This window comes from Nonomuraea sp. LPB2021202275-12-8 (assembly GCF_037044575.1).
Taxonomy (GTDB): domain Bacteria; phylum Actinomycetota; class Actinomycetes; order Streptosporangiales; family Streptosporangiaceae; genus Nonomuraea.
The window spans coordinates 1-56446 of the sequence record NZ_JBAHWD010000008.1; the positions used below are offsets into that span (position 1 = coordinate 1).

Annotated in this window: 51 protein-coding genes, 1 tRNA gene and 1 pseudogene (1 of these 53 cut by a window edge); 35 read left to right on the forward strand and 18 right to left on the reverse strand. The window is 70.9% G+C overall.

The window, feature by feature from the left end:
* Positions 1-919 (forward strand): annotated as a pseudogene (locus tag V5E28_RS17175) (phospholipid carrier-dependent glycosyltransferase); the annotation flags it as partial.
* Here V5E28_RS17175 and V5E28_RS17180 read toward each other — a convergent pair.
* Positions 855-2312 (reverse strand): hypothetical protein, encoded by a 1458-nt coding sequence (locus V5E28_RS17180; RefSeq protein ID WP_336207923.1) that lies wholly within the window; start codon positions 2310-2312, stop codon positions 855-857. The pseudogene V5E28_RS17175 and the gene V5E28_RS17180 sit on opposite strands and share 65 nt — an antisense overlap.
* 186 nt (positions 2313-2498) lie before the next feature.
* Here V5E28_RS17180 and V5E28_RS17185 point away from each other — a divergent pair, with 186 nt between their 5' ends.
* The 4 genes from V5E28_RS17185 (at position 2499) to V5E28_RS17200 (ending at position 7519) form a co-directional block, all read left to right on the forward strand.
* Positions 2499-3728, forward strand: a complete 1230-nt coding sequence (locus tag V5E28_RS17185; protein ID WP_336207924.1) for a glycosyltransferase family 2 protein — start codon at positions 2499-2501, stop codon at positions 3726-3728.
* A gap of 45 nt (positions 3729-3773) precedes the next feature.
* Complete coding sequence (gene metG, locus V5E28_RS17190; protein ID WP_336207925.1) at positions 3774-5555, forward strand: methionine--tRNA ligase; 1782 nt, start codon at positions 3774-3776, stop codon at positions 5553-5555.
* A gap of 95 nt (positions 5556-5650) precedes the next feature.
* Positions 5651-6505 (forward strand): TatD family hydrolase, encoded by an 855-nt coding sequence (locus tag V5E28_RS17195; protein WP_336207926.1) that lies wholly within the window; start codon positions 5651-5653, stop codon positions 6503-6505.
* 90 nt (positions 6506-6595) lie between these two features.
* Positions 6596-7519, forward strand: a complete 924-nt coding sequence (locus V5E28_RS17200) for a resuscitation-promoting factor (RefSeq protein ID WP_336207927.1) — start codon at positions 6596-6598, stop codon at positions 7517-7519.
* Here V5E28_RS17200 and V5E28_RS17205 read toward each other — a convergent pair.
* Positions 7505-8695, reverse strand: coding sequence for an FG-GAP repeat protein (locus V5E28_RS17205; protein WP_336207928.1), 1191 nt, complete (start codon positions 8693-8695; stop codon positions 7505-7507). The two genes, V5E28_RS17200 and V5E28_RS17205, sit on opposite strands and share 15 nt — an antisense overlap.
* Entirely contained in the window at positions 8695-10485 is a 1791-nt protein-coding gene (locus V5E28_RS17210; RefSeq protein ID WP_336207929.1) for a serine/threonine-protein kinase, read from the reverse strand. The genes V5E28_RS17205 and V5E28_RS17210 overlap by 1 nt, the downstream gene beginning before the upstream one ends.
* A gap of 69 nt (positions 10486-10554) precedes the next feature.
* Between V5E28_RS17210 and rsmA the strand changes: the two genes are divergently transcribed.
* Both rsmA and V5E28_RS17220 read left to right on the forward strand, forming a co-directional pair.
* The gene (rsmA, locus tag V5E28_RS17215) at positions 10555-11415 is read left to right on the forward strand and encodes a 16S rRNA (adenine(1518)-N(6)/adenine(1519)-N(6))-dimethyltransferase RsmA (RefSeq protein ID WP_336207930.1); all 861 of its coding nucleotides are present in this window, start codon (positions 10555-10557) and stop codon (positions 11413-11415) included.
* A 114-nt stretch (positions 11416-11529) separates the two neighbouring features.
* On the forward strand, positions 11530-12120 hold the full coding sequence (locus V5E28_RS17220; RefSeq protein WP_336207931.1) for a C40 family peptidase: 591 nt from the start codon (positions 11530-11532) through the stop codon (positions 12118-12120).
* Between the two features lie 8 nt (positions 12121-12128).
* On the opposite strand, the gene V5E28_RS17225 is transcribed toward V5E28_RS17220, so the two are convergent.
* Positions 12129-12923, reverse strand: a complete 795-nt coding sequence (locus V5E28_RS17225; protein WP_336207932.1) for an arginase family protein — start codon at positions 12921-12923, stop codon at positions 12129-12131.
* A 208-nt stretch (positions 12924-13131) separates the two neighbouring features.
* Here V5E28_RS17225 and V5E28_RS17230 point away from each other — a divergent pair, with 208 nt between their 5' ends.
* Both V5E28_RS17230 and V5E28_RS17235 read left to right on the forward strand, forming a co-directional pair.
* A complete protein-coding gene (locus V5E28_RS17230) occupies positions 13132-14034 on the forward strand; it encodes a 4-(cytidine 5'-diphospho)-2-C-methyl-D-erythritol kinase (protein WP_336207933.1) in 903 nt (300 codons plus the stop codon).
* Between the two features lie 356 nt (positions 14035-14390).
* The gene (locus tag V5E28_RS17235; RefSeq protein ID WP_336207934.1) at positions 14391-16199 is read left to right on the forward strand and encodes an ABC-F family ATP-binding cassette domain-containing protein; all 1809 of its coding nucleotides are present in this window, start codon (positions 14391-14393) and stop codon (positions 16197-16199) included.
* Positions 16200-16326: 127 nt separating this feature from the next.
* On the opposite strand, the gene V5E28_RS17240 is transcribed toward V5E28_RS17235, so the two are convergent.
* Positions 16327-17526: an MFS transporter gene (locus tag V5E28_RS17240; RefSeq protein WP_336207935.1), complete on the reverse strand. Its 1200-nt coding sequence runs from the start codon at positions 17524-17526 to the stop codon at positions 16327-16329.
* A 45-nt stretch (positions 17527-17571) separates the two neighbouring features.
* On the opposite strand from V5E28_RS17240, the gene V5E28_RS17245 reads away from it, so the two are divergent.
* The gene (locus V5E28_RS17245; RefSeq protein WP_336207936.1) at positions 17572-17946 is read left to right on the forward strand and encodes a MerR family transcriptional regulator; all 375 of its coding nucleotides are present in this window, start codon (positions 17572-17574) and stop codon (positions 17944-17946) included.
* Here V5E28_RS17245 and V5E28_RS17250 read toward each other — a convergent pair whose 3' ends face one another.
* Positions 17947-18447 (reverse strand): MarR family winged helix-turn-helix transcriptional regulator, encoded by a 501-nt coding sequence (locus V5E28_RS17250; protein ID WP_336207937.1) that lies wholly within the window; start codon positions 18445-18447, stop codon positions 17947-17949. It lies immediately after the preceding gene.
* Positions 18448-18503: 56 nt separating this feature from the next.
* Here V5E28_RS17250 and V5E28_RS17255 point away from each other — a divergent pair, with 56 nt between their 5' ends.
* Genes V5E28_RS17255 through V5E28_RS17265 form a run of 3 tightly spaced genes read left to right on the forward strand, consistent with a single transcriptional unit; the run spans position 18504 to position 21155 of the window.
* Complete coding sequence (locus V5E28_RS17255; RefSeq protein ID WP_336207938.1) at positions 18504-19283, forward strand: trans-aconitate 2-methyltransferase; 780 nt, start codon at positions 18504-18506, stop codon at positions 19281-19283.
* Positions 19280-19627 carry a VOC family protein gene (locus V5E28_RS17260; RefSeq protein WP_336207939.1) on the forward strand — a complete coding sequence of 116 codons (348 nt, stop codon included), beginning with the start codon at positions 19280-19282 and terminating at the stop codon, positions 19625-19627. The genes V5E28_RS17255 and V5E28_RS17260 overlap by 4 nt, the downstream gene beginning before the upstream one ends.
* A 52-nt stretch (positions 19628-19679) precedes the next feature.
* Positions 19680-21155 carry a CYTH and CHAD domain-containing protein gene (locus tag V5E28_RS17265; protein WP_336207940.1) on the forward strand — a complete coding sequence of 492 codons (1476 nt, stop codon included), beginning with the start codon at positions 19680-19682 and terminating at the stop codon, positions 21153-21155.
* Between the two features lie 22 nt (positions 21156-21177).
* Here the strand turns inward: V5E28_RS17265 and V5E28_RS17270 are convergent, their stop codons facing one another.
* The 4 genes from V5E28_RS17270 to V5E28_RS17285 form a co-directional block, all read right to left on the reverse strand.
* Positions 21178-22017, reverse strand: coding sequence for an NUDIX hydrolase (locus V5E28_RS17270; protein ID WP_336207941.1), 840 nt, complete (start codon positions 22015-22017; stop codon positions 21178-21180).
* Positions 22001-24067: an RNA degradosome polyphosphate kinase gene (locus tag V5E28_RS17275; RefSeq protein WP_336207942.1), complete on the reverse strand. Its 2067-nt coding sequence runs from the start codon at positions 24065-24067 to the stop codon at positions 22001-22003. The genes V5E28_RS17270 and V5E28_RS17275 overlap by 17 nt, the downstream gene beginning before the upstream one ends.
* Before the next feature lie 53 nt (positions 24068-24120).
* Positions 24121-25020 (reverse strand): TetR/AcrR family transcriptional regulator, encoded by a 900-nt coding sequence (locus V5E28_RS17280; protein WP_336207943.1) that lies wholly within the window; start codon positions 25018-25020, stop codon positions 24121-24123.
* A gap of 79 nt (positions 25021-25099) precedes the next feature.
* On the reverse strand, positions 25100-26038 hold the full coding sequence (locus V5E28_RS17285; protein WP_336207944.1) for an acyl-CoA desaturase: 939 nt from the start codon (positions 26036-26038) through the stop codon (positions 25100-25102).
* A gap of 300 nt (positions 26039-26338) precedes the next feature.
* On the opposite strand from V5E28_RS17285, the gene V5E28_RS17290 reads away from it, so the two are divergent.
* From V5E28_RS17290 to V5E28_RS17345, 12 genes are all read left to right on the forward strand, one after another.
* Positions 26339-26410 (forward strand) — tRNA-Gln (locus tag V5E28_RS17290).
* Between the two features lie 122 nt (positions 26411-26532).
* A complete protein-coding gene (glmU, locus tag V5E28_RS17295) occupies positions 26533-27984 on the forward strand; it encodes a bifunctional UDP-N-acetylglucosamine diphosphorylase/glucosamine-1-phosphate N-acetyltransferase GlmU (protein WP_336207945.1) in 1452 nt (483 codons plus the stop codon).
* Complete coding sequence (locus V5E28_RS17300; RefSeq protein WP_336207946.1) at positions 27981-28958, forward strand: ribose-phosphate diphosphokinase; 978 nt, start codon at positions 27981-27983, stop codon at positions 28956-28958. The genes glmU and V5E28_RS17300 overlap by 4 nt, the downstream gene beginning before the upstream one ends.
* A gap of 109 nt (positions 28959-29067) precedes the next feature.
* On the forward strand, positions 29068-29679 hold the full coding sequence (locus tag V5E28_RS17305) for a 50S ribosomal protein L25/general stress protein Ctc (RefSeq protein ID WP_336207947.1): 612 nt from the start codon (positions 29068-29070) through the stop codon (positions 29677-29679).
* Positions 29680-29741: 62 nt separating this feature from the next.
* The gene (pth, locus tag V5E28_RS17310) at positions 29742-30326 is read left to right on the forward strand and encodes an aminoacyl-tRNA hydrolase (RefSeq protein ID WP_336207948.1); all 585 of its coding nucleotides are present in this window, start codon (positions 29742-29744) and stop codon (positions 30324-30326) included.
* A gap of 92 nt (positions 30327-30418) precedes the next feature.
* Positions 30419-31888 carry a sugar transferase gene (locus V5E28_RS17315; RefSeq protein ID WP_336207949.1) on the forward strand — a complete coding sequence of 490 codons (1470 nt, stop codon included), beginning with the start codon at positions 30419-30421 and terminating at the stop codon, positions 31886-31888.
* A complete protein-coding gene (locus tag V5E28_RS17320; protein ID WP_336207950.1) occupies positions 31888-32652 on the forward strand; it encodes a 3'(2'),5'-bisphosphate nucleotidase CysQ in 765 nt (254 codons plus the stop codon). The genes V5E28_RS17315 and V5E28_RS17320 overlap by 1 nt, the downstream gene beginning before the upstream one ends.
* A 19-nt stretch (positions 32653-32671) precedes the next feature.
* Entirely contained in the window at positions 32672-33586 is a 915-nt protein-coding gene (gene cysD / locus V5E28_RS17325; protein ID WP_336207951.1) for a sulfate adenylyltransferase subunit CysD, read from the forward strand.
* 4 nt (positions 33587-33590) lie between these two features.
* Complete coding sequence (cysN, locus tag V5E28_RS17330) at positions 33591-34853, forward strand: sulfate adenylyltransferase subunit CysN (RefSeq protein WP_336207952.1); 1263 nt, start codon at positions 33591-33593, stop codon at positions 34851-34853.
* A gap of 232 nt (positions 34854-35085) precedes the next feature.
* The gene (locus tag V5E28_RS17335) at positions 35086-35997 is read left to right on the forward strand and encodes a sulfotransferase family protein (protein WP_336207953.1); all 912 of its coding nucleotides are present in this window, start codon (positions 35086-35088) and stop codon (positions 35995-35997) included.
* Entirely contained in the window at positions 35994-36917 is a 924-nt protein-coding gene (locus V5E28_RS17340) for a glycosyltransferase family 2 protein (protein WP_336207954.1), read from the forward strand. The genes V5E28_RS17335 and V5E28_RS17340 overlap by 4 nt, the downstream gene beginning before the upstream one ends.
* A complete protein-coding gene (locus tag V5E28_RS17345) occupies positions 36917-37804 on the forward strand; it encodes a WecB/TagA/CpsF family glycosyltransferase (protein WP_336207955.1) in 888 nt (295 codons plus the stop codon). Before V5E28_RS17340 ends, V5E28_RS17345 begins: the two co-directional genes overlap by 1 nt.
* Here V5E28_RS17345 and V5E28_RS17350 read toward each other — a convergent pair.
* Genes V5E28_RS17350 through V5E28_RS17375 form a run of 6 tightly spaced genes read right to left on the reverse strand, consistent with a single transcriptional unit; the run spans position 37761 to position 44400 of the window.
* Positions 37761-38687: a sulfotransferase gene (locus V5E28_RS17350; protein WP_336207956.1), complete on the reverse strand. Its 927-nt coding sequence runs from the start codon at positions 38685-38687 to the stop codon at positions 37761-37763. The genes V5E28_RS17345 and V5E28_RS17350 overlap by 44 nt on opposite strands.
* Positions 38684-40084, reverse strand: coding sequence for a lipopolysaccharide biosynthesis protein (locus V5E28_RS17355; protein WP_336207957.1), 1401 nt, complete (start codon positions 40082-40084; stop codon positions 38684-38686). The genes V5E28_RS17350 and V5E28_RS17355 overlap by 4 nt, the downstream gene beginning before the upstream one ends.
* Complete coding sequence (locus V5E28_RS17360) at positions 40072-40926, reverse strand: sulfotransferase (protein ID WP_336207958.1); 855 nt, start codon at positions 40924-40926, stop codon at positions 40072-40074. The genes V5E28_RS17355 and V5E28_RS17360 overlap by 13 nt, the downstream gene beginning before the upstream one ends.
* Positions 40923-41828 (reverse strand): hypothetical protein, encoded by a 906-nt coding sequence (locus V5E28_RS17365; protein WP_336207959.1) that lies wholly within the window; start codon positions 41826-41828, stop codon positions 40923-40925. Before V5E28_RS17365 ends, V5E28_RS17360 begins: the two co-directional genes overlap by 4 nt.
* Positions 41825-43093: a hypothetical protein gene (locus V5E28_RS17370; RefSeq protein WP_336207960.1), complete on the reverse strand. Its 1269-nt coding sequence runs from the start codon at positions 43091-43093 to the stop codon at positions 41825-41827. The genes V5E28_RS17365 and V5E28_RS17370 overlap by 4 nt, the downstream gene beginning before the upstream one ends.
* The gene (locus V5E28_RS17375) at positions 43090-44400 is read right to left on the reverse strand and encodes a Wzz/FepE/Etk N-terminal domain-containing protein (protein ID WP_336207961.1); all 1311 of its coding nucleotides are present in this window, start codon (positions 44398-44400) and stop codon (positions 43090-43092) included. The genes V5E28_RS17370 and V5E28_RS17375 overlap by 4 nt, the downstream gene beginning before the upstream one ends.
* A gap of 362 nt (positions 44401-44762) precedes the next feature.
* Here V5E28_RS17375 and V5E28_RS17380 point away from each other — a divergent pair, with 362 nt between their 5' ends.
* Positions 44763-45785 carry a glycoside hydrolase family 26 protein gene (locus tag V5E28_RS17380; RefSeq protein ID WP_336207962.1) on the forward strand — a complete coding sequence of 341 codons (1023 nt, stop codon included), beginning with the start codon at positions 44763-44765 and terminating at the stop codon, positions 45783-45785.
* Positions 45786-45809: 24 nt separating this feature from the next.
* On the opposite strand, the gene cysC is transcribed toward V5E28_RS17380, so the two are convergent.
* Entirely contained in the window at positions 45810-47024 is a 1215-nt protein-coding gene (gene cysC, locus V5E28_RS17385) for an adenylyl-sulfate kinase (RefSeq protein WP_336208190.1), read from the reverse strand.
* A gap of 58 nt (positions 47025-47082) precedes the next feature.
* The gene (locus V5E28_RS17390) at positions 47083-47799 is read right to left on the reverse strand and encodes a class I SAM-dependent methyltransferase (protein ID WP_336207963.1); all 717 of its coding nucleotides are present in this window, start codon (positions 47797-47799) and stop codon (positions 47083-47085) included.
* A 93-nt stretch (positions 47800-47892) separates the two neighbouring features.
* Here V5E28_RS17390 and V5E28_RS17395 point away from each other — a divergent pair, with 93 nt between their 5' ends.
* The 9 genes from V5E28_RS17395 to V5E28_RS17435 all read left to right on the forward strand — a co-directional run.
* Positions 47893-48078, forward strand: coding sequence for a hypothetical protein (locus V5E28_RS17395; RefSeq protein WP_336207964.1), 186 nt, complete (start codon positions 47893-47895; stop codon positions 48076-48078).
* Positions 48072-48251 carry a hypothetical protein gene (locus V5E28_RS17400; protein WP_336207965.1) on the forward strand — a complete coding sequence of 60 codons (180 nt, stop codon included), beginning with the start codon at positions 48072-48074 and terminating at the stop codon, positions 48249-48251. The genes V5E28_RS17395 and V5E28_RS17400 overlap by 7 nt, the downstream gene beginning before the upstream one ends.
* 111 nt (positions 48252-48362) lie before the next feature.
* Positions 48363-51851: a transcription-repair coupling factor gene (gene mfd, locus V5E28_RS17405; RefSeq protein ID WP_336207966.1), complete on the forward strand. Its 3489-nt coding sequence runs from the start codon at positions 48363-48365 to the stop codon at positions 51849-51851.
* Positions 51852-51879: 28 nt separating this feature from the next.
* Positions 51880-52488, forward strand: a complete 609-nt coding sequence (locus V5E28_RS17410) for a SurA N-terminal domain-containing protein (RefSeq protein ID WP_336207967.1) — start codon at positions 51880-51882, stop codon at positions 52486-52488.
* Between the two features lie 2 nt (positions 52489-52490).
* Positions 52491-53435 (forward strand): MazG family protein, encoded by a 945-nt coding sequence (locus tag V5E28_RS17415; protein ID WP_336207968.1) that lies wholly within the window; start codon positions 52491-52493, stop codon positions 53433-53435.
* A 53-nt stretch (positions 53436-53488) separates the two neighbouring features.
* Positions 53489-54766 (forward strand): phosphopyruvate hydratase, encoded by a 1278-nt coding sequence (gene eno / locus V5E28_RS17420; RefSeq protein ID WP_336207969.1) that lies wholly within the window; start codon positions 53489-53491, stop codon positions 54764-54766.
* Between the two features lie 82 nt (positions 54767-54848).
* The gene (locus V5E28_RS17425) at positions 54849-55268 is read left to right on the forward strand and encodes an FtsB family cell division protein (RefSeq protein ID WP_336207970.1); all 420 of its coding nucleotides are present in this window, start codon (positions 54849-54851) and stop codon (positions 55266-55268) included.
* Positions 55258-55746 (forward strand): DUF501 domain-containing protein, encoded by a 489-nt coding sequence (locus tag V5E28_RS17430; protein ID WP_336207971.1) that lies wholly within the window; start codon positions 55258-55260, stop codon positions 55744-55746. The genes V5E28_RS17425 and V5E28_RS17430 overlap by 11 nt, the downstream gene beginning before the upstream one ends.
* Positions 55737-56446 carry the 5' portion of a Ppx/GppA phosphatase family protein gene (locus V5E28_RS17435; protein WP_336207972.1) on the forward strand. 235 nt of this gene lie beyond the right edge of the window, so 710 of the gene's 945 nt are visible here — the first part of the coding sequence; the start codon lies at positions 55737-55739; its stop codon lies off the right edge, out of view. The genes V5E28_RS17430 and V5E28_RS17435 overlap by 10 nt, the downstream gene beginning before the upstream one ends.

Here is a 56446-nt window from a genome sequence, read left to right on the forward strand (position 1 = left end):
GCGGCCCTGGCGGATCGCCGCCGGCCTCTGCCTCGGCGCGGCGTGCGCGGTGAAGTGGTCAGGGATCTTCTTCCTGCTCGCCTTCGCGGTCATGAGCCTGATGTGGGACACCGGCGCCAGGCGCGTCATCGGCCTGCGCGCCCCCTACAGGGGGACCTTCGCGCTTGACGCGCCGTCGTGGCTGGCCGCGCTCGCGGCCGTGCCCGCCACCGCCTACGTGCTGTCGTGGACCGGCTGGTTCGCCACCGCCAACGGGTGGGGACGCAACTGGGAGCAGGCCACCTCGTCGGGGCCGGTCTTCTTCGTGCTCGACTCGGTGCGGTCGTGGCTGAAGTACCACCTCCAGGTGCTGGGCTATCACAGCGGGCTGAGCGACTACCACCAGTACATGTCCGAGCCGTGGACGTGGCCGGCGCTCTTCAGGCCGGTGTCGTTCCACTACCCGCCCGACCTCCCGCCGTCCGCGTGCGGCTCCGACGCGTGCTCGCAGGCCGTGCTCGGGGTCGGCACGCCCGCCCTGTGGTACGGCGCGGCGGCGGCCCTGCTCGGCCTCATCGCCTGGTATGCGGCCACGCGTGACTGGCGGGCGGGGGCGGTGCTGCTCGCCTACGCCGCGGGGTGGCTGCCCTGGTTCTACTACGCCCTCACGCAGAACCGGACGATGTACCTGTTCTACATGATCCCCGTGGTGCCGTTCATGGTGCTGGCGCTCACCCTGGTCGCGGGGCTGGCACTGGGCAAAGCCGACGCCGCGCCGGGTAGGCGGGCGGCCGGGGCGGCCGCCGTGGGGGCGTTCGCGCTGATCGTGCTGATCAACTTCTGGTGGCTCTATCCGGTGCTGTCGGCCGAGACGCTCACCCAGGCACAGTGGTGGGCTCGGATGCTGATGGGTTCCTGGGTGACGGCCGCCCCGAAGTGATGCCCCGGCGCAGCGTGATCGCGGCCGCGATGCAGGCCAGCGGCACGGCGGGCAGCACATAGCGGTAGTCGAACTCCGCAGTCGCCGCCGGCGCGAGCAGCAGCCCGAACGCGCCCAGCCACGGCAGCAGCACCGCGCCGCCGAGTGACCGCCAGCGCACCACGATCCCGTACAGGCCGATCAGCATGATGCCGCCCAGCATGATGCCGCGCAGGTAGAACACCTTCTGGTAGCCGCTCATGATGTCGGCCCACGGCGAGACGATCCGGGTCTCGGGCGGGCCCTGCTCGTAGGCGAACGCGTCGGTGTCGGTCCGGCCCTGGTAGGAGGGCCAGTTGGGCAGCCGTGCCGGATTGCCGGTGCTGTCGAGCTCGTAGTAGGGCTTGAACTCGTACATGTTGTACGTCGCGGCGTCGGGGAAGCGCGGCCGCCCCCAGTGGAAGGCGCGCAGGAAGTCGCGGGCCACCACGCCCAGATAGTCGCCCGGCTGCGACAGGATCGCCCGCGTGGCGAACGCGCTGGCCGCCTCGTTGGTGATGTCGGTGAACTTCTTGCCGGTGCCCCACCGGTGCAGCACCTCGCCCGTGCCCTGGCCGTCGCCGCTGCCCTGGCCCCACAGATACCACTGCGCGTAGTCCTTGCGCTGGTGCACCGGGTCGTTGATGCACAGCAGGACGAGCTCGACCTCTTTGTACTTGTCGATGTTCATCTTGTCGCAGTCGGCGAAGATCGCGGTGCGCATGTAGAGGATGAGCCCGTCGCTGTTGGTCATCGCGAACTTGCCGGAGCTCGCCGCGAACCAGCTCATGTACGCCACCACCGGGACGGCGCACGCCGTCACCACGGCCACCACCGGTTTCCACCCGGTCCGCTTGATGAGCAGGTAGACCACCACGAGCGCGAGGATCGGCAGGCCGATCGAGCGGGTGAGCCAGGTGAGCGCCAGCAGCAGCCCGACGACCGCGCCGACTCGCCACGACATCCGCCGGTGCCACAGCACCAGTGTGATCACGCCGACCACCAGCAGCGTGAACATGGCGTCGGACATGATCAACTGCTCGAGCTGGATCTGGTAGGCGTCGAACAGCACCGGCGCGGCGGCCAGCGTGGCGCCCCACTTGGGCAGCGCGAACTTGCGGCGCAGCAACGCGTAGATCAGCGCCGCCGTGGCCAGCCCCATCAGGTGCTGCGTCAGCGTGACCAGGGTGAAGCTGTGGAACGGCTTGAGCAGCAGCAGCCAGAACCCGTAACCGTCCGGCCTGATCGGGTGCGGCCTGGGATGCAACGCCACCGAGACGTACTCGTAGGAGTCGTTGAACCACATCGCCGGGCCGTAGCCGAGCATGGTGATGAGCCGCAGCAATCCGCCCACGGCGAAGGCTGCGGCGAACACCCGATGACGGCGCAGAAACGATCGCACGCGCGCTGTCCGGCCAGGGGCGGAGTGGTCCACAGGGGTAATCTCCGCGACGCTCACCATGCTGTAAAGAATGCCAGCCGTTTCCTGGTCTTGCCCCGACCATTCCCGGGCACAGGGCATGATGGTGTGCTGGAAGAGCCTTAACTGAAGGGTTGAGACGTGGAACTGACGGTGGTCATGCCCTGCCTCAACGAGGCGGAGACCGTGGAAGTCTGTGTGCGCAAGGCGCTGGCGTGCATGGAGGAGCACGGCATCGAGGGCGAGGTCCTGATCGCCGACAACGGCAGCACGGACGGCTCACAGCAGCTCGCCCGCGACGCCGGGGCCCGCGTGGTCCACATTGACGAGAAGGGCTACGGCAACGCCCTGATCGGTGGCATCCGGGCCGCTCGCGGCACCTACGTCATCATGGGCGACGCCGACGACTCCTACGATTTCACCTCGCTGATGCCATTCGTCGAGCAGCTGCGGGACGGCGCCGACCTGGTGATGGGCAACCGGTTCAAGGGCGGCATCGCTCCCGGCGCCATGCCCCCGCTGCATCGTTATCTCGGAAACCCCGTGCTGTCGTTCGTCGGCCGGCTGTTCTTCCCGTCGGCCATCGGCGACTTCCACTGCGGGCTGCGCGGATTCCGCCGCGACTCCATCCTCAAGCTGGGGCTGCAGACGGGCGGCATGGAGTTCGCCAGCGAGATGGTGGTCCGCTCCACCCTGTCCGGCCTCGACGTGCGCGAGGTGGCCACCACGCTGTCGCCCGACGGCCGCTCCCGCCCGCCGCACCTGCGCTCCTGGCGTGACGGCTGGCGTCACCTGCGTTTCCTGCTGCTCTACAGCCCCAAGTGGCTGTTCTTCTACCCCGGCATCCTGCTGATGGTGGTGGGCCTGGTGGCGGGCACCGCGCTGACGTTCGGCCCGGTGGAGATCGGCGAGCTCGCCTTCGACGTCGACACCCTGGTCGGCGCGTCCGCCGCGGTGGTGATCGGCTTCCAGGCGGCTCTGTTCGCGCTGTTCACCAAGGTCTACGCGGCAGAGGAGGGCTTCCTGCCCGAGTCTCCACGCGTGCGCAGGATCATCGACATCGTCAGCCTGGAGAAGGGCCTGGTGGTGGGCGGCCTGCTGGCGGTGGCCGGACTGATCGGCCTGGTGCTGTCGCTGGTTCACTGGCAGGTCCGCAGCTTCGGCGAGCTGGACCCGCGCGAGTCGCTGCGCCTGGTCGTGCCGTCGGCCACGGCGCTCGTCATGAGCTTCCAGACCATCTTCGCCTCGCTGTTCATCAGCATCCTCGGCATCCGTCGCACCCGTGAGTCCTCCATCGACGTGGCGGCGAAGGCGGCTGAAGAGGCGGCGGAGGCGCTCTCCCGCGAGGAAACTTCAGCGGGCACCCGCTAGCGATTCCGTTCGAGACGCGCGGCGGCGGCCCGTAGGCTTGGACTCATGTCCCAGCACATTCTGACCGCCGTCGCGTGGCCTTACGCCAACGGCCCCCGTCACATCGGGCACGTCTCAGGGTTCGGCGTGCCGTCCGACATCTTCAGCCGCTACCAGCGGATGGCGGGCAACAAGGTGCTGATGGTCTCGGGCACCGACGAGCACGGCACGCCCATCCAGGTGCAGGCCGACAAGGAAGGCGTCACGGCCAAGGAGCTGGCCGACCGCTACAACCGCGTGATCGCCGAGGACCTCACCGGGCTGGGGCTGTCCTACGACCTCTTCACCCGCACCACCACGAAGAACCATTACGCCGTCGCGCAGGAGATCTTCAAGGGTCTCTACGACAACGGCTACATCTTCCCCAAGACCACGATGGGCGCCATCTCCCCGTCGAACGGGCGGACCCTGCCCGACCGCTACATCGAGGGCACCTGTCCCATCTGCGGCTACGACGGCGCGCGCGGCGACCAGTGCGACAACTGCGGCAACCAGCTCGACCCCATCCAGCTGATCAATCCGGTCAGCCGCGTCAACGGCGAGACGCCGATCTTCGTCGAGACCGAGCACTTCATGCTCGACCTGCCCGCCTTCGCCGAGGTGCTGGGCTCCTACCTGCAGTCCAAGCAGGGCGAGTGGCGGCCCAACGTGCTCAAGTTCGCCCTCAACCTGCTGGGCGACCTGCAGCCGCGGGCGATCAGCCGCGACCTCGACTGGGGTGTGCCGATCCCGCTCGACGGCTGGCGCGACCAGCCCAACAAGCGGCTGTACGTGTGGTTCGACGCCGTGGTGGGCTACCTGTCGGCGTCCATCGAGTGGGCCAGGCGCTCCGGCGACCCCGACGCCTGGCGCCAGTGGTGGCAGAACCCCGACGCCCGCAGCTACTACTTCATGGGCAAGGACAACATCGTCTTCCACGCCGAGATCTGGCCGGCGATGCTGTTCGGCTACAACGGCGTGGGCGCCAGGGACGGCTCGCCCGGCTCCCTGGGGGCGCTCAACCTGCCCTCCGAGGTGGTCTCCAGCGAGTTCCTGACGATGGAGGGCAAGAAGTTCTCCTCCTCCCGCCAGGTCGTCATCTACGTGCGCGACTTCCTCGCCCGCTACGACGCCGACGCGCTGCGCTACTACATCGCCGTGGCCGGTCCCGAAAACCAGGACACCGACTTCACCTGGCAGGAGTTCGTCAACCGCAACAACGGCGAGCTCGTCGCCGCCTGGGGCAACCTGGTCAACCGGTCGGTCTCCATGGCGGCCAAGAACTTCGGCTCGGTGCCCGAGGCAGGCGACCTGACGGACGCCGACCGGGCCCTGCTGGAGCGCTCGCGCAACGCCTTCGGCCCCGTCGGCGCCGAGCTCGACCGTTCCCGGTTCAAGAACGCCATCACCGAGGCGTTCGACGTGGTCCGCGAGGCCAACAAATATCTGGCCGAGCAGGAGCCGTGGAAGCTCAAGGACGACACGGCCAGGCAGAAGTCCATCCTGCACGTCGCCCTCCAGGTGGTCGACGACGCCAAGACCATGCTGACCCCGTTCCTGCCGGGCTCCTCCAACAAGGTGCACGCCATGCTCGGCGGCCAGGACGTGTGGTCCGGCATGCCGGAGATCCACGAGGTGGACGAGGACGGCGGCAAGCCCTACCCGGTGATCACCGGCGAGTACGACGGGGCGGCCCGCTGGGAGCACCGCCCGATCAAGCCCGGCACCCCGCTCGCGCCGCCCGTGCCGCTGTTCAAGAAGCTGGACCCGAAGGTCGTGGACGAGGAGCTGTCCCGCCTGGGGGAGTGAAGCCGTAGCCGGTGCGGGAGACGGCCCGGGCCGTCTCCCGCACGAGCCCGGGTGCCGGCGAGGATGCCGGAGCGCGGAGGGGTACTTTGGATCGCGTGAGCAAGATTCCCGCCGCACCCGAGCCGCTCTCCGCGCAGGTGTTCGACAGCCACTGCCACCTCGACATCATGGTGGGCGACCGGCAGGCGTCCTCCGGCGATCCGGTGGCGCAGGCCGCGCAGGCGGCCTCGGCCAGCGTGCGGAGCATCCTGGAGGACGCCCGAGCCGTGGGGGTGACCGGGCTCGTGACGATCGGCTACGACCTGCCGTCCTCGCGGTGGAACGCCGAGGTGGCGGCCGGGCACCCGGACGTCCACGCCGGCGTGGCCGTGCATCCGAACGAGTCGCACGCCGCCACGCCCGAGGTGCTGGCCGAGATCGAGGCGCTGGCCGGGCGGCCCGAGGTGCGGGCGGTGGGGGAGACGGGGCTGGACTACTTCCGCGACTGGGCGACCAGGGACGAGCAGCACGCGAGCTTCCGCGCGCACATCGAGATCGCCAAGCGCACCGGCAGGGCGCTGGTCATCCACGACCGCGACGCGCATGACGACGTGCTCAGGGTGCTCGCGGCGCAGGGCGCGCCGCCGGCGGTGGTGTTCCACAGCTTCTCCGGCGACGCCGAAATGGCTAAAAAGTGTGTCGAAGCCGGATATTTCATGTCATTTTCTGGGCCGGTCACGTACAAGAACGCCGGCTACCTGCGGGAGGCGGCCCAGGTCGCGCCCGTGGAGCTGATGCTCGTGGAGACCGATGCCCCCTACCTGCCGCCGGTGCCGCACCGGGGCAAGCCGAACGCCCCCTACCTCATCCCGCTCACCCTGCGCTGCCTGGCCGAGGTCAAAGGCGTCCATCCGAATGAGCTGTGCGAGGCCATCAGCGCCAACGGAGTCACCGTCTTCGGCGAGTGGTGACCATCTTTCGGTGAAGCGGTGGAGGCGACGCCGCGGCCGTCACTAGCGTCGGGCGCCTCACGTATTCCCGGAGGTCGCCAGGAGGGCGCAGTGCGAGGAACGAGGCGTGCGCCGCGTCCCCAGATCCCCTGGCGTTCGCCGTGGACGCCGGTGATCTGCCTGGTCGGCCTGCTGTCCGTGGCCGCCATCGCGGTCGTCGGCAACCTGGCCAAGGACGTGGTGCTGGTGGTCGACGGCAAGCCCAAGGCGATCCGCAGCTTCGCCGCGTCGGTCAGCGAACTGCTCGGCGACCAGGGGGTGCAGGTCGGCTCCGGCGATCTCGTCCAGCCCGCTACGCAGGCCAGGGTGATCGACGGCGCCCGCATCGTGGTGCGCCACGCCCGCCCGATCAAGCTGACCGTCGACGGCCGCACCACGCACCGCCTGGTCACGGCCACCACCGTCCGCGACGCGCTGGCCGAGCTCAACGTCGCCCAGGCCGGCGGCAAGCTGTCCGCGCCGAGGCACCGGCACGTGCCGCTGTCGGGCATGTCGCTCACCCTCTACACCAGGCGCACCGTGTACGTGTTCGCGAACGGCACCCGCCGCGAGACCCGGACGACCGCCCGCACGGTGCGCGAGGTGCTCAAGGAGAACGGCATCCCCCTCCAGCCCGGCCATCAGGTGCAGCCGGCGCCGCACACCTTCCCGGCGGAGGGCACGCTCATCACCGTCCTCCCGCCGCGCACCGAGCCGGTCGAACCCGCCGTCATGCAGCTGAACTGGGCGGCGCTGGCCCAGTGCGAGTCCAACGGCGACCCCAGGGCGGTCAACCTGAGCGGCCCCTACTACGGGCTCTACCAGTTCAGCCTGGCGATGTGGCAGCTCGTGGGCGGCACCGGCATGCCGCACGCCTGGCCCGTCGAGGAGCAGACCTACCGGGCGCAGCTCCTCTACCAGCGGGTCTCGGGCAGGTGGCAGGGCCAGTGGCCGAACTGCGGCGCGTACCTGTTCGGCTCGTCAGCCGGCCAGTGACACGCCGAAGTCGGCGCCCTTCGGCGGCTGCACCGCCTCCAAGCCGTCGGAGTTGCGCGCCGCGACGGCCACCTTGCCGTACGGGAGCCCGTCCGGCTGGCCCACGAACAGCTTGTTGCCGCTGAAGGCCAGCGAGTAGCCGAACAATCCGTCGGCGGGCGCGAACCGCCTGTCGTCCTTGCCGTCCTTGACCGTGACGACCCGCACGGCGCCGCCATAGGGGGCGCCGATGGCCAGCCTGCCGTCCGCCGAGGCCGCCAGCGAGAAGCCGAACGCCTCCTTGCCTGCCTGCTGCACCTTCGTGGCCGCGGCCAGCTTCTGGTCGTAGAGCTGGACATACCCGGGGCCGGGCACGCCGACGGCCAGGCCCGCGCCGTCCACCCAGGACACCGCGTAGCCGTACCTGTCGCCGGACTTCGCCGTCGGCGAGTCCAGCTTGGTGCTCACCAGCTCGGCCGCCAGCACGTCCTGCAGGACCACCACCGAGCCCGAGTCCACCTTGCCGGCGGCCACCTGCGCTCCGGCGCCGTCGTCGTTCTCGTACGGCACGCCGACGACCAGGCCGTTGCCCGGTCCCATGGCCAGCGACCAGCCGAACTGGTCGCCCACCTCGCTGTTGCCCCGCACGTCCGTCGACTGCTGGCTGATCCGGATCAACCGACCGGCGCCCTTGCGGACATAGACCGAGCCCGCGTCGGCGACCTGCCCGTCGTCCTCGTACGGCGCGCCGATCGCCACCAGGTCGCCCCGGGCGGCCAGCGACCAGCCCAGGCGGGCGCCACGTTGCGCGTCGGGCGCGACGATCCGCTGCGGCCCCGCCGCGCCGCCGCCGTAGACGACGTACGCCGCCCCGGCGTCCTTGCGGCCGTCCACATCCGTGTACGGCGCGCCCACGACCAGGTCTGCGCAGGCATCATCGTTGATCTTCGCCAGCCGCACCGACCAGCCGAAGGCGTCGCCCTCCGCTAGGCCGGGCACCGCCACCGGGACCACCTTGCCGCCGGACAGCACGTGCACGGAACCCCGCCGGCCGTCGGCGAACGGGTCGCCCACCGCCACGTCGTCCACACCGTCTCCGTCGAAGTCGTTCGCCCCTCCGCAGGCCGCGGACGCGGCGGCCTGTGGGACGAGCCAGGCGGTGGCCGCGAGCAACAGCGTCAGCGTCGAACGTAACATCAGAGCCTGACCTCGATCTGCTTGCCGTCCTTGAGCATGGTCGCCGACAGCTCCAGGGGCCGGCGATAGAGCGGCAGGTCGAACACGAAGACCCCGTCGATCCGGTCGCCCGGCGCGATGGCCGCGATCGGTAGTTTGCCGTCGAGCGGGTCGTGACGACCGCCCTGGTCGTCACGCAGGCTGACGACCGGATCGCCGATCTCCCGCAACGTGCCCCCGGGGTTCAGCATGGTCCAGCGGAGCACGCAGAGCTGCCCCTGGGTCTGGACCTTGTCCTGATACTGCTTGAGCCCGCACTCGGGCGCGGCCGCCACGATCACGATCGGGTCGTCGAAGGCCTGGCCGAGCGCGAACCGGCGGCCGACGTCGTTCGGCTGCCCGCCGGCCGCGACCTGGGATCTGGTCGCGGTGACGCCGCCGGACCCCGCGTTGTTGCGGCTGGACGTGACGATCAGCACGGCGCCGGTCACGGCGATGGCCAGCAGGGCCGCCGCCGCCGCGATCAGCCAGCGGGTGCTGCGCGGCCGCTGGTAGGTGGGTCCGGTGGTGGCGTCGGGCGGCGGGATCGTCTGCGAGGCCTGCTGCTCCGGCGGCGCGACACTGGCCCGCCAGCGCGCCAGCTCCTCGCGGGCCGCCGCCTCCTCCCGCCGGGCCAGCTCCGTCATCGACGCCTGCTGCTCCTGAGGCTGCTCCTGAGGCTGCTCCTGAGGCTGCTCCTGAGGCTGCTCCTGAGGCTGCTCCTGAGGCTGCTTGGAGGGCAGCTCCTGCGCCGGCTCAGGGCGCCCGCCCCGGACGGCCGGCAGGGCGCTCGCCTGCTCCGTCCGCACGGCGGTCGTGTCGCTGGGGGGCGGGGTCGCGAAGGTGGCCGTGATGTCGGGCTCGTTCACCACGTTCTCCGGCGGCTCCCAGTCGGTGAGCAGCTCGTTGGCCACCAGGGTCGGCGGGTTGACGGTCGCCGGCGCCGGAGCGCTGCCGCCGACCAGCGCGAGCAGCAGATCCTGGGCCGTGGGCCGATCGCCCGGCTCCATCGCCGTCGCGCGCCGTACCAGCTCGTCGAGCGGCGCGGGGAGCGCGCCGAGGTCCGGCTGCGTGTGGAGCACCCGGGTGGCGAGCGTGATGGGGTCGCCGCGGCCGAAAGGGTGACGCCCGTTGCCCGCGTAGGCGATCAGGCAGCCCCAGGCGAAGACGTCGGCCGCCGGGGTCACGGTCAGGCCGCGCACCTGCTCGGGAGCCCACCAGCCGGGGCTGCCGAGCAGCTCGCCGGAGAGCGTGAACCCGGTCTCCCTGTCGAGCGCCCTGGCGATGCCGAAGTCGATCACACGCGGTCCCGACAGCGACAGGATGACGTTGGCCGGCTTCAGATCCCGGTGCACCAGCTCGGCGACGTGGATCGCGGCCAGCGCCGCCGCCACGCCCAGCGCGACGCCGTGCAGCGGGCCCGGGTCCAGCGCGCCGTACTTGGTGATCTGCTCGGACAGGGGTGTGCCGGCGATGTACTCGGTGACCATGAAGGGCCTGCCGTCACCGGTGTTGCCGTTGTCCAGGACCTGCGCCGTGCAGAACGACGCCACGCGGCGCGCGTTCTCCACCTCGGCGTGGAACCTGACCGCGAACCCCTCCTGGTTCGCGAACTCGGCCTTGACCACTTTGACCGCGACAAACCGCCCCGTCGGCGCCCTGGCGAGAAACACGGTCCCCATGCCGCCCTCGCCCAGCCGCCCGAGTAACCGGTACGGGCCGATTTCCCGCAGGTCCGTCGGGCGTAGCGGGGCAGCGCCCGTTGGCTCCATGAGGGACGTCCCTTCCTGTTCCACCCATCCTCCCCTCAGCCGCCCCCGTCCGCCATCGCAGGTGATTCGATGCGGGAGACTGGTTGGATGATGAGGCTGTTGGGCCCTGCAGAAATACGTATTTTGGCGAACAAGCTAGATCTGCGCCCTACGAAAAGGCTAGGCCAGAATTTCGTGATCGACGCGGGAACCGTCCGGCGCATCGTCCGCGTGGCCGGGGTGGAGCCTGACGACGTGGTCATCGAAGTGGGTCCCGGCCTCGGCTCCCTCACCCTCGCGCTGCTGGCCGAGGCCCGTCATGTGGTGGCCGTCGAGATCGATCCGGTGCTCGCCGCCCAGCTCCCGCTGACCGTCGCCGACCGCGGACTCGACGACAAGCTCACGGTCGTGGGCGCCGACGCCATGAAGATCTCCCCGTCAGACCTGGCGGGCTTCGCGCCCACCGCCCTGGTGGCCAACCTGCCCTACAACGTCGCGGTGCCCGTGGTCCTGCACATGTTGCAGGCCCTGCCCTCGCTGCGCAAGGGCCTGGTCATGGTGCAGTCCGAGGTCGCCGAGAGGCTCGCCGCCGGACCCGGCTCCAAGGTGTACGGCGTGCCGTCGGTCAAGGCCGCCTGGTACGCCGACGTACGCCGGGCAGGCCCGGTCGGCCGCACGGTCTTCTGGCCGGTGCCGAACGTCGACTCGGGCCTGGTCTCCCTCACCCGCCGCGAGCCCCCGCCGACCACGGTCACGCGCGAGGAGGTGTTCGCGGTGGTGGACGCGGCCTTCGCCCAGCGCCGCAAGACCCTGCGCGCCGCGCTGGCCGGCTGGGCGGGCAGCCCGGCCCTCGCCGAGACGGCGCTGAGAGCGGCGGGGGTGGACCCGTCCGAGCGGGGGGAGCAGCTCGACGTGCACGCCTTCGCCCGGATCGCCGAGCAGAAGCCGTAGTCGTCCACAGCGGTCCCCGATCCGGGGTCGTTGTCCACAGAACCGCGCTCGGCTCGAAAACGCCTTGAGCGACCGGACGATCCTGGGGCCTCCCGACAACGCAGGAGGCCGACCATGACCGCACTCATCTGCCTGAGACGGCTCGCGCTCGGAGGCGGGCTCGCCGCGATCCTCGGCGCCCTCGCCGGCCCGGCCGCCGCCACGGTGGCGGAGGACCCGGGCAGTTCATGCTCCTGGCGCCTGCCGCCGCCACCGGGCTGCTCGCCGCTCGTCAAGGTCGGGCGCGACGGCCGCACCAGGGGAGCCATCGCGGCCGCCGCCGCCCTCGGCCAGCTGGGCATCCCGTTCTCCTGGGGCGGAGGCTCGTCTTCAGGACCCACCAGAGGCATCGGCAGAGGAGCGGTCACCGTCGGCTTCGACTGCAGCGGCCTGACCCTGTACGCCTGGTCGAGAGCCGGCGTCCGCCTCGGCCACTACACCGGCGCCCAGTTCCGTCAGGGCCGCCGCGTCTCCCTGGCCGCCCTGCGGCAGGGAGACCTGCTCTTCTTCGGCGGCGGCGCCGGCGATCCCACCCACGTGGGCCTCTACCTCCACAGCGGAGTGATGGTCCATGCCCCCAAGACCGGCGACGTGGTCAGGACGGCCCAGTTCCTCAACTCCCCCTACTACCGCGCCGTCTTCCGCGGCGCGGTCCGTCCAGGGTGATCGGGCCCCTACTTCGCCACGTGCCGGGCGCAGACCTCGACCAGTGCCTCGACCAGGGGCGCCAGGAGGTCCTGGTCCTCCGGCCTGGACGGCTCATACTCCGTGATCCCCAGCCCGGCCACCTGGAAGCGTTCGGCCACGGTGGTGACCAGGGCGAGGAGCTGGTCGGGGCGGAGCCCGTCCGCGGCGGGCGACCCGACGGAGGCGAAGATCTCCGGGTCCAGCACGTCGAGATCGATGTGCACGTAGACGACCGGGTCACCCGGCGATCCGGCCGCGGCGATCGCGTCGGTCAGCGTCACCGGATCGGGCGCACGCACGTGCCGTACCCCGGCGGCCGTCACGAACGCGGCCTCGGCCGGGTCGAGATCCCGGACCCCGGCGAGCACCACCCGCCCGGGATCCACCGGTCGCTCGGCCACCAGCCCCGCGGGCCCTTCACCGGTCAGCGCCCGCAGCACCATCCCGTGATAGGCCCCCGAAGGAGAGGACTCAGGGGTGTTGAGATCCCCGTGGGCGTCAAACCAGATCACCACCAGCCGATCCCCATACCGCCGCAGGGCGGCGGCCACCGGCTCCAGATCGATCCCGCAGTCCCCGCCAACGGCCACCAGCAGCCCGCCGTCCACCTTGGAGACGGCCTCCCGCACCCGCGAAGCGGTGCTCACCAGGTCGTCCTCGACCTCCACGAGCACCCGCTCGTCGGCCGGCACCATCGTGGCCAGCAGCCGCGCGCCCTCCCGCAACCGCTCGGCGGTCGGCGCGCCCGAGCCACGCCACTGCGGCACTTCCACAACCGTCACTGCAGTCACCGAAGTCTCCCGTCTCGCACCATGCTGGAGCTCCATCCTGCCAGTCCACCGCCCACGCGTTTCGATCGCCGACCGCTCCCCGAGACGAGGTGATCCCACGCCTCGACACTTGTCCGCGCGAACCGCATGTCTTCGCACCTCGCCCCGCTACGATCGAGTGTCCTCAGGCCCCGACGGTGATGAAAGTGGCAGCAGATCGATGAGTTCGGTGACCGTACGGGTGCCCGCGAAGGTCAATGTGCAGCTTTCCGTGGGCCCGCTCAGGGAAGACGGCTTCCACGACCTGGTCAACGTCTTCCACGCCGTATCGATCTTCGACGAGGTGGCGGCGAAGGAGTCGGAGTCCATCACCGTGGCGGTGACGGGTGACTGGGCGGACCAGGTGCCGGTGGACGACGAGAACCTGGCGATCCGGGCGGCGCGCGCCCTGGCCAAGCACGCCGGCCGCGGCTACGGCGCCGACCTCGTCATCCGCAAGGCGATCCCGGTGGCGGGAGGCATGGCAGGCGGCAGCGCCGACGCCGCCGGCGCCCTGGTGGCCTGCAACGAGCTCTGGGGCCTCGGCCTGCCCGTCGAGGACCTCATGGAGATAGCCGCCGACCTGGGCAGCGACGTCCCGTTCTCCCTCATGGGCGGCACCGCGCTGGGCACCGGCCGGGGCGAGCGGCTCACCGAGCTGCCCACCGCCGGCACCTTCCACTGGACCTTCGCCACCGCTCACGGCGGCCTGTCCACCCCCAGGGTCTACGCCGAGTGCGACCGCCTGCGCGCGGCGGCCATGGCGGAGGTCCCCTGGCCCGAGCCCGACGCCGACCTCGTGGCGGCCCTGCGTGCCGGTGACCCGCACGCCCTGGGCCGCCGCCTGTCCAACGATCTCCAGCCTGCCGCCCTGACCCTCCGCCCCGCCCTGGCCACCACCCTGGAGGCGGGCCGCCGGCTCGGCGCCCTCGGCGCGATCGTCTCGGGCTCCGGCCCCACCTGCGCCTTCCTCGCCGAAGACGCCGCCCACGCCACCCGCCTGGCCCGCGCCATCCCCGAGTCGGCCCCCACCCGCACCACGACAGCGGCCCACGGCCCCACCCCCGGCGCCACCATCCTCTGACCCCCGATCGCCGCCCATCGGGGCTCCTGCGTGCGGGGTCCTCTGCGTGCGGGGTCCTCTGCGTGCGGAGCTCCATGCTGTGGGGCCTTCCGCCCGTGGCGGGCCTCCTTGGGAATTCCTGCAGCTCATCCGGGCCCCGATGTGGTGGTCCGTCCGTACGGGCAGCCGGGAGCGATGCGCCGTTGCGGCGGTCGGATCCGTCCCGGAAGGGCACCCCCTACGGTGTTCGGCGCCCACGGGGGTTGCTGCGGGGTTCTGTTGTGAGTCGGAGGTCGCCTCTCCGGAGCTGGAGAGGTCGTTTCGACGGAAAGCCGCGCGGGAGATGCGCTAGTCGCGAGCCGATACCCTTGGAGGCAATGAATCTGGTCAATCTCGAGTCGGTCTCCCACGCCTACGGCCCCAAGCCGCTGCTCCACGATGTCTCCCTGGGGGTCGAAGCCGGCGAGCGCATCGGTGTCGTGGGGCGCAACGGCGGCGGCAAGAGCACGCTGCTGGGCGTGATCGCCGCGGACGTGCGCCCCGACAGCGGCAGGGTGACGCACACGCGCGGTCTCCGGGTGGGCGTCCTGGCACAGCGGGACCTGCTCGACCCGGGGCAGAGCGTGCGCGAGCTCGTCCTGGGAGAGCTCGCCGAGCACGAGTGGGCGGGGGATCAGCGGGTCCGGGAGATCCTCGGCAATCTGATCGGTGACCTGGATCTCGAAGCCAAGGCCGGCGACCTGTCCGGTGGCGAGCGCAGGCGCACGGCGCTGGCTCAGCTCCTGATCGCCGAGCACGACCTGATCATGCTGGACGAGCCCACGAACCATCTCGACATCGAGGCCATCGCCTGGCTGGCCGCGCATCTGGCCGGCCGCAGGAGCGCGCTGGTGGTGGTGACGCACGACCGGTGGTTCCTGGACGCCGTCTCCACCAGGACGTGGGAGGTCGTGGATGGACGGGTCGAGCGGTATGAGGGGGGATATGCCGCTTACGTGCTCGCCAAGGCCGAGCGGGCGCGCATCGCCCAGGCCGCCGAGGACCGCCGCCAGAACCTGATGCGCAAGGAGATCGCCTGGCTGCGTCGCGGCCCACCGGCCCGCACGTCGAAGCCCAAGTTCCGGGTGGAGGCCGCGCAGGCGCTGATCGCGAACGAGCCGCCGCCGCGCGAGAGCGTCGAGCTGCTGAAGTTCGCCGCGGCCCGGCTCGGCAGGACCGTGTACGACCTCGAAGACGTCACCCTGCACGCCGGTGGCCCGGACAGCGGGCCGCTGGTGCTCGACGACTGCACGTGGCAGTTCGGCCCGGGAGACAGGGTCGGGCTGATCGGCGTCAACGGCTCGGGCAAGTCGTCGGTGCTGCGGCTGCTCGCCGACACGGTCAAGCCGGACTCCGGGCGGATCGTCAGGGGCAAGACCGTGCGCCTCGCGCACCTGTCGCAGGAGCTCACCGAGCTCGAGCCGGGGCGCAGGGTGCTGGAGACGGTCGAGGAGATCCGCAAGTACATCCAGGTCGGCAAGAAGGAGTGGACGGCGTCCCAGCTCCTCGAACGGCTCGGCTTCAAGGGCGAGGAGCAGTGGAAGGTCGTCGGTGACCTGTCCGGTGGCGAGCGGCGGCGGCTGCAGCTGCTCAGGCTGCTCATGGACGATCCGAACGTGCTGCTGCTGGACGAGCCCACCAACGACCTCGACATCGAGACGCTGAACGAGCTCGAAGACCTGCTCGACGCCTGGCCGGGCACGCTCATCCTGGTCACCCACGACCGCTACTTCCTGGAGCGCGTCACCGATCGTTGCGTGGCGCTGCTGGGCGACGGCAGGCTGTCGTTCCTGCCGGGCGGGGTCGACGAATACCTGGAGCGCCGGGCCGCGGGCACCGCCTTCACCGCCCGGGTCGCCGAGGCCGCCGCCGCCCCCGCCGCCTCCCAGCCCACTCCGGCGTCCCCCGACCCGGCCCTGGGCCTGTCGGCCAAGGAGGAGCGCGAGCTGCGCAAGGAGCTCAACCGCCTGGAGCGCCAGCTGGACAAGCTCGGCACCCAGGAGGCCAAGCTGCACGCGGCGATGGCCGAAGCGGCGAGCGACTACGCCAAGCTGGGCTCCCTGGACGCCCAGCTACGCGACATCCTCGCCCAGAAGGACACGGTCGAGGGCGAATGGCTGGAGCTCGCCGACCGCCTCGGCGACTAGCTCCCATCGGCGGGACATCCCTCAGGGAGCCCCGCGTTTCCGGCGCACGATGAAGACCGCGAGCGCGCGGCCTCATGCGGCGCATATCCCGCTTCGGTCCGGCTGACTGTACGGCGCGGTTGCCGCTTCACACCATCTCGACCGGTCGGGCGGGCGCGGGACGGTCGGGGAAGGCGTGACGGCGGGCGGCTGTCACGACGATGAGGGCGGTGGCGACGAGGGGCAGGGCGGTCCAGGGGAGCGCGCCGGCCCCGGCGGTTTCCAGGACGAGGCCGCCCGTCAGCGACCCCGCGGCGATGCCGAGGTTGTAGACGGTGGTCTGCATGGAGGTGGCGACGTCCGCGTTGGCGGGACCGGAGGCGCCGACCAGGGCGGTCTGCAGCAGTGTGGGCGCCCCGCCGAAGGCGGCTCCCCAGAGGGCGGCCGCGATCAGCAGGACGGCCCGCGACTGGCCGGCCAGGCCGAGGACCAGCATCGCGAGGGCGATCAGGGCCAGGGTGGCCAAGAGCAGGGGCCGGGGGCAGCGGTCGATGACTGCGCCGACGATCCAGATGCCGGCGACGGTGGACAGGCCGAAGACGAGCAGGACGAGGCCGGTCTGCCCGGAGCCGGAGAGCTCTGCGAGCGGTGCGACGTAGGTGTACACCGCCTGGTGGCCCAGCAGCACGAGCACGGTGACGGTCAGCACGGTGCGGATGCCGGGCAGGGTGGCCACCCGGCGCAGCGGGATCCGTACGGAGGCGGGCTCTCCTGGATAGCCGGGCACCTTCCATCGCACCCAGACGGCGAGGACCGCGGCCAGGGCGGCGAGGGCGAGGAAGGCGGCGCGCCAGCCGAATGCGGCGGCCAGGGCGGTGCCTGCCGGGATGCCCAGGCAGAGTGCGACGGTGATGCCGGCCGAGACGATGGCGATGGCGCGGCCCCGGCGTTCCGGCGGGACCATCCGGGCGGCGTAGCCGACGAGCATCGCCCAGAGCGTGCCGCCCATGACGCCCGCCAGCAGCCGGGCGGCGAACGTCAGCGGGTAGGCGGAGGACAGGGCGGTGACGACGTTGAAGAGCGCGAAGCCGGCGAGCACCGCGATGAGCACCGGCCGGCGGGGCAGGCCGCGCAGGACCGCGGTGACCGGGATCGCGGTGAGGAAGGACATGACGGCGTAACCGGTCACCAGGAACCCGATCTGCCCTTCGGAGGCGTCCAGGCCCTCGCTCAGTTGCGGCAGCAGGCCGGCGGGGAGCAGTTCCGTCGTCACGGCCGTGAACGCCGCGGCGAACAGGGCCAGCAGCCCTGCCCATGGCAGTTTCACGTGTTCCTGGGGAGTGAGCATGCGACCATGGTCAGACGTTCACATCAATGTGAAGGCAAGTGCGACATGAAGATCGGCGAACTGTCCCGGCGCACCGGCGTCCCCACCCGGATGCTGCGCTACTACGAGGAGCAGGATCTGCTGCATCCGGAGCGGTCCGACAACGGCTACCGCGTGTACGGTCCCACGGCGGTCTATCAAGTCCAGCAGATCCGCGGCCTGCTCGACTCGGGCCTCACCACGGAGATCATCCGCAGGATCATGCCGTTCCTGGACAAGCCTGACGACATCCTCATGCATCCCCGGTGCCTGACCCCGGAGGTCGACGCGCTGCTCAGGGGCGAGGCCGAGCGCATCCAGCAGCGCATCGAGTGCCTGGCCCGCAACCGGGACGCCATCTACGCCTACCTGGCCGCGATCCAGGACGCCGGCCGGCGCTGATCAGGAGTCGAACGGGGCCAGCAGGGTTCGCAGCAGGGCGGCCAGGGCATGCTGGTCGTCGGCGCTCAGGCTGCCCAGCAGTTCGTGCTCGCGCCGGAGCAGGTCGGAGAAGGCGGAGTCGACGCGGGCCAGCCCGGATTCGGTCAGCGAGACGAGCACGCCGCGCCGGTCTTCGGGGTCGGGGCGGCGGCGGACGAGCCCGGCCTGGGCGAGGCGGTCGATGCGGTTGGTCATGGTGCCGGAGGTGACGAGGGTGGCGCGGAGCAGGGCTCCAGGGCTGAGCTCGTACGGCTTGCCGGCCCGGCGCAGGGCGGTCAGCACGTCGAACTCCCAGGGCTCCAGGTCATGCTCGGCGAAGGCGGCGCGCCTGGCCCGGTCGAGATGTTTGGCCAGTCTGGACACCCGCGAGAGCACCTGGAGGGGCTCGACGTCGAGGTCGGGACGCTCTGCTCGCCACGCCGTGACGAGCCTGTCGACTTCGTCCTGCGCATCGTCCGTCATGCGATCGAGTGTACTGTCTTGACATCGAGATAAGTATCTCGATACCAATTATCTTTATGTCAAGAGATATCTGGGACCCCATCACGTACGGCAGGTACGCCGACGAGCGGTCGCGGCCGTTCTTCGACCTGCTCGCCAGGGTGCGGGCGGACGCTCCCGATTATGTCGTGGACGCGGGCTGCGGCACTGGCGAACTCACTGCTGAGCTGGCCAGGCGCTGGCCGCAGGCCGCCGTGGAGGGCTTCGACTCCTCCCCTTCCATGATCGCCAAGGCGCGCGAGCTGGACGCCACGCCCCGGTTCACCGTCGCCGACGTCACGACATGGCATCCTGACAGGCCGGTTGACGTGATCGTCTCCAATGCCGTCCTGCAGTGGGTGCCCGAGCACCGTGACGTACTCGAACGCTGGATCGTGGGCCTGAAGCCGGAGGGCTGGCTGGCCTTCCAGGTGCCCGGCAACTACGACGCCCCCAGCCACGTGGTCATCCGTGAGCTGTGCGCGTCGCGGGCCTGGGCCGACAGGCTCGGCGACTACGACAGGGGCGACCCCGTCGGCACCGCCGTCGACTATCTGGACCTGCTGAGCGGCTGCGGCTGCCAGGTGGACGCCTGGGAGACGACCTACACGCACGTGCTCAACGCACCCAAGGGCGAGAACCCGGTGCTCAACTGGGTCTCCGGCACCGCCCTGCGGCCCATCTTCGACCGCCTGCAGCCGGAGGAGCGCAAGCGGTTCGCCGCCGACCTGGCCGAGCGGTTCGAAGAGGTCTACCCGGCGCGCGAATTCGGCACCCCCTTCCCGTTCCGGCGGATCTTCGTGGTGGCGCGGAAATGATCGTCGGACTGCACCACGTCCAGCTCGCCGCGCCCGCGAACAGCGAGCCGGAGCTCAGGGAGTTCTACGCGGGCGTGCTCGGCCTCCAGGAGGTGGCCAAGCCGCCGGAGCTGGCCAGGCGCGGCGGCGCCTGGTTCCGTGGCCAGGGGGTGGAGATCCATCTCGGCATCGAGGCGGGCTTCCGTCCAGCGGCGAAGGCGCATCCGGCGTTCCTGGTCGACGACCTGGACGCGCTGGTCGCCGCGTTGCCCGGCGCGGTGCCGGACCAGTTGCTCCCCGGCTTCCGCCGCGTCTACGTCACGGATCCGGTCGGGAACAGGATCGAGCTGATGCAGCGCACGTGATGTTCACCTTCGGATGACATCATGGTTGAAACCGGACTTCATGCGAGGTGTCGTGGGCATTGAGATCGAGGACAAGTTCGACGTTCCGCCCGAGTTCGAGGTGCCGGACCTGACCGGTCTGGCGGAGGTGACCGGCCCGAAGACGTTCCAGCTCGTGGCCCTCTACTACGACACGCCGGATCTGAGGCTGGCGTCCAGGGGCGTGACGCTCAGGCGCAGGCGCGGAGGCTCCGATGCCGGCTGGCACCTGAAGCTGCCCAAGGCCAAGGGGGTGCGGCAGGAGATCACCCATCCCCTCACCCGCAGCACCAAGATCGTTCCGGCGGAGCTGGCCGAGCTCGTCCGCGCCTACACGCGCGGTGCCGAGCTGCAGGTGGTCGCCGAGCTCGACACGCGCAGGAGCGTGACCGTCCTGCGCGACGGTGAGACCAGGCTCGTCGAGATCGCCGACGACCGGGTGAAAGGCACGGTCTTCGGCGCCGAACCCACCGTCGTGCGGTGGCGCGAGGTCGAGGCGGAGCTGCTCGACGGCGACCTGAAACAGCTGGCGAAGGTCGGCAAGCGGCTCAGGAAGGCGGGCGCGACGCCGTCCGCCGCGACCAGCAAGCTCGGCAAGCTCCTGGAGCCGCCCGCTGTCCCTCGGGCGGCGCTCGAACCGGGCACCGCGGGTCACACCGTGGCCGGCTTCCTGTCGGCCCAGGTGGCCGCTCTGCTCTCCCAGGATCCCCGGGTACGGCGCGCCGAAGAGGACGCCGTGCACCAGATGCGGGTCGCCGCGCGCAGGCTCCGCAGCGCGCTCAAGGCGTTCAAACCCGTCGTGCGCGACACCGCGGAGCTGCAGGAGGAGCTGCGCTGGCTCGGCGGCGTCCTGGGTGAGGTCCGCGATCTGGAGGTGATCAGAGCCAGGTTCGGCAGGGAGCTGGCAGGCCTGGCCCCCGAGCTCGTCGTCGGTCCCATCCAGCGCAGGCTCTGCGACGACCTGGGCAAGAGGGAGCAGGAAGGGTACGGGCGGATCAGGGAGACGCTGAGCGGCGACCGCTACTACGCCCTGCTCGACGCCCTCGACGCGCTGGTGGCGGAGCCGAAGCTGGGCAAGGCGGCGGCCGGACCGGCCGAGGACCGGCTGGGCGACATCGCGGAGGCCACCTGGAAGCGGGTGACCAGGACCTACGACGCGGCCCGGGCCATCACCGACCCCGAACACCGCGAGATCGCCATGCACGACGTGCGCAAGGCTGCCAAGCGCGCCCGCTACACCGCCGAGGCGCTCCGCGGCACGCTCGGCAAGCCCATGGCCAAGCTGGCCAAGCACGCCGAAGCCGTACAGGAGGTGCTGGGCGCGCACGTGGACGGCGTGGTCGCGCAGGAGAGGCTGGCAGAGGAGGCTCAGAGCGCCCGCGAGGCGGGAGAGGACACGTTCACGTACGGGCTGCTCATCGGTCTGGAGCGGGGCGCGGCGGAGCGGGCCCACGAGGAGTTCCCCGAGGTCTGGGCGGAGACCGTGGAAGCCGTGCGGAAGATCCTGTGAGTCCGGAAGGCCGGGCTGCCCGTCAGGTGGAGTGGCGCTCCGACGCGACCACCTGCCGGCCCACCCTGTGCAGCACGGCGAAGGCGCCCTTGCGCAGGTGCGTCTGCTCGCCGCCGAGCGCGGCGAGCAGGGGCGGCACGACCTTGCCGTGGCTGCATACGGCGGCGGGCACGGTGAGGTCGCCGACCAGGGCCGCCGTCTTGGGCGGGTCCTGGTCCTCCTCGCTGAGCAGCGCCTCGAGCCTGATGTCCGAGCTGTACGGTTCCAGCGTCTGTACACATCTGAGGCTGGGAGAGCTCAGCAGGATCTCGGGCCTGTAGGCGGGCAGCACGGTGTCCAGCACCGCGGCCTGTGCCCGGCCGTCGCCGTCGAGCGGTCGCAGGGCGTCCTCGCCCTGCCAGTCACGGCGTGAGCCGGCCGAGCCGTGCCGCACCAGGACGAGCGGGACCGTGGTCAGGGGCGCCTCCGTCAGCGCGCCGAGCAACTCCACGTCCCACGCGTAGCTCAGCAGCTCCCGGGCCCGGTCGACGGGGAGCCAGCGCAGCCCGTCGACCTCGTCACCGGGCACGAACCCGCCGTCGCCGGCCACCCGGGCCGCCCAGTAGTGGACCTTCTTGATCCCGACCTCGAGCGGGTAGCTCACGAGCGGCAGGGCACGGTCGAGTACGACGGTCAGGCCGGTCTCCTCGCGCACCTCGCGCAGGGCGGCGGCGATCACGTGCTCCCCGCGTTCCAGCTTGCCCTTGGGGAAGGTCCAGTCGTCGTAGCGCGGCCGGTGGACGACGGCCACCTCAGGGTGGCTCTCCTCACCCCGCCACACCACGGCGCCGGCGGCCCGGAGCGGGTCAGTCGTCGTCGTCAACAGTCCTCCAGCGGCGGGTCCCGATGAGATGGCTCTGCAGGTCGTCGCCCGGCTGGCGGAGCCAGGTGCCGTCGGAGCCCAGCCACCACGTGCTCGTGGTGTCGGCCATGGCCAGATCCATGAGCGAGATCAGGTACGCCTTGTGCTGCGGGCTGGTCACCTTGACCAGGGCCTCCACCCGGCGGTCGAGGTTGCGGCGCATCAGGTCGGCGCTGCCGATCCACACCTCAGGCCGCCTGCCCAGGCCGAACTCGTACACCCTGGAGTGCTCCAGGAAGCGTCCCAGCGCAGAGCGCACGCGGATGGTCTCCGACAGGCCGGGGATGCCGGGGCGCAGCGTGCACACCCCGCGCACCCACAGGTCCACCGGCACGCCGGCCTTGGACGCCCGGTAGAGGGCGTCGATGATCGGCTCGTCCACGAGGGAGTTCGTCTTGATCCTGATGCGTGCCGGGCGTCCCGCCCGCTGGTGGGTGATCTCACGGTCGATCCTGGCCAGCAGCCCGGCGCGCATCGAGTGCGGCGCGACCAGCAGCCTGCGGTAGGCCGAGTGGTTGGAGTAGCCGGTCAGGTGGATGAACAGGTCCGTGACGTCCTCGCCGACCAGCGGGTCCGAGGTGAGCAGGCCGAAGTCCTCGTACTGCCTGGCGGTCTTGGGGTTGTAGTTGCCGGTGCCGATGTGGCAGTAGCGGCGCAGCTCGCCGGACGGCTCCTGCCTGACGACGAGGGCGAGCTTGCAGTGGGTCTTCAGGCCGACCACGCCGTAGACGACGTGGCAACCGGCGCGTTCCAGCTTGCGGGCCCAGGAGATGTTCGCGTGCTCGTCGAAGCGGGCCTTGATCTCCACGACCACGACGACCTGCTTGCCCGCCTCGGCCGCGTCGATGAGCGCGTCCACGATGGGGGAGTCGCCGCTGGTGCGGTAGAGGGTCTGCTTGATGGCCAGCACCTTGGGGTCGGCGGAGGCCGCCTCGATGAAGCGCTGCACGCTGGTCGCGAATGAGTCGTAGGGGTGGTGCAGCAGCACGTCGCGCTCGCCCAGCACGGCGAAGATGTCGTCCTCGGCGCTGATGGCCTCGGCGGGGACGAACGGGCGGTAGCTGAGCTCACCGCGGTCCAGGTCGGCGATGGCGTGCAGGCCGGTCAGGTCCAGCGGCCCGGCGATGCGGTAGATCTCGTGCGGGGCCAGCTCCAGCTCGTCCACCAGCAGGTCGAGCACCTGGGGCGAGATGGTGTCCTCGACCTCCAGCCGGACCGGCGGACCGAACCGCCGCCGCCGCAGCTCCTTCTCAAGGGCCTGCATGAGGTTCTCGGTGACGTCCTCGTCGACTTCGAGATCCTCGTTCCTGGTCACCCGGAACACATGATGCTGGACGATCTCCATGCCCTTGAAGAGCTGCCCCAGATGGGCCGCGATCACGTCCTCCAGTGGTACGAACCGGTCCTTGGAGGCCGCCACGAAGCGGGGGAGCTGGGAGGGGACCTTGACCCTGGCGAACACCGTGTGATCGGTGGCCGGGTTCCGCACCACGACCGCCAGATTCAGGCTCAATCCAGAAATGTACGGAAAAGGGTGGGCGGGGTCCACGGCCAGCGGCGTCAGCACCGGCCTGATCCGCTCCCTGAACAGCCTGCGCAGCTCCGTGCGCTCCTCGCGCCCCAGATCGTCCCAGCGGACGATCTCGATCCCCTCGGCCGCGAGCTTGGGCCGGATCTGCTCGTGGAACGCCGCGGCGTGCCGCCTGGCCAGCTCGTCGGCGATGGTGGCGATCCTGGCCAGCTCCTCGCTCGGCTTCAGCCCGCTCTTCGTCCGTAGGAGCAGGCCGGTCGCCATGCGCCGTTTGAGCCCGGCGACGCGGACCCGGAAGAACTCGTCCAGGTTGCTGGCGAAGATGGCCAGGAACCGCACCCGCTCCAGCAGGGGCAGGGACGGATCTTCGGCCAGCTCCAGCACCCGCTCGTTGAACTGCAGCCAGCTCTCCTCGCGGTTGAGGAACCTCTCCTGTGGCAACGGTAGATCATTTTGGGGATGCAGCAACTCAGCGGACATAGGAGGAATATGCCCCGTCAGGTTGAACAGAACGTGAACAGTGCCGCACCGAGCTATTCCTGCTGGTCAGGCTGCCCGAGCCGGGCCGTCCGCTCGGCCAGCCTGGCCTCGCGCTGGCGCAGTTTGTCCTCGCGTTCGCGAACCTTCTCGGCCTCCTTCATGAGCCGCTCGCGCTCCTTCTCGGCCTCCTTGAGGAGCCGCTCGCGCTCCTTCAGCTCGCGGACCCTGGCCTTCTCCGCCTCGCGCAGGTCGCGCTGCCGGACCTTCTCGGCCTCCTTGAGCTCCCGCTCGCGCACCTTCTCCAGCTCGCGCAGCTCCTTGTCGCTGGCGCGGGGCTTGGCCGCGCTCGCCTGGGTGCGGGTGGCCAGCGTGATCGCCGGCTGCGGGTTGAGCCCGGTCAGCCCGTTCCACGCCAGGTTCACCAGGTGCGCCGCGACCTCCTCGCGGCCGGGTTTGCGTACGTCGAGCCACCACTGGCCGGTCAGCGCCACCATGCCCACCAGCATCTGGGCGTACATCGGCGCCAGTTTGGGGTCGTAGCCGCGCGCCGCGAACTCGTCGGCCAGCACGTCCTCCACCTGGCTCGCGATCTCGCTGATCAGGCTGGCGAACGTGCCCGTGCCCGAGGCGGCGTGCGAGTCGCGGACCAGGATGCGGAAGCCCTCGCTGCTCTCCTCGATGTACTGCAGCAGGGCCAGCGCGGCCCGCTCCAGCTTGACCAGGGAGTGGCTGGCGGCGAGGGCTCCGGTGATCATGCCGAGCAGCTTCTGCATCTCGCGGTCGACGACGACCGCGTAGACGCCCTCCTTGCCGCCGAAGTGCTCGTACACCACGGGCTTCGAGACGTGCGCGGTAGCCGCGATCTCCTCGATAGAGGTCCCGTCAAACCCCTTCTGCGCGAAAAGCGTACGGCTGATCAGTATCAGCTGCTCTCTTCGTTCTTTTCCGGTCATGCGCCTACGAGATCGGGATTCGGTCACGCTTTCCATAATGGCGGTGCCGGACGGAGCACCGCTCGCCGATGAGGCGGTGTCAGGCAATCCGCTTCGCCGCCAGCCGCTCAGGCGTCGGCCAGCGCACGTCGTGAACCCAGCCCAGCTTCTCGAAGATGCGGATCAGGCCGGCGCTCAGGTCGATCTGGCCCTTGAGCACGCCGTGCCTGGCGCAGGTGGGGTCGGAGTGGTGGAGGTTGTGCCACGACTCGCCGAACGAGGGAATCGCCAGCCACCACACGTTGCGGGACTTGTCACGTACCTGGAAGGCCTCCTCGCCGAACACGTGGCAGATCGAGTTGATCGACCAGGTCACGTGGTGGAGCAGGCCGATGCGGATCAGGGAGCCCCAGAACAGCGCGGTCAGCGCGCCCTGCCAGGACCAGGTGATCAGCCCGCCGAGGATGCCGGGCAGCAGGATGGAGGTGATGGCCATCGCGCCGAACCACCTGTGCAGCTTCATCACGTCGGCGTCCCTGACCAGGTCAGGGGCGTACTTCTCGCGATTGGTGCGCTCGGCGTCGAACAGCCAACCCATGTGCGCGTACAGCAGGCCCTTGGACATCGACTTGAAGCCGGGACCGAAGCGCCACGGCGAGTGCGGGTCGCCCTCCTTGTCGGAGAACTTGTGGTGCTTGCGGTGGGTGGCGACCCAGTCGAGCACGGACATCTCCAGCGAGAGGCTGCCCGCGATGCCGAGTGCGATCTTCAGCGGCCGCTTGGCCTTGAACGAGCCGTGGGTGAAATAGCGGTGCAGCCCGACGGTGACGCCGAGGCCCGAGACCACGTAGAAGACGCCGGCGATGGCGACGTCCGTCCAGCCGAGTCCCCATCCCCAGGCGATCGGCACGGCGGCCAGGATCGCCACGATGGGCAGCCCGACGACCAGCGCGAATGACACGAGTTCGGCCTTGGAGCGTGGTTCGGGTTCGAAATCGGGCTTCGGTCCGGGCGTCGGGCGTTCGGCGATAACGGTCATGGGCTACCTCTCGCGATCTGTCTGGGGAGTATGTCTGGCTACGCCACCGTAACTTACGCCATCGTAAGTAAGGAAGCCCTAAGTTTTCCATGTGTGATTTGTAACGGGCTGCTCTACGACATGCGTCGGTTCCATGCCTTGCGGCATTTCGGGCGGTCTGTTATGCGCGCCCTCAGCTGTGGTCTGCCCCCACACCTGCGATCTAGTCACACGGGTGCGCGTGGGAGGCGGGTATGGGCGCGCACGCAGGTGCGGGGTCGGTATCGTAGGGACTGTGTCGGACGCCACGGTGTCCGCTGATCCCGGATCGTCTAATCGGCAGGACAAGTGGTTTTGGTCCACTTTGTAGGGGTTCGAGTCCTCTTCCGGGAGCTTTCCAGCTCTCCCCCCGAGAGAGCGCCCGAAGTGGCCAGGTATCCTCACGGTGTCGGGAGGGTTGCGGTGCGGTAGCCGCATCTGACCCTGATCCGTCCAGCCACAGGGAGCCTCAGTCCGTGAGTGTGCCGCGCCCGGCAGCCGTCATCGTCCTCGCCGCAGGCGAGGGAACCCGGATGAAGAGCCAGACCCCGAAAGTCCTGCACGAGCTGTGCGGCCGAGCGCTGGTCGACCACATGCTCTCCGCCGCCCGCGACCTCGGTCCCGAGCGGCTCATCGTCGTCATCGGCCACGCGCTCGAGCGCGTCAGCGCCCACCTGGCCGACACCAGCCCGGACGCGCGCGCCGTCGTCCAGCGGGAGCAGCGCGGCACCGGCCACGCGGTCCGCACCGTGCTGGAGGAGGTCGGCACGATCACCGGCACGGTCCTCGTCACCTACGGAGACGTGCCGCTGCTGCGCACCGAGACCATGGCCGAGCTGCTCCAGCGGCACGAGTCCGACGGCAACGCCGTCACCGTGCTCACGGCCGAGGTGCCCGACCCCACCGGCTACGGGCGCATCATCCGCGACCCCGGCGGCGCCGTGCTGGAGATCGTCGAGGAGAAGGACGCCAGCCCCGACCAGCGCGCCATCAAGGAGATGAACTCCGGCATCTACGCCTTCGACGGAGCGCTCCTGGCCGACGCGGTCAAGCGCGTGTCCAGCGACAACGCCCAGGGCGAGGAGTACCTCACCGACGTGCTGTCGATCCTGCGCGGCGACGGCCACCGCGTCGGCGCGCACGTCGCGGGCGACTTCGCCGAGGTCGAGGGCGTCAACGACCGGGTCCAGCTCGCCTTCGCCCGCAAGGTGCTCAACCAGCGCCTGCTGGAGAGGCACATGCGCGGCGGCGTCACGATCGTCGACCCCGGCAGCACCTGGATCGACGTGGGCGTGGAGATCGAGCCCGACGCGCTCATCCATCCCGGCACGCAGTTGCACGGCCGCACGGTCGTCGGAGCCGACGCCGAGATCGGCCCCGCCACCACACTGACCGACACCCGCGTCGGCGCGGGGGCCGTGGTGCGCAACGCCGTCGCCGACGGCGCCGAGATCGGTCCGCAGGCCAGCGTCGGCCCCTACGCCTACCTGCGCCCCGGCACCGTGCTCGGCCGGGCGTCCAAGGCCGGCACCTTCGTCGAGATGAAGAACTCCCAGGTCGGCGAGCGGTCCAAGGTCCCGCACCTGACCTATGCGGGAGACGCCACGATCGGCGACGACGTCAACATCGGCGCGGCGGTGGTCTTCGTCAACTACGACGGGGTCACCAAGAGCCGCACCAAGGTCGGCGACGGCGCGTTCGTCGGCTGCGACACCATGCTCATCGCCCCGGTGACGGTAGGAGACGGCGCCTACACGGCCGCCGGGTCCGTCATCGACGGCGATGTGCCGCCCGGCGCGATCGGGGTGGCGAGAGCGCGTCAGCGCAACATCGAGAAATGGGTCTTGCGCAGGCGCGCGGGCACCAAGTCGGCCGCGGCCGCCGAGCGGGCGCTGGCCGAGCAAGAACAGCGGGAGAGTGGCAAATGACCAGTATCAAGCAGCCGGGCGAGAAGGCTCTCATGCTCTTCTCCGGCCGCGCCTACCCCGAGCTGGCCGATGAGGTGGCCGAGCACCTCGGCGTCTCCCTCACCCCCACCAAGCTGATCGACTTCGCCAACGGCGAGATCTACGCCCGCTACCTCGAGTCCGTCCGCGGCTGCGACGCCTTCGTGATCCAGAGCCACACCGGTCCGATCAACAAGTGGATCATGGAACAGCTCATCATGGTCGACGCGCTCAAGCGGGCCTCCGCCAAGCGCATCACCGTGGTCATGCCGTTCTTCGGCTACGCCAGGCAGGACAAGAAGGGCCGCGGTCGCGAGCCGATCACGGCCCGGCTGATGGCCGACATGTTCAAGACCGCCGGCGCCGACCGGCTCATGTCGATCGACCTGCACACCTCGCAGATCCAGGGCTTCTTCGACGGCCCGGTCGACCACCTGTTCGCCATGCCGGTGCTGGAGAGCTATCTGAAGAACAAGCTCGACCTGGCGACCACCACCATCGTCTCGCCCGACACCGGCCGCGTGCGCCTGTCGGAGCGCTGGGCCGACACGCTCGGCACCCCGCTGGCCTTCATCCACAAGCGGCGCGACCTCGACGTCGCCAACTCGGTGAAGGTCAACGAGGTCGTCGGCAAGGTGCGCGGCCGCACCTGCGTGCTGATCGACGACATGATCGACACCGCCGGCACCATCTGCAAGGCCGCCGACGCCCTCTACGACCAGGGCGCCACCAACGTGATCACGGCCGCCACCCACGCGGTCTTCTCCGACCCGGCGGTCGACCGGCTGAAGAACTCCCGGATCTCCGAGGTCATCGTCACCAACACGCTGCCGCTGTCGCAGGAGAGCCGGTTCGACAAGCTGACCGTGCTGTCGATCGCGCCGCTCATCGCCCGCGCCATCACCGAGGTGTTCACCGACGGCTCCGTGACGAGCCTGTTCGAAGGCGATACCTGAGCGCGCCGATCGACCCAGTAGACTGGTGAGGTTGCGCTCGTAACGCCTTCCGCTAGGGCGGGTGAGGGGGAGCGCAAAACCCGAGCTTCTCGCATCCCTAGGAGATGTCATGTCCGAAGTACGTATCGCCGCCGAATCCCGCACCGAGTTCGGCAAGGGCGCCGCTCGCAAGATCCGCCGCAACGACAAGGTGCCCGCCGTCCTCTACGGGCACGGCACCGACACCAAGCACCTGACCCTTCCTGGCCACGAGGTGCTGCTCGCGCTCCGCACGCCCAACGTGCTGATCCGCCTCGCGGGTGACGGCATCGACGAGCTCGCGCTCCCCAAGGGCGTCCAGCGTGACCCGATCAAGGGCTTCGTCGAGCACGTCGACCTGCTCCTGGTCCGGCGCGGCGAGAAGGTCACGGTCGAGATCCCGGTCACCACGGTCGGCGACGTCAACTCCGAGGGCCTGCTCGACCAGCAGCTCGTCTCCGTCTCCGTCGAGACCGAGGCCACGCACATCCCGACCGGCATCGAGGTCGACGTCGAGGGCCTGGTGATCGGCACCGTCATCACCGCCGCCGAGCTTCCGCTCCCGGAGGGCACCACCCTGGCCGCCGACCCGGAGGTCGTGATCCTCCAGGTCATCGCCAAGCCGACCGAGGCCCCGGCCGAGGGCGAAGAGGCCGCCGAGGTCGCCGAGGGCGAGACCGCCGAGGCCGCTGCCGCCGAGTAATCGTCGCGGTCGCGGGGCAGCCGGTGTCGCCGGCTGCCCCGTTCCGCGCTTGAGGGGAGCACATGGACCGCTGGCTGATCGCCGGGCTCGGCAACCCCGGCCCTGAATACGCGGGTAACAGGCACAACGCGGGCTTCATGGTGCTCGACGAGCTGGCCGCCAGGGCGGGCGGGCGCTTCAAGGCGCACCGGAGCCGCTCGGAGGTGCTGGAGACGCGGGCCGCCGTGCTCGCCAAGCCGCTGACGTACATGAACCTGTCGGGCGGGCCGGTCAAGGCGCTCGCCGACTTCTACAAGATCGGTCCCGAGCGGCTGATCGTGGTCCACGACGAGCTGGACGTCCCCTACGGCGCGCTGCGCGCCAAGCTGGGCGGCGGCGACAACGGTCACAACGGGCTCAAGTCGATCACCAAGGTGCTCGGCACCCGCGACTACCTGCGGGTCCGCTTCGGCATCGGCCGCCCTCCCGGCCGCATGGACGCCGCCTCGTTCGTCCTGAGGGACTTCGCCACCGTCGAGCGCAAGGACCTGCCGTTCCTGGTCGACCGGGCGGCGGACGTGGTGGAGTCGCTCATGGAACGCGGCCTCGAAGTCACGCAGAATGATTTCCACCGCGCCGATCTGAACATTTCCGGCCCTCCACGCTGATCCCCGCATAGGGCCGTTCGCGCGTCCACCGGCCTCGTGTGCCGCTACTATCTGGTGACTTTCTGTTCACGATCGGTCACTCGGAGGCGTGCGTGCACGACGGACCCCGCGGGGAGGCTCTGCTGACCGTCGTCGGATCCGGTCCCGCCGTCTCCTGGCGAGTCGGTCCCCGCGTGCCCAGCTGGGTGCGCGCCTACAGGTTCCGCGCCCTGGCCGCCGATTCGCTCTGCGGGTGCGCGGGCGCGGCCGCCGCGTTCGCCTTCAGGTTCGGCGAGGTCACCGCCCACGCCACCCCCTACCTGATGGCCAGCATGGTGCTGCCGCTGGTGTGGATCAGCGCGGTCGCGCTCAACCGGGCCTACGAGCCGCGCATGATCGGCGTCGGGTCGGAGGAGTTCCGCAGGGTCGTGCAGTGCGGCGTCGCGCTGACCGCCGCGCTCGCCATCGGCTCCTACGTGACCAAGACCGACGTCGCCCGCGGCTACGTGGTGCTCGCCCTGCCCCTGATCACGCTGCTCACCCTGATGTTCCGGTACGGCCTGCGCCGCTCGCTGCACCGGCGCCGCGCGCGCGGCGCGTGCATGCGCAGGGTCGTGGCGGTGGGCCACGCCGCCTCGGTGGACGAGCTCGTCCGGCTCTTCCGCAAGGAGCGCTACCACGGCATGGACGTCGTGGCGGCCTGCCTGCCCGACGACGCTCCCGTTGACGGCGTGGCCGAGGTGCCCGTCGTCGGCCACTTCAGCGACGTGCCCCTCGTCGTCGACCAGGTCCGGGCCGACACCGTGGCCGTGCTCGCCTGTCCCGAGATGGACGGCCTGGCGCTGCGGAGGCTGGCCTGGCGGCTGGAGGCCACGCGGACCGAGCTGGTGGTGGCCCCGGCGCTGATGGAGGTCGCCGGGCCGCGCACCACGATCCGGCCCGCCGCCGGGCTGCCGCTGCTGCACGTGGAGCACCCTGAGCTGACAGGCGTCCGCCAGCTCGTCAAGAACGTCTTCGACCGGGTGCTGGCGCTCTCGCTGCTCGTGCTGCTCGCTCCGCTGCTGGCCGGGCTGGCGATCGCGGTGCGCGCGACCAGTCCGGGACCGGCGCTGTTCAGGCAGACCAGGGTGGGCAGGGACGGCAGGCTGTTCACCATCGTGAAGTTCCGCACCATGAGACGCGGCGCAGAGCGCCAGAAGATCACCCTCGTCAGTGACGGTGACGGGCCACTGTTCAAGATCCGCAACGATCCGCGGGTGACGCCGCTCGGCACGTTCATGCGCCGTCACTCGCTCGACGAGCTGCCTCAGCTCATCAACGTGACCCTCGGGCACATGTCTCTGGTGGGACCGCGCCCGCCGCTGCCGGAGGAGGTCGCCCGCTACGGCGACGACGTGCGCAGGCGGCTCCTCGTCCGGCCCGGCCTGACCGGGCTCTGGCAGGTGAACGGCCGGTCGGATCTGTCGTGGGAGGAATCCGTCCGGCTGGACTTGCGTTACGTTGAGAACTGGTCCCTCATGCTGGACCTCCAGATTCTTTGGAAAACATGGTCGGCCGTCGCACGCGGGCAAGGAGCTTATTGATGACCATTCGCGACGACCACGCTCTTGCCGCCGATCTGGCGACCGAGGCGGGGGAGCACCTGTTGCGGGTTCGCGAGCGCGAGGGGTTCGGCGACCCGGCCGCCCTGCGGACCGCCGGCGACCGCGCCGCCCACGTGCTCCTGATGGAGTCGCTGGCCAGGCTCAGGCCCTCCGACAGCGTGCTGTCGGAGGAGGCCACCCGCGAGGAGCGGATGGATCCGCGCAGGCAGAGCGCGGACCGCGTGTGGATCGTCGATCCGCTCGACGGCACCCGCGAGTTCTCCGAGGAGGGCAGGTCCGACTGGGCCGTCCACGTGGCGCTGTGGGAGCGGGGCAGGCTGACCGCGGGGGCGGTGGCGCTGCCGGCGCAGGGGCGCACGCTGACCACGGCCGAGCCGCCCAAGCTGCCCGCCTACGACAAGGGCCGCTTCCGCATCGCGGTGAGCCGCACCCGCCCGCCGGAGTTCGTGCAGAAGCTCGCCTATCTGGTCGGCGCCGACCTGGTGCCGATCGGCTCGGCCGGAGCGAAGATCTCCGCCGTGCTGACCGGCGAGGTCGAGGCCTACGTGCACGCCGGTGGCCAGTACGAATGGGATTCGGCCGCGCCGGTCGCGGTCGCGCAGGCCGCGGGCGCCCACGCCAGCCGAATCGACGGCTCGGAACTGGCCTACAACCAAGCCGACCCCTCACTACCAGATATCCTGGTTTCCCTACCGGACTTGGCGTCATCCCTGCTCGCCGGGATCCGGGACCTGCACCGATAAACGCCGGAGGAGAGCTCCCATGCTCCAGCGCGACTACACCACGTCGCAGCTCGACGTACTCGAAGCCGAGGCCATCCACATCATGCGCGAGGTGGCGGCCGAATTCGAGCGTCCCTGTCTGCTCTTCTCCGGTGGCAAAGACTCCATCGTCATGCTCCGCATCGCGGAGAAGGCGTTCTGGCCCGCGGCCATCCCCTTCCCGCTCATGCACGTCGACACGGGGCACAACTTCGAGGAGGTCATCGAGTTCCGCGACCGACGGTCCGCCGAACTCGGCGCCCGCCTGGTCGTGGCCAGCGTGCAGGACTCGATCGACGCCGGGCGGGTGGTCGAGGAGACCGGCCGCCGGGCCTCCCGCAACCGCCTGCAGACCACCACGCTGCTCGACGGCATCGAGGACAACGAGTTCGACGCGGTCTTCGGCGGCGCCAGGCGCGACGAGGAGAAGGCCAGGGCCAAGGAGCGGGTGTTCTCCTTCCGTGACGACTTCGGCCAGTGGGACCCGAAGAACCAGCGCCCCGAGCTGTGGAACCTCTACAACGCGCGGATCCGCAAGGGCGAGCACATCCGGGTGTTCCCGCTGTCCAACTGGACCGAGCTGGACATCTGGGACTACATCCGGCGCGAGGCCATCGAGATCCCGTCCATCTACTTCGCCCACACGCGCAAGGTCTTCGAGCGTGACGGCATGCTGCTGCCGGACGCCGACGTCGTGCAGCGCGGTGACGACGAGCCGCTGTTCGAGTCCGTGGTGCGCTACCGCACCGTGGGCGACATGACCTGCACCGGCGCCGTGCAGTCCAAGGCCGCGACGGTCGAAGAGATCATCGAGGAGATCGCGGTGACCCGGATCACCGAGCGCGGGGCCACCAGGGCCGACGACCGCGCCTCGGAGGCCGCCATGGAGGATCGCAAGCGGGAAGGCTACTTCTAAACCGATGGATATTCTGCGTTTCGCCACGGCGGGAAGCGTCGATGACGGCAAGTCCACCCTCATCGGGCGGCTGCTGTTCGACTCCAAGGCGATCTTCGAAGACCAGCTTGAGGCCGTCGAGCGCACCTCGCGCGACCGCGGCACCGAATTCACCGACCTGTCGCTGCTCACCGACGGCCTGCGGGCCGAGCGGGAGCAGGGCATCACCATCGACGTGGCCTACCGCTACTTCGCGACGCCGCGCCGCAAGTTCATCATCGCCGACACGCCGGGCCACATCCAGTACACCCGCAACATGGTCACCGGCGCCTCCACCGCCGACCTGGCGATCATCCTCATCGACGCCCGCAAGGGCGTGCTGGAGCAGTCGCGCCGCCACGCCTTCCTCACCTCGCTCCTGCGCGTTCCCCACCTGGTGCTCGCCGTCAACAAGATGGACCTGGTGGACTTCTCGCAGGAGCGCTTCGAGGAGATCCGCGAGGAGTTCACCGCCTTCGCCTCGAAGCTGAACGTGTCCGACCTGACGTTCATCCCCATCTCCGCGCTCAACGGCGACAACGTGGTGTCCCGCTCCGAGAACACCCCGTGGTATCAGGGCTCCTCGCTGCTCCACCACCTGGAGAACGTGCACATAGCCTCCGACCGCAACCTGGTCGACGTGCGATTCCCCGTCCAGTACGTCATCCGCCCCAAGCGGGCCACCGACCACGCCTTCCATGACTACCGCGGCTACGCCGGCCAGGTGGCGGGCGGCGTGCTCAAGCCGGGTGACGAGGTGGTGCACCTCCCGTCCGGGCTGACGACCAGGATCGCCTCCATCGACACCTTCGACGGGCCGGTGGAGGAGGCGTTCCCGCCCATGTCGGTGACGCTCCGCTTCGAGGACGACCTCGACATCTCCCGCGGTGACATGATCGCCCGCCCCAACAACCAGCCGCACGCGTCCCAGGACCTTGAGGCGATGGTCTGCTGGATGGGCGACGGCGTGAAGCTGACGCCGCGCTCCAAGCTGACCATCAAGCACACCACCCGCTCGGCCCGGGTCCTCGTCCGTGACCTGCAGTATCGCCTCGACGTCAACACCCTGCACCGGGACGAGGAGGCGACGTCGCTGGGCCTCAACGAGATCGGCCGCGTCACGCTCCGGGTGACGCAGCCGCTGTTCGTCGACGACTACGGGCGCAACCGGATGACCGGCGGCTTCATCCTGGTGGACGAGTCCACCAACGGCACGGTGGGCGCCGGCATGATCATGGACGCCCGCTAGCCGTCCCGGCGGTCCGGGCCCGCCCAGGGCCTGGACCGGCCGCTCCGGCCCGCCGGTTGCGCACCCGCGCACGGTCGCCGGAGCCATGCCCGTGCCCGCTCCGGGTCGGAGGGCCGCCCGATCCGGGGTGCCCGGGTTCTGAAGGTAGATCTCTTACGGTTCGCTGAACCTGTCGTTACTCTCCGCGCTAAAGTCCCCACGTTCCGTGTTCGCGACGTGAGAGTTCGCCCCCGTGACCGACCGTTCGACCGCTCCCCGCGTGATCTTCCTCGGTGGCCTCGGCCGCAGTGGCACCACCCTGCTCGAACGGCTCCTCGGCCAGCTTCCAGGGGTCGCGCCCCTCGGTGAGGTGGTGCACCTGTGGGAGCGCGGCGTGCTGGCCGACGAGCCGTGCGGCTGCGGGCGGGCGTTCACCGCGTGCCCGTTCTGGCGCGGCGTCGGCGAGCGGGCCTTCGGCGGCTGGACGTCCATGCTGGCCGAGCGCGTCATGGCCCTGCGCCACCGGGTGGACCGCACGCGCAGGCTGGCCCGCATCGCCCACGAGGATCTGCCGGAGTACGTGCGCGCCTACCGCCGCGTCTACCAGGCGGCGGCCGAGGCGGCGGGAGCCCAGACGGTCGTCGACTCCAGCAAGCACGCCTCGCTCGCCTACTGCCTGCTGGAGGCGGGGGTGGACGCCCGCATCGTGCAGGTGGTGCGGGAGCCGCGAGCGGTCGCCCACTCCTGGCGCAGGACCGTGGCCCGGCCCGAGGACGGCAGCCCGATGACCCGCTGGGGCCCCGCCCGCACCGCCCTGCACTGGACGGCCCAGAACCTGGCGCTGGAGCTGCTCGCCGCCCGCGGGGCCCAGGTCACCCGGATCCGTTACGAGGACCTGCTGGCCGCTCCGCACGCCACCCTGACGGACCTGGCCCACAGCCTCGGCTTCGCGACGCCGCGCCTGCCCTTCCTGCACGGCACGACCGCCTACCTGACCACGGCCCACACCGCCTCCGGCAACCCGATGCGCTTCACCGCCGGGGCCGTCGAGCTCGCCCGTGACGACTCCTGGCTGCTCGGTCTGCCACGCCACCACCGCGGCCTGGTCGCCGCTCTCACCTGGCCGCTCAGGGCCCGCTACGGTTACGGAAAGGCCACCGCATGACTGCGACCCTCTCGGTGGGGGTGGTCATCCCCACCCGAGGCGACCGCCCCCAAGAGCTGCGCACGGCCGTCCAGGCGGCGCTCGCCCAGGAGTACGCGGGCCGCGTGAGCGTCGTCGTCGTGGTCGACGGCGGCGACCCCGCCGTCGTCGCCGCCCAGGTGCCGGGCGTGCGCGTGCTGCCCAACCGGCTCAGCCCCGGGCTGCCCGGGGCGCGCAACACCGGCATCGCCGCCTGCGACACCGACCTGGTCGCCTTCTGCGACGACGACGACATGTGGCTGCCCGGCAAACTCGCCGCACAGGCGCGCCTGCTCGGCGGGGACGTCGAGTTCGCGAGCTGCGGCATCGAGGTCGAGTACGGCGGCCGGGGGATGCCGGGGCCGGCCGGAGCCGGCGGACGTCGGCGGGTGCCGAGGCTCGCCGGCGCCGACCAGGTCACCGCCGCCGACCTGGTGCGCTCCCGCATGGTGATGGTGCACTCCTCGACGTTCCTCCTCAGACGCGGCGCGTTCTGGGTGGACGAAAGCGCTCCCGCAGGCCAGAACGAGGACTGGGACCTCGCGCTCCGCGCCGCCAAGCGGCACCCGATCGCGAACGTCGACGAGCCGTTCGTGCGGGTCCGGTGGGGTGCGTCCCACTACGTCGCCCGCTGGGCCGACCGCATTGCCGGGCTCGAGTGGATGCTCGCCCGGCACCCCGAACTGGCCGTGGATCCGCGCGGCGCGGCGCGGATCTACGGTCAGCTCGCCTTCGGCCATGCCGCGCAGGGTCACCGGCGCGCCGCGGCACGCTGGGCGGCCCGGACGTTCGCCGCGCGCCTCGGCGAACCCCGGGCCCCCATCGCCCTGGCCGTGGCCGCGGGTCTGGTCCCGGCCTCCGCGGTGCTGGCCCTGCTGCACCAACGGGGGCACGGCATCTGATGACCCCGCTCCCTCAGGCCCGCGCGAACGCCGCCCTCCTCACCCAGCCTCCGTCCCCTGCGGCCCCGCCGTTCGGCGGTGAGGCCGTCGGACCCGCCGTTAGTGCCGGTGCGTGGCCTGCGCGGGTGGTCGTCGGCGGGGTCGGGCTCGACCCGGTCACCGAGGACGAGGTGGTCCGCCGGGTCGAGGCGGAGCTGGCCGCGGGCCGGGGCGGACACATCGTGACCCCGAACGTGGACATCTGCCGGGCCGTGGCGAAGGACGCGGCGCTGCGCGAGCTGGTGGGCGCGGCCGAGGTGGTGGTGGCCGACGGGATGCCGCTGGTGTGGGCGGCCCGGATGCTCGGCACGCCGGTGCCCGGGCGGGTCACCGGGGCGGACCTGATCTGGTCCCTGAGCAGGCTGGCCGCCCGGCGCGGCTGGCCCGTCTACCTGCTCGGCGGTCCGCCCGGCGCCGCCGCCGCAGCGGCCGGCGAGCTGGCGGGCCGCCATCCTCGGCTGCGCGTCTGCGGGGTGGACGCGCCGCCGTACGGGTTCGACGCGACCGAGCAGGGCAGGCGGCTGGTGCGGCGGCAGGTCGTGCGGGCGCGGCCGAGGCTGGTGTTCGTCGGGCTCGGGTTCCCCCGGCAGGATCTGCTCATCGGCGAGCTGCGTCGCGAGCTCCCCGGCGCCTGGTTCGTGGGGTGCGGGGCGGCGATCGCGTTCGCCGCGGGCACGGTGTCGCGGGCGCCCCGGTGGATGCGCCGGGCAGGGCTGGAATGGCTCTTCAGGCTGGCCTGCGAGCCCGGACGGCTGGCCAGGCGCTATCTGGTCGACGATGCGCCCTTCGCGCTGCGCCTGCTCGTCACAGCGCGGGCTGGGCGTCTTCGTCGGCGGTCAGCGCCCTGACGCGGGCGATCTCGTCAGGGGTCAGACCCCTGGCAGCCGCTCGCAGGGCCAGCCGGGAGTCCATCGGCCTGTAGGCGGTCCGGGACAGGCCCGTCCAGGTGAAGCCGCGCTCCCGGCCGCCGGAGGCGGTGCACGCGCGGATGACGCGTGCCTCGGCGGCCTGGGTCCACGCCAGGCCCGCGTACTCGTACAGGCTCTTGAAGCCCGTCAGCGGGTCGGCGGCGAGGTCGTCGTAGGAGGTGACCAGGATGCCGGGGGTGCGGGAGAGGATCTCCCGCGTCACCCGCCACAGCGCCGCCGCCTTGGCGACGCGGTCCTGAGAGCCGACCAGGACGCGCAGCCGCAGCACCTCGGGATGGTCGCGGACGAGCAGGGGCTGTTCGAGCAGCTCGTGGAAGTAGACGGTCCAGCCGAGGCGCTGCCAGCTCGCCACGAACGACACCGGGTCCCGCACGAGGGCGATCACCCTGCATCCCAGCCGCTCGGCGAACCAGCCCGCCGACAGCACGGCGAACGGATCGTCCAGCAGCGCCCGCCGTCCCGTCAGACGGCCGTACGCGAACGCGCCGCCGTAGCGGAGCATGCGTGCCAGGTCGTACGGGGAGCGGTTGGCCCGCAGCTCGGCCCGCCAGCGGTAGCGCAGCGCGACGGTGTCGCGGAAGGCGGGCAGCCAGGTGGGGGAGTTGTCGTCGCAGATGTACTGGAAGCGATGGCGCACCTGGGCGCGCAGGATGCCGGGGCAGCCGCCGGGCGGATGCTGCGGGTTGAGCGGCTCGTTGACGTAGACGAGCTCGCCGCCGGCGGCCAGCATCTTGCCCGTCCAGCTCGTGCCGCTGCGGGGCAGCCCGGTCACCAGCACGGGAGGCCGCGTGCCATGACTCATACGGGGACCCAGGTGCGCCAGCGCAGCGCGGACAGGCTGTGGCGGCCGAAGGGGCGCAGGCCGTAGCGCTGGTGGAGCTGCCAGAGCGGCAGCGCGTTCTTGATCAGCACGCCGGCCGACCAGCCGAGTGCCGCGCCCAGCGCGCCGTGGGCCGGGATCAGGACCAGGTCCAGCGCCACCGTGCAGGCGACGGCGGTGACGAGGTTACGCAGGCTGGCCGTGGTGTGGCCGGCGGCGGTCAGCACCACGTCGACCATGCCGGACGCGGTCGCCGCCATCATCGTGCCCGCCAGGACCAGCGCCACCGGCACCGCCGAGCCGTAGCCGTCTCCGAACAGCCGCAGCAGCCAGGGCGCCATCAGCGCGTAGCCCAGCCAGACCGGCCAGGTCACCAGCACCAGCCACATGGTGGCCGCCTGGTAGAGCTCCCTGGCCCGGCTCAGGTCGCCCTCGGCGAGCGCGCTCACCAGCCGCGGTTGCACGGCCTGGGCCAGGCCCTGGTTGGCGAGCTGGCCCACGACCTTGAACCGGGTCGCGGCGGTGTAGACGGCCGCCTGCACGGGGCCGCCGAGCAGGGCGACGAGCACGATGTCGAGCCGCTGGAACACCGCCTGGATCGCCGCCGCCACGGACCTCGGCGCCGTGTGCCGCCACAGGTCCCGCCCGGTGCCGGGCAGGTAGGGCAGGCGCGGCGCCCGGCCGCGCAGCGCCAGCGCCGCCAGCACCAGCACAGGCAGGTACGGCAGCGCCCAGGCGACGAGCAGTGCCGACGAGACGGACGCCCCGGCTCCGGACAGAGCCGAGATGAAGGGCGGGACCCCGGCATCCGGGGCCGAAGCCCCGGCGAGGGGCAGCACGCCGGCGAGGAGCCATGGTGACGTGGCGGCCAGGGCCACCGCGCCCACCAGGACGAGCTGGCCGACAGGCAGCAGCACCCCGTCGAGCAGCACGGTGGGCCGCATGGCGCCGAACCCCCTGCCGGCGGCGAGCAGCACGTCCGCCACGGCCATGACGGGCAGCGCCAGCGCCAGCGGGCCGAGGTGCGGGTACAGCAGCGCGCCGGCGAGCGTGGCGACCACGATGACCGGCACCAGCGCTGCCCGGATATATCCCGATATGCCGCGATAGTCGAAGGTGCTGGCCCTGGCGATGAAGTACACCAGCCCGTTGCCCGCATCCAGCTTGACGACCCCGGCCGCCATCAAGGCCAGCGCGGTGACCGTGAAGAACGCTCCCGCCTGCTCGGCCGGGAACGTCCTGGTGACGAGCACCACCAGGAGGAACTGCGCCAGAGCGGCCACCGCCGCCCCGGTCAGCCCGGCCACCCCGCCCCGCGCCACCCGCCCCAGCAGCGCCGTCCCGGTGCGCCCTCGCGCCTCCGCGGTCACCTTCGCCATGACGGGTCACCGCCCAGCCAGCGAACCAGTCGCGAGTCGTACACCTCGAAGTGGTCCCGCAGCGACCGCCGGACCGAGTCCGGCAGAGGCTTGGGCCGCGGCCGCCCGTTGTGCCGCTCGAACTCCGGACAGCCCAGTCGCGGCACTCCCAGGAACTCCAGCACCCTGTCATAGGCCTGCTCGGGCTCGGCGAAGAACCGGTGGCTGTCCAGGACCAGGATCCGGTCCCGCCCGAACAGCGGCTCCAGCCGGTCCAGCTGCTCGGCGTAGCGACCGCGGGCCAGGTAGGCGTGGTGACGGTGGGAGTGGTGGGCGGAGTACGGGCGCGCCCGCAGGCTCTCCTCGGCCCCGGCGAGCCGCCCGGTCTCCAGCTCCACCGCGTACTCGAAGTTCGACTCGGTCTCGAAGCCTCTGGCCAGCTCGTGCGAGTGCGCCGAGCAGGCCCGCTCGACCGGGTCGCGCACCAGCACGATCAGCTTCACCCCCGGTAGGTCGGCGGCGATGCGCTCCCCGGCCAGCGGGTGGAACAGGTAGTACGGGGACGACTCGAACGCCAGCGGGCCGGTGCCGTGGCGCCGGGCAAGCAGCGCCGCCCCGACCCGGAGCGGGAAGTGCCCCCGGTACCAGGACAGTCCCCGCTGGTAGCCGGCGTCGAAGTAGTGGACTCCCTTGTGCAGCACCGGCTTGAGCAGCAGGGGATGCTGTGCCAGCGCCCGGTAGAGGGAGGTGGTGCCGCACCGCTGGGCCCCGGCGACCAGGAATGACGGCAGGATCCGCGCGCCGGAGGTGAACCTCCCGGTGGTCCGGGACACCGACAGCGCCGAGCGCTTCACGGCCTTCATGTCAGCGACTCCTCGTGGTCGACGACCGGGTTGAGCCAGAGACCCGGCGGGCCGAGGGGTTCGTGGCCGTCGGCGGCGTGCCGGTCGGCCAGCGCGATGAGGTAGTGCAGCGCGGTCCGCCTGGCCTGCGCCGACGACAGCCCGAGCGGTGCCAGGGTGCGCACGGCCTGGGCGAGGCAGGCGCGCGCGGCGGTCTGCGGGTCCATGCGGCGAAGCGCCCGCTGGAAGAAGTGGTGCACCGCGTCGAACCCGTAGGGGACGCCGACCTCGTAGCGCTCCCAGTCCCACACGAGCAGCCGCCCGTCGGCGGAGGGCGAGATGTTCCACGGGGACAGGTCGCCGTGCCAGGCCGCGCCGTCGGCGCCACCGGTGGCCGCGATCTCCTTGACGGCCTGGACCAGCATCGGGGCGGGCACCCGGCGGCGGCGGGCCGGCAGCGGTGACAGGGCCAGCACGCTGAGGCCGCGCCAGCGCCCGTGGTGGAGCACGGTGGGTGTGACGACGGTCTTGAGCGGCTGGTCGGCCAGCTTGCGCAGCACGGCCGCCTCGTTGTCGACCAGCTCGCGGGTCAGGTCCGTGTCGCCCACCTTCACGAAGGCCAGCCGGGCGTCGCCGCTGTGCGCCTCCAGGATCGGCTTGCGGTTGCCCCGGCGAGCGGGGCGCACGTGCAGGACGGTCTCGACCGGCGCGCCGAAGATCTCCCCCAGGTGGGCCGAGATCGACCCTTCGACGGGCAGCATGATCCGCGGCCCCACCGCCGGGTGCCACCAGCGGCGCGGCGCCAGCCGGCGAGGCAGGCGGGCGTGCGGGAGCAGCGTGTGGGCGCGGAGATCACCCTGGCCGGGGTAGAGCAGCCGGAGCGTGTCGCCGAGATAGCCGAGTCTGATGGCGGTGTCGGTCATGCGGGATTTCTCCACAGGAGCGCGAAGGAGATGAAGTAGAGGCTGAGCGGCGTGACCAGGCCGTCGTAGACGAACATGTAGAGCAGCACCAGGCTCATCACCAGCACCCCGGCGAGCCCGATCGGGGTGCGGTCGGCCCGGTGGCGGCGGATCGCGCCGACGAAGAAGGCCACGTAGAGCGCCGCCCCCGCGAAGCCCTGTGTGATGATCAGCAGCCAGAGCTGGCCGTCGCTGCCCAGCGGTGGGTGGCCGCAGCCGGTGCACCATCCGGTCCTGCCGGTGGTGATCGTGCGGTGGTTGCCGGTGGCGTTGCGGGTGTTGCCGTAGCCGATCACCGGGGAGCGGGCGGCGGCCGCGAGCGTGGCCGAGACGGTGAAGGCACGGATGTCGTTGGAGTGCGGATTGTCCAGCCGCTGGGTTACGAGCGCGGACAGCGGGCTGAGCGCGAACACCAGCGCTCCCGTCGCCATCGCGGCGCAGAGCGCGACCCTGGTCCTGCCGCCCACCCGGACGATCAGGTAGAGGACGGCCAGCCCGAGCCCGATCCACAGGCCCCGGTTGAGCGAGTAGACGATCGGGATGGCCGCCAGCGCGATCAGCACCACGGCCAGCGCCCGGCGCCGGCGGTTGCCGTACACCCACCAGCCGACCACGAACCAGATCAGCAGCACCGACATGTTGCTGCCCCACGCGTTGGCCCATTCGAACGGCGCCTCCGGCCGGGGCGAGGCGTAGCCGAGCACCTTCTGCGTCTGCGCGGCGGTCGGATGGATCAGGTTCTGCACGAACGGGTTGCCGGCCAGCCAGTCAGGCAGGACCAGCTCCACCGGTGAGGTGAAGGAGAAGTCGGGGGCGAGGACGCCGAGCAGCCCGCCCGCCACGGTCGTCATGAACAGCACGCCGAGCATCCGCACGAGCCGGAGCTGCGGCAGCTCGCGCTCGCTGAGGTTGCCCAGGTAGAGGACCATGACCATGAGCGACAGGTAGAGCGCCAGGCGCATGGAGTAGCCGATGACACGGCCCGCGCCGAGCTCGCCGTAGGTGCCGGGCGGCATCTCGCCCAGCATCAGCGCGCTCACCAGATAGCCGGCGATCAGCAGCAGCCACAGCCCGAACCCGCGCGGCACCCGGATGGGCCTGCGCCGCCACAGGATGATCCCCATGGGCACGGCGAGCACGACCACCGACAGGCCGCCGAAGCCGAGCGCCCACCAGACGGGATAGCCGAGCAGCAGCGCGGCGATGGGCCACGCGGGTCCTGTCACGCCGGCCGGCCCGGCGGCTGGGGGAGCACCTGCTGGGGCGTGGTCTCGGCCGCCGCGGTGGGCTCCGCGGGCTGGAGCTCGCCGGTGGCGACGAGCTTGCCCAGCGGGGTGTGCGGGCGCGGGGCCGGCACGGGCGCGGGTGTCAGGTCCGTGGTGGTCACCGCGCCGATGATCGGCACGTTGTGCCGGCTGAGATGCCGTACGGCGGCCGCGACCTGCACGGAGGTGGCCGCGCCCAGTCCGATCAGCAGCAGGGCGGCGTCCGCTTTGGCCAGGTCGCCCACATCCGTGCCGTCGAGCACCGACAGTGGCGTGCTGGTGGCCAGCGGCACGGTCACGGGCGAGGTGCCGAGCTCGGCCGGGACGGCCCTGACCAGCAGCCGCTTGCCGGGGCAGGCGGCTACCACAGAGCAGGCCAGATCGTGCGGCGCGCCGTCCGGGAGCGACAGGTCGGCGAGGGCGGGCAGCCCGGTCAGCCGTTCGACGTCGGCGGCGCTGCGCAGCCGGGTGTCGAGCCGGTCGCGGGCCGCCGCGGCGGCGGCTCCGAGCAGCAGGCCGGCCATGAGCCCGGAGCCGAGGAAGAGCGGGAGGCCGGGCGAGCTGGGCGCCTGCGGCGGTGTGGCCGGGCTGATCACCGATCCGGGCGTCACGGTGAGCGTCCTGAGCGCGTCGTACTTCAGCGTGAGGCTGTGGACCTGCCGGTTGAGGACGCTCTGCCGCTGCGTGGCGAGGGTGTGCTCGGGGGCGCCCTTGCGCAGCCCGTCGAGATCCTTGACCACCGTGCTGAGCGCGGTGTTGACCTGCCTGAGCTTGGTCAGCATGACCTTCAGCTGGTCGCTGATCGCCGCCTGCGCGGTCTCGGCGCGATGGGCGAGGTAGGCCTGCGCGTAGGCCTGCGAGCCGGTGACCGCGGTTTCCGGATCGGCGGCGGTGACGGAGATCAGCAGGACGGCCGCGTTGGGCGGGACCGACACCTCGGCGGGCTCCAGGGCGGTGGTGTTCGCCGCCTTGGCCGCCATGGCCGCCACCATGGACGAGCGGGCGATCTGCGCCTCGGTGTCGAGATTGAGCGCCTCGCGCTGGCGGTTGGTCACCTGGTTGCCCTGCTCCGGCGTGCCCACGGGCGTGACGAGGACCTGGGCGGTCGCGGTGTAGGCGGGCGGAGTGAGCCTCAGCATGGCCAGCCCGGCCGTGCCACCGGCCAGGATGCAGCCGAGCAGGAGCAGCCAGCGCCTGCGGAGCAGCGAGAGATGCTCTCCCAGGTCGGTGCCGGAGCGGTGAGCCGGGCAGTCCGGCGACAGGCTCATGGAGGCGGATCTCCCTGGAGTGTGTGCGCATTGTTGCCTTTCGGCGACTCTGCGTCACGTGTCGAGGTGTCCGCCCACTATAGGGGGGCCGGATATTACCCAGGCTTATTACCCAAGATTTTCTCCAGTGGGGTCGAAGTGTTGTCTCTTTATGACTCGAAATATCGGGATTTAAGGGTTGGCTCGAGCCTGCGCTGACCTGCGTTCACTGCCACTCCGGCTGAAGTTCCGACAATGGCGTGGCATGGTTCAGGTTTGACAGGGCGGGGGGTCCTTGAATGAGGGGGTCGACAGGTTTGGCGCTATGGGATCTTTCGCATAGAGCAGCGAATATCGCCTTCAAAGGTGCCGTCCCGGCACTGGTGGCCGTGCTGGCCGCGTGCTCCGGAGCCGAGGGCTCCAACACGGTGAAGGACGTCGCCCGGTCCACCCCCGCCGTGGCGAGCTCACCCGCCTGCACCGTCACCAGCAGGCTCATCCCCTCGTGCGGCGCCTGGTGGGGGATCGCCCCCGAGATCTTCACCGGGGCCCGCCTGGAGCAGGCGCTGCTGAGCGCCGAATCGCGCATGGGGGCGACCGCCGACGTGGTGCACGTCTATCACCGGGGCAAGGAACTGTTCCCGACCGAGCAGGAGATCCGGCTGGCCAGGGACCCCGCCAGGCCCCGGCTGCTGCTGATCAACTGGAAGCCGTCGCTCGGCCAGACCTGGGCCGAGATCGCCGAGGGCGCCATCGACGACAGGATCGACCGCCTGGCTCATCACCTCAGGCGGACCTTCCCCGAGCAGTTCTTCCTCACCATCCACCACGAGCCGGAGAACGACGTGGACGCGGGCGCCGGCTCCGGCATGCGGGCCACCGACTACGCCGCCATGTTCCGCCACGTCGTGCTCCGGCTACGCGAACGGGGCGTGAAGAACGCGGTGACCGTGATGACCTACATGGGCGCGCCCAACTGGGCGGCCAAGCCCTGGTTCGAGGAGCTCTACCCGGGCGACGACGTGGTCGACTGGGTGGCGATGGACCCTTACGCCGACGGCCGGGTGCACGACTTCGGCACCCTGGTCAACAAGACGCGCGAGGACTTCGACGAGTGGCCGGGCTTCTATCGCTGGATGCAGTGGCGCTTTCCCGGCAAGCCGGTCATGGTCGCGGAGTGGGGGGTGTTCGAGCGGGCCGACGATCCGGCGTTCAAGCGGGCGTTCTTCGAGTCGGTGCGCAGCCAGATCCGCCGCTATCCGCAGATCAAGGCCCTGGTCTACTTCGACTCGCCGCAGGCGCCCCGGGGTGACACCCGCTTCGACACCGAGGACACGGCCGACCGGGCCTTCACCGAGCTGGCGCGAGATCAGCACTTCCGCGCGACCCGCGTGCCGCGGCCCTGACGCAGGCCGGGGCTCGGCGGGAGGTCAGCGCAGCCACCGGCCGCCGCGCAGCGTGCCCAGCACCTGGTCGACGGCCGCCTCGACGGAGATGTGCGTGGTGTCGATGACCACGTCGGCGTCGTCCGGCTCCTCGTAGGGATCGGAGATGCCGGTGAACTCGGGGATGAGCCCCGCCCGGGCCTTGGCGTACAGCCCCTTGCGGTCGCGACGCTCGCACTCCTCCAGCGGGGTGGCGACGTGCACGAGCAGGAAGTCGGCGCCGACCGACTCGACCATCTCACGCACCTCCTCGCGGGTGGCCGCGTACGGGGCGATGGGGGCGCAGATGGCCAGGCCGCCGTGGCGGGCGGCCTCGGCGGCGACGAAGCCGATGCGGCGGATGTTGAGGTCGCGGTCGGCCTTGGAGAACGTCAGGCCCTTGGAGAGCAGGTGGCGCACCACGTCGCCGTCGAGGTAGGTGACCGTGCGGCTGCCGATCTCCAGCAGGGAGTCGCGCAGGCCGCGGGCGATCGTGGACTTGCCCGATCCGGACAGGCCGGTGAAGAACACCACCAGCCCGCGCCGGTGCGGCGGTCCGGGGATCCGCACCGGCTCCGGCCCGGCCAGGTGCTCGCTGGCGCCGTAGGAGAAGGCGACGTGCTCGCGCAGCTCCAGGTCGATCTCGGGCTCCTCGCGCGGCGCCAGCGGCACCGGGACGACGAGCGTGCCCTCGGGCAGCTGGTCCCTCGCCCGCAGCGCGGCCCGGACCACGGCCGGGCCCGCCTCCCCGTACGACAGGGGGAGCAGCAGGATCACCGCGTCGAGCTCCTTGGCGGTGGCGAGGAGCTCGCTGAGGTCGTCGAGCGGACCCCGCATGGTGACCGCCAGCGCGGGACGGCCGCCGAGTTCCACGCGGACCTGGTCGGCGGTGCGGCGCAGCCGGGCGAACGGGCCGTGCTCGGCCGTGCCCAGCCCTCTGACCGGGCCGGCGGCGGGCCCGCCCGCCGGGTGCTCGGTCACGGTCAGCACCGCGAGCGGGACGCCCTCCGGGTCGAGCAGCGTGACCTCGTCACCGGCGGCCACCTCGTCGGGCAGGTGGAGCGTGACGGGGGCGGGCCACGGCGTGCCGTCGGCGAGCGTGCCGCGCTCGTGCACCATGTGCACGTCGTCGTGGCCGAGGAACCCGGTCAACGGCTGAAACGCCCCGGAGAGCAGCAGCTCGAGGTCGGCAAGCTCCCGTGCGTCGGGGGTCCACTCCACGTTCAGCACCCACTATTCCGACTACATTGGCAGGAAAGCCACCGCGACCGGCGCGTCGCTAGATCAGCCGGGCGAAGTGGTACTGCGGTTTTCTGATGACCATGGTGATCTCGTCGTGCGTAGCAGGGTATCGGCCCCGGCTGAGCTTCGCCGCCAGACCCACGGCCGCGGCACCGACCCTGCCCATGGCGGGCCCGCTGGTCGCCGTCTCCTCGTCCGTGATCATCAAGCCGCGGGTGAGGCAGAAGGCGTGCATGCCGTCGCCCGAGGTCAGCGGTTCGTAGACGGTGGGCAGTGGGCCGGGCGTCTCCGCCGCCACCAGGCGCCGCCAGACCAGCCGGCGCGCCCACGAGGGGACGATCCTGTCCAGGATCCCGTAGGCCGAGTCGCGGTCACGCATCCGCAGCAGCACCAGCCCTCCGGGCCGCAGCGCCTGCAGGAGCCGGTCGAACACCAGCTCCGCGTGCTCGATCCGCTCCAGCAGGAAGGAGAGCTGGATCACGTCGAACGACCTGGGGGGCAGCGGCGCGGACCGCAGATCGCCCAGTGCCCACGTGACCAGGTCGGCGCGCTCCTCCACCACCCTCCGGATCGCCGGCAGATCCTCGTCGACCCCGGAGACCCGGGTGTCGATCCGCTCCAGGACCAGCGGCTCATCATGCGCACACCCGGCGACCAGCACATCCAGCCGCCGGCCGAGCTGCCCCGCCCACTGCTCGCGGATGCGCTGACCGAACAGATCGCCCCGCGGGGCTATCGACCGCACCTCAGACATGTAGCTCACAGTAATCAATAAACAGCTAAGAGTGATGTACATCGCCCCTGCTAGCGTCCGGAACCGCCGAGCCGGCAGATCGTGGGGGTGGGGATGCGGGTGTACGTCGGGAACGCGGACCGGGACGGGGCCGGAGACGACGGATGGCTGCTGGGGCACTTCAGGCCCGACGGCGACGTCAAGCACAGCCAGGACGTCGAGATCAAATGGGGCGTCCACGCGCGAGGCGACGAGCGCGCGCGATGGGTCGTGGGTGAGCGGCGCACACGGCCTTGCTGATCCTCATCAGCGGCCGGTTCCGGGTCGAGCTCCCCGATCGGAGCGTCCTGCTGGCCGAGCGCGGCGACTACGTGGTCCGGGGTGCGGGCGTCGACCACTCGTGGCGGGCGGAGGAGGAGTCGGTCGTCATGACCGTGCGCTGGCCCAGCGTCGCGGGCTACAGGGTGTCCTGAGCGCCGGGCGATGGGGCGTGAGCGCACAGCGGTGGCCAAGTAGGCTGGTACGCAACACCCCCGCGCTGGCTTGGCCGGGGGTAGTCGTGTTGCCATCGTGGGGCCTATCTGATGAGTCTTTCCGGACTGCTTGACCTCCTCGCCGCCGATCCGAAGCTGACCGCAGCCCTTGAGCAGGGCGGCGACGTCTCGCTGATCGCACCCGCCTCGCTGCGGCCGTTCGGCGTGGCCGCGCTGGCCCGGCATGACCAGCGGACCGTGCTGGCGGTAACCGCGACCGGCCGGGAGGCCGAGGACCTGGCGTCGGCGTTGACCAGCCTCATCGAGCCGAGTTCGGTGGCCGTCTTCCCCGCCTGGGAGACGCTGCCGCACGAACGGCTCTCGCCCCGCTCCGACACCGTGGGGCAGCGGCTGGCCGTGCTGCGCCGACTGGCGCACCCGGTCAAGGGCGACAGCGCCGCCGGGCCGCTGAGCGTGATCGTCGCGCCGATCAGGGCGCTGCTGCAGCCGATCGTGAAGGGGCTGGGCGACCTGGAGCCGATCCGCCTCAGGGCGGGCGACGACGCGGATCTGGACGGGGTGGTCGCGAACCTCGTCGGCAACGGCTATCACCGCGTCGACATGGTGGAGAAGCGCGGCGAGGTCGCGGTGCGCGGCGGACTGCTCGACGTGTTCCCGCCGACCGAGGAGCACCCGCTCCGGCTGGAGTTCTGGGGCGACACGGTCGAGGAGATCCGCTGGTTCAAGGTGGCCGACCAGCGCTCCCTGGAGGCCGCGGAGGACGGGCTGTTCGCACCGCCGTGCCGGGAGCTGCTGCTGACCGAGGAGGTGCGCGGCAAGGCTCGCGAGCTGGCCGAGCGGCACCCGGCGCTGGCCGAGGTGCTCGACCAGCTCGCCGAGGGCACGGCGGTCGAGGGCATGGAGGCGTTCGCGCCGGCCCTGGCGGGGGAGATGGACCTGCTGATCGACCACCTGCCCGTCAGGGCTGCCGTGTTCGTCTGCGACCCCGAGCGGATCAGGGGCCGGGCCGAGGAACTGGTGCACACCTCTCAGGAGTTCCTGGAGGCGTCCTGGATCAACGCGGCGGCGGGCGGCGAGGCGCCGATCGACCTGGGCGCGGCGGCGTTCCGCACGCTGGACGAGATCCGCGACCACGCGGACTCGCTGGGGCAGCCGTGGTGGTCGATGGCCCCGTTCGGCAGCGGGGTCGAGCTGACCGCGCACGACTCCGAGGCCTACCGGGGAGACACCAGGAAGGCGCTCGACGACATCAAGGGCTGGCTCGCCGAGGACAAGGCGGTCGTGCTGCTCAGCGAGGGGCACGGTCCGGCCGAGCGGATGGTCGAGCTGCTCAAGGGCGTCGACGTACCCGCCCGTCTCCAGAAATATCTGGACAAGGCACCTGAGGCGAAGGTCGTACATGTCACGACCGGGCGCATCGAGCACGGTTTCATCACCCCCGGCCTGGCCGTCCTCACCCACCTCGACCTGGTCGGCCAGAAGGCGTCCACCAAGGACATGCGCCGCCTGCCGTCGCGCCGCCGCAACATGGTCGACCCGCTCCAGCTCAAGGTCGGCGACTACGTGGTGCACGAGCAGCACGGCGTCGGCCGCTACGTCGAGATGGTGCAGCGCACCGTCCAGGGCGCCACCCGCGAATACCTCGTGATCGAGTACGCCAAGGGCGACCGGCTGTACGTGCCCACCGACCAGCTCGACGAGGTCACTCGCTATGTCGGCGGCGAGGCGCCCACGCTCAACCGGATGGGCGGCGCCGACTGGGCCAAGGCGAAGTCCCGGGCGAAGAAGGCGGTCAAGGAGATCGCCGGAGAGCTCATCCGGCTCTACTCGGCGCGCATGGCCTCTCCTGGCCACGCCTTCGCCCCCGACTCGCCGTGGCAGCGCGAGATGGAGGACGCCTTCCCCTACGCCGAGACGGGCGACCAGCTCGAGGCCATCGACGAGGTCAAGCGCGACATGGAGCGCGGCGTCCCGATGGACCGGCTGATCTGCGGCGACGTCGGCTACGGCAAGACCGAGATCGCGGTGCGGGCGGCGTTCAAGGCCGTGCAGGACGGCAAGCAGGTGGCGGTGCTGGTGCCGACGACGCTGCTGGTGCAGCAGCACATGTCCACCTTCACCGAGCGGTTCTCCAGCTTCCCCGTCACGGTCAAGCCGGTCTCGCGGTTCCAGACCGACGCCGAGATCAAGGGCACCCTCGACGGGCTGCGCACCGGCGCCGCCGACATCGTGATCGGCACCCACCGGCTGCTCAGCCCGGAGGTCCGGTTCAAGGACCTGGGCCTGATCATCATCGACGAGGAGCAGCGCTTCGGCGTCGAGCACAAGGAGGCCATGAAGCACCTGCGCACCCAGGTGGACGTGCTGGCCATGTCGGCCACGCCGATCCCGCGCACGCTGGAGATGGGCCTGACCGGCATCCGCGAGATGTCGACGATCCTCACCCCGCCGGAGGAGCGCCACCCCATCCTCACCTTCGTCGGCCCGTACGACGAGAAGCAGATCGCCGCCGCCATCAGGCGCGAGCTGATGCGCGACGGCCAGACCTTCTTCGTGCACAACCGGGTGGCCTCGATCAACCGGGTCGCGGCCCGGCTGCGGGAGCTCGTCCCGGAGGCGAGCGTGGCGGTCGCGCACGGGCAGATGAACGAGCACCAGCTCGAAAAGATCATGGTGGGATTCTGGGAGCGCGAGTACGACCTGCTGGTCTGCACCACGATCGTGGAGTCCGGGCTCGACGTGCCCAACGCCAACACGCTGATCGTCGACCGGGCCGACAGCTACGGCCTGTCGCAGCTCCACCAGATCAGGGGCCGCGTCGGCCGGGGCAGGGAGCGGGGTTACGCCTACTTCCTCTATCCGCCGGAGAAGCCGCTCACCGAGACCGCGCACGAGCGGCTGGCCACGATCGCCCAGCACACCGAGATGGGCGCGGGCATGTACGTCGCGATGAAGGACCTGGAGATCCGCGGCGCGGGCAACGTGCTCGGCGCCGAGCAATCGGGTTTCATCGCGGGCGTCGGCTTCGACCTGTACGTCCGGTTGATGTCCGAGGCCGTGCAGGAGCAGAAGGCCAAGCTGTCGGGCGAGGAGGTGCAGCCGGAGCAGCACGACGTCAAGGTCGAGCTGCCGATCAACGCGCACATCCCGCACGACTACGTCACCTCCGAGCGGCTGCGGCTGGAGGCGTACAAGCGGATCGCCGCGATCTCCGCCCGGATCCACATCGACGAGGTCCGTGCCGAGCTGACCGACCGGTACGGCAAGCCGCCCGTCGAGGTGGAGAACCTCCTGGAGGTGGCCAGGTTCCGGATCATGGCGCGGCAGGCCGGGCTGACGGACGTCACCCTGCAGGGCCAGAACATCAAGTTCGGCCCGGCCAGGCTGAGGGAGTCGCAGCAGGTCCGGCTGGACCGGCTCTACAAGAAGGCCATCTACAAGCAGGCGGCCGAGACGCTGCTCGTGCCGGTGCCCAAGACCAAGCCGCTGGGCGGTCAGCCGCTGCGCGACCTCGACCTGCTCAAATGGTGTGGTGAGCTGGTAGAGGCGATGTTCCTCGAGCCGGCACGGGTAAGCTAGCGGCGGTTTTTGTCGGAAAGGGACGCATGTGAAGTCGATTCGAGTGGCTTTGGCCGCTGCCGCGGCGGGGGCCAGCCTCTTCGCGCTGACCGCCTGCTCAACCCCCGTCGAGGCCGGTGCCGCGGCCGTCGTCGGGGACCAGCGCATCTCATCGCGGGATCTCAACAGCAATGTCCAGGAGTTCGAGGCCGCACTGAAGAAGGCGAGCATCGAGCCGGCGCAGCTCGGCGTGCCGGTCTCCCAGTTCGTCCTGTTCCGGATGACCAATCAGTCGCGCTACCAGCAGCTCGCCGACAAGCACGGCATCACGGTGAGCGAGACGGAGATCGACGCTGCGCTGAAGCAGCCGGGCCAGGCGCAGTCGCCCGAGATGAACCTGCTGTCCAAGGGTGTCTCGCCGGCCAACCCGCGCGCCTACCTGCGCGCCGAGCTCGGCGCCGCCAAGCTGATCGACAAGTTCGGCGGCAGCCAGAGCCAGGAAGCCGCGGCCAAGTGGGCCGAGGAGTACAACGCGATCAAGCCCGTCTTCAGCCCTCGCTACGGCACCTTCCAGCAGGATCAGGGCTTCGTCGACCCGGGCAGGTTCGGCCGTCCTCTGCAGCCGCCGCAGCAGGAGCAGCAGCAGGAGCAGGGCTAGCCATGCCGCTCGTCGTCGTCACCACCTCGCCACGGGTCCCGCCGGGCCTGCTGAGTCACCAGGCCTGGCGGGCGCTCGGCTCCGGCCAGGTGCTGACCGGCTCGCCGGCCCACCCGCAGCTGCCCTACCTGGCCGAAGCGGGTGTCGAGGTCGCGGTCGTGACCCCGGACGCGCGGGAGCTGGCCAGGCGGGCGGTCGGCGAGACCGTCGTCTGGCTCGCCGACGGCGACGACGAGGACTTCATGCGCGCGCTCGGCCACGCAGCCGTCGCGCTGGAGGATCCTCCGCTGATCGAGGTCGTGCCCGGCTCCTACGACCTGCCGGGGGCCCGGGTGCTCGACCTGGTCGCGGTGATGGACCGGCTGCGCACCGAGTGCCCGTGGGACCGCAAGCAGACGCACGAGTCGCTCGTGCCGTACCTGCTCGAAGAGGCCTACGAGGTGCTGGAGACGATCGAGGAGGGCGACTACCCGGCGCTTCGCGAGGAGCTCGGCGACCTGCTGCTCCAGGTGGTCTTCCACGCGCGGGTGGCCGACGGCTTCGACATGGACGACGTGGCCGCCGGGATCGTGGAGAAGCTGGTGCGGCGACACCCGCACGTGTTCGGCTCGGTGCAGGCGGAGACCGCCGACGAGGTGAACGCCAACTGGGAGACCATCAAGGCGGCCGAGCGGGCGTCCAAGGGCGGCGAGTCGCTGCTCGACGGCGTGCCGATGGGGCAGCCGGCGCTGTCGCTGGCGGCCCAGCTCGTCCGGCGTGCCGAGCGGGCGGGTGCGCCCGAAGGGCTCGCCGCCGCGGTCGGCCAGGGGATCGCCCGGGAGCTTTTCGACCTGGTCCGCCGTGCCCAGGAGGCGGGCCTGGACGCCGAGGCCGAGCTGCGTGCGGCCGCCCGCTCCTACCGCGACCGCGTGCACGCCTGGGAGTCGACCGTGCAAGGCGGGCCGTAGCCGTACCGATAGGCTCTGAACGCATATTGCCTTTCGATTTAGGAGCGCATCCCGTGGCTACCATCGAGGTCGTTTACGCTCGCGAGATCCTCGACTCCCGGGGCAACCCCACGGTCGAGGTCGAGGTGATCCTCGACGACAGCAGCACCGGCCGTGCGGCGGTGCCCAGCGGCGCGTCCACCGGCCAGTTCGAGGCCGTGGAGCTGCGCGACGGCGACGAGCGTTATGGCGGCAAGGGCGTGCAGAAGGCCGTGCTGGCCGTGACCGACGAGATCTTCGACGAGATCCACGGCGTCGAGGCCGAGGACCAGCGCATCGTCGACCAGATCATGATCGATCTGGACCGGACGCCCAACAAGGCCAAGCTCGGCGCCAACGCCATCCTCGGCGTGTCGCTGGCCGTGGCCAAGGCCGCCGCCGACAGCGCCGAGCTGCCGCTCTTCCGCTATCTGGGTGGCCCCAACGCGCACGTGCTGCCCGTGCCGATGATGAACATCCTCAACGGCGGCGCCCACGCCGACACCAACGTCGACATCCAGGAGTTCATGATCGCGCCGATCGGGGCGGAGACGTTCCGCGAGGCCGTGCGCATGGGCACCGAGGTCTACCACGCGCTCAAGGGCGTGCTGAAGGAGAAGGGCTACGCCACCGGCCTGGGCGACGAGGGCGGCTTCGCCCCCAACCTGCCCTCCAACCGTGACGCGCTGGACCTGATCCTGGTCGCGATCGAGCGGGCCGGCTACAGCCCCGGCACCGACATCGCGCTGGCGCTGGACGTGGCCGCCTCCGAGTTCCACAAGGACGGCGTCTACACCATCGACGGCAAGGGCCTGTCGGCTCAGGAGCTCATCGCCTTCTACGCCGACCTGGTGGACAGCTACCCGCTCGTCTCCATCGAGGACCCGCTGGACGAGGAGGACTGGGAGGGCTGGCACGCGATCACCGAGGCGCTCGGCGGCAAGGTGCAGCTCGTCGGCGACGACCTGTTCGTGACCAACCCCGAGCGGCTGGAGCGCGGCATCAAGGAGGGCATCGCCAACGCCCTGCTGGTCAAGGTCAACCAGATCGGCACCCTGTCGGAGACGCTGGACGCGGTCGACCTGGCCCACCGCAGCGGCTACAAGTGCATGATGAGCCACCGGTCGGGCGAGACCGAGGACACCACGATCGCCGACCTGGCCGTGGCGACGAACTGCGGCCAGATCAAGACCGGCGCCCCGGCCCGATCCGACCGGGTGGCCAAGTACAACCAGTTGCTGCGCATCGAGGAAATCCTCGACGACGCCGCCCGCTACGCGGGTCGCGGGGCGTTCCCGCGTTTCCAGCGCTAGTTTCGGGTACGGCTCGCGGCGGGGCGACGCCCGGCCGCGAGCCGCGCCGCAGGGCCCGTACGACGGAATGGGGGTGCTCATCATGGCGAAGAGGCCGCAGCTGACCGGGCGGGCCGCCATCCTCGCCATCGTGGTGTGCGCGATCGCGATGAGCCTCGCCTACCCCGTGCGCGAATACATCGCCCAGCGACGCAACATCGCCGAGCTGCGCGAGGAGAGGTCCAGGGTCGAGGCGGAGCGGCAGAAGCTGGTCGCCGAGGGCGAGCAGATCCGCGACCCCAACTGGATCAAGCGCACGGCCAAGGAGCGGCTGCACTACTGCGGACCGGGCGAGAAGTGTTACGTGGTGATGGACGCCACCCCGGGTAAGGGGCAGGCGGCCGTGAAGCAGCCCGCCGAGCTCCCGCCGTGGTATCAGACGCTGTGGGAGTCTGTCGAGGCCGCCGACACCGGCAAGGGTCGCAGAGCAGGCACAGGAGAGCAGGAGAGCGTTGGAGAGTAGTGACGTCGAGGCGGTCCGGCGGCAGCTCGGGCGGCCCCCCAGAGGGCTGCGCGGGGTGGCGCACCGCTGCCCGTGCGGCAATCCGGACGTGGTCGAGACCGCGCCGCGGCTGGCCGACGGCTCGCCGTTCCCGACCCTCTACTACCTGACCTGCCCCAAGGCCGCATCCGCGATCGGCACCCTGGAGGGGTCGGGGCTGATGCGGGAGATGCAGGACAGGCTGGCCACCGATCCGGAGCTGGCCGCCGCCTACGAGGCGGCGCACGACGACTACGTCGCCAGGCGCGACAAGACAGCCGAGGAGGAGGGCCTGGAGCCGCTGCCGCGCGACATGCAGAGCACCGGCGGCATGCCGACGCGGGTCAAGTGCCTGCACGCGCTCGTCGCGCACGAGCTGGCGGTGCCGGGCTCCAACCCGTTCGGCCGGGAGGCGCTCGACGCCCTCCCCGACTGGTGGAGTGACGGACCATGCGTGTAGCCGCCGTCGACTGCGGCACCAACTCCGTGCGCCTGCTCGTCGCCGACATCGGCGACGACACGCTGACCGACATCGAGCGGCGGATGGAGATCGTACGGCTGGGCCAGGGGGTCGACAGGACCGGTCGGCTGGCTCCTGACGCGCTGGAGCGGACGTTCGCCGCGATGCGCACCTACCGCAAGCTGATCGATCAGCACGGTGTGACGGCCACCCGCGTGGTGGCGACCAGCGCGACCCGTGACGCCGCCAACAGGCAGGAGTTCGTCGACGGGGTGCGGGAGATCTTCGGCGTCGAGCCGGAGGTGGTCTCGGGCGCCGAGGAGGCCGAGCTGTCGTTCACCGGCGCGACCCGGGGGCTGGTGCGGCTGTCTCCGGAGACGGAGGTGCCGCAGGGTCCGCTGCCCCCTTACCTGGTCGTGGACATCGGCGGTGGCTCGACCGAGTTCGTGGTCGGCTCGGCGCACGCCGAGGCGGCCGTCTCGGTCGACATCGGGTGTGTCCGGCTGACCGAGCGGCACCTGCGTGACGCCGGGGATCCGCCGTCCGCCCCGGCGCTGGAGGCCGTGGTGGCCGACATCGAGGCGGCGCTCGACCGGGTCGAGGCCGAGGTGCCGGTCCGGCGGGCGCACACGCTGGTGGGGCTGGCCGGTTCGGTCACGACGGTCGCGGGCATCGCGCTGGACCTGCCCGCCTACGATCC

What these genes read in the sequence shown, in the direction of transcription:
- metG (WP_336207925.1), top strand. Translation starts at nt 3,774, where the DNA reads ATGTCCCAGCACATTCTGACCGCCGTCGCGTGGCCTTACGCCAACGGC.
- V5E28_RS17205 (WP_336207928.1), bottom strand. Translation starts at nt 8,695, where the DNA reads ATGTTACGTTCGACGCTGACGCTGTTGCTCGCGGCCACCGCCTGGCTC.
- V5E28_RS17210 (WP_336207929.1), bottom strand. Translation starts at nt 10,485, where the DNA reads ATGGAGCCAACGGGCGCTGCCCCGCTACGCCCGACGGACCTGCGGGAA.
- rsmA (WP_336207930.1), top strand. Translation starts at nt 10,555, where the DNA reads ATGCGGGAGACTGGTTGGATGATGAGGCTGTTGGGCCCTGCAGAAATA.
- V5E28_RS17220 (WP_336207931.1), top strand. Translation starts at nt 11,530, where the DNA reads ATGACCGCACTCATCTGCCTGAGACGGCTCGCGCTCGGAGGCGGGCTC.
- V5E28_RS17230 (WP_336207933.1), top strand. Translation starts at nt 13,132, where the DNA reads ATGAGTTCGGTGACCGTACGGGTGCCCGCGAAGGTCAATGTGCAGCTT.
- V5E28_RS17235 (WP_336207934.1), top strand. Translation starts at nt 14,391, where the DNA reads ATGAATCTGGTCAATCTCGAGTCGGTCTCCCACGCCTACGGCCCCAAG.
- V5E28_RS17240 (WP_336207935.1), bottom strand. Translation starts at nt 17,526, where the DNA reads ATGCTCACTCCCCAGGAACACGTGAAACTGCCATGGGCAGGGCTGCTG.
- V5E28_RS17245 (WP_336207936.1), top strand. Translation starts at nt 17,572, where the DNA reads ATGAAGATCGGCGAACTGTCCCGGCGCACCGGCGTCCCCACCCGGATG.
- V5E28_RS17250 (WP_336207937.1), bottom strand. Translation starts at nt 18,447, where the DNA reads ATGACGGACGATGCGCAGGACGAAGTCGACAGGCTCGTCACGGCGTGG.
- V5E28_RS17255 (WP_336207938.1), top strand. Translation starts at nt 18,504, where the DNA reads ATGTCAAGAGATATCTGGGACCCCATCACGTACGGCAGGTACGCCGAC.
- V5E28_RS17260 (WP_336207939.1), top strand. Translation starts at nt 19,280, where the DNA reads ATGATCGTCGGACTGCACCACGTCCAGCTCGCCGCGCCCGCGAACAGC.
- V5E28_RS17275 (WP_336207942.1), bottom strand. Translation starts at nt 24,067, where the DNA reads ATGTCCGCTGAGTTGCTGCATCCCCAAAATGATCTACCGTTGCCACAG.
- V5E28_RS17280 (WP_336207943.1), bottom strand. Translation starts at nt 25,020, where the DNA reads ATGACCGGAAAAGAACGAAGAGAGCAGCTGATACTGATCAGCCGTACG.
- V5E28_RS17285 (WP_336207944.1), bottom strand. Translation starts at nt 26,038, where the DNA reads ATGACCGTTATCGCCGAACGCCCGACGCCCGGACCGAAGCCCGATTTC.
- V5E28_RS17300 (WP_336207946.1), top strand. Translation starts at nt 27,981, where the DNA reads ATGACCAGTATCAAGCAGCCGGGCGAGAAGGCTCTCATGCTCTTCTCC.
- V5E28_RS17305 (WP_336207947.1), top strand. Translation starts at nt 29,068, where the DNA reads ATGTCCGAAGTACGTATCGCCGCCGAATCCCGCACCGAGTTCGGCAAG.
- pth (WP_336207948.1), top strand. Translation starts at nt 29,742, where the DNA reads ATGGACCGCTGGCTGATCGCCGGGCTCGGCAACCCCGGCCCTGAATAC.
- V5E28_RS17320 (WP_336207950.1), top strand. Translation starts at nt 31,888, where the DNA reads ATGACCATTCGCGACGACCACGCTCTTGCCGCCGATCTGGCGACCGAG.
- cysD (WP_336207951.1), top strand. Translation starts at nt 32,672, where the DNA reads ATGCTCCAGCGCGACTACACCACGTCGCAGCTCGACGTACTCGAAGCC.
- cysN (WP_336207952.1), top strand. Translation starts at nt 33,591, where the DNA reads ATGGATATTCTGCGTTTCGCCACGGCGGGAAGCGTCGATGACGGCAAG.
- V5E28_RS17340 (WP_336207954.1), top strand. Translation starts at nt 35,994, where the DNA reads ATGACTGCGACCCTCTCGGTGGGGGTGGTCATCCCCACCCGAGGCGAC.
- V5E28_RS17345 (WP_336207955.1), top strand. Translation starts at nt 36,917, where the DNA reads ATGACCCCGCTCCCTCAGGCCCGCGCGAACGCCGCCCTCCTCACCCAG.
- V5E28_RS17350 (WP_336207956.1), bottom strand. Translation starts at nt 38,687, where the DNA reads ATGAGTCATGGCACGCGGCCTCCCGTGCTGGTGACCGGGCTGCCCCGC.
- V5E28_RS17355 (WP_336207957.1), bottom strand. Translation starts at nt 40,084, where the DNA reads ATGGCGAAGGTGACCGCGGAGGCGCGAGGGCGCACCGGGACGGCGCTG.
- V5E28_RS17360 (WP_336207958.1), bottom strand. Translation starts at nt 40,926, where the DNA reads ATGAAGGCCGTGAAGCGCTCGGCGCTGTCGGTGTCCCGGACCACCGGG.
- V5E28_RS17365 (WP_336207959.1), bottom strand. Translation starts at nt 41,828, where the DNA reads ATGACCGACACCGCCATCAGACTCGGCTATCTCGGCGACACGCTCCGG.
- V5E28_RS17375 (WP_336207961.1), bottom strand. Translation starts at nt 44,400, where the DNA reads ATGAGCCTGTCGCCGGACTGCCCGGCTCACCGCTCCGGCACCGACCTG.
- V5E28_RS17390 (WP_336207963.1), bottom strand. Translation starts at nt 47,799, where the DNA reads ATGTCTGAGGTGCGGTCGATAGCCCCGCGGGGCGATCTGTTCGGTCAG.
- V5E28_RS17395 (WP_336207964.1), top strand. Translation starts at nt 47,893, where the DNA reads ATGCGGGTGTACGTCGGGAACGCGGACCGGGACGGGGCCGGAGACGAC.
- mfd (WP_336207966.1), top strand. Translation starts at nt 48,363, where the DNA reads ATGAGTCTTTCCGGACTGCTTGACCTCCTCGCCGCCGATCCGAAGCTG.
- V5E28_RS17415 (WP_336207968.1), top strand. Translation starts at nt 52,491, where the DNA reads ATGCCGCTCGTCGTCGTCACCACCTCGCCACGGGTCCCGCCGGGCCTG.
- V5E28_RS17425 (WP_336207970.1), top strand. Translation starts at nt 54,849, where the DNA reads ATGGCGAAGAGGCCGCAGCTGACCGGGCGGGCCGCCATCCTCGCCATC.